The sequence below is a fragment of the Thermomicrobiales bacterium genome, from assembly GCA_023954495.1.
In the GTDB taxonomy this organism is placed as follows: Bacteria; Chloroflexota; Chloroflexia; order Thermomicrobiales; family CFX8; genus JAMLIA01.
The window spans coordinates 1-57,671 of record JAMLIA010000003.1 but is presented as its reverse complement, the minus strand read 5'-3'; the positions used below and the strand labels follow the sequence as shown (position 1 = coordinate 57,671).

The following is a 57,671-nucleotide window of genomic DNA, read 5'->3' as shown; positions in this document are numbered from 1 at the left end:
AAGGAAACTCATTCACCAGGAGTGGAACGTCGACTGACGTTCGGTTGGTCGATTCCAACGAGAAAGCCCGCCTATATTGGCGGGCTTTCTCGTTTGCTCGTTGTGGCTGGGGAGCAGGGATTCGAACCCCAACTTTGTGATCCAGAGTCACACGTCCTACCGTTAGACGACTCCCCATCGGTAGGCAACAGTCACGAAGTATACGAACGAATGCCCGTAATCGCAACCGAAATCGACACCGCTAGCGCTCTAAACGGCCGACTCCAGTGAGCCGAACGGCGGCCAGGTCACGAAGTTCTTCGCGATCCACGAGCGAGTCTTCCGTCGCCGTGATGAACGTCTGACCACCGCGCACAACGATCCCGAGGAGCGTGTCGCGATGATGCGGGTCGAGTTCAGAGAGGATGTCGTCAAGAAGAAGAATCGGGCGGAATCCGGTGGCAAACTCCGCGTGGGCGAGCTCGGCAATCTTCAGCGCCATCACGGCCAGCCGTTGCTGCCCACGTGAACCAAATCGAGACAGTATTCGGTCGTTCAGCTGCAACAGGACATCGTCCCGGTGTGGCCCGATGAGCGTCGATCCTCGCGCGATATCGGCGGCGCGCCCCTTCGTCAATTGGCGCTCATATTGCACGCCAACCCGTTGCGCAGCATCAATCACGTCGCTCGAATCATCGGCTATTGAGTCCCACCATCCGTCTACTGCATCAAGCGTCGAGGCGTAGGAAAGGCTGAATTGACCTGATAAGGGCGTAAGATTGCCGAATGACTCAGTTGCCATCGTGCCAATCATCCTTAGCGCCCGAACCCGAGCCGCCAGAATGTATGACCCCAAGCCGATAATCTGTTCGTCCCAATAGGAAAACTGATCCGAGGAATCCCCACCTGACGCGGCAACGTCCTTCAGGAGACTGTTTCGCTGCGTCAAAATCCGGGCGTAGCGCGAGAGGTGCGCCAGGTAGCGCCGGTCAGTCTGCGAAAGCATGATGTCAAGGAAGCGTCGCCTCACCGACGGCGAGCCCAGAACCAGATCCAGATCATCCGGCGAAAACGTGACCGTTGGGACTAGCCCGACGACGTCGCCAGCGCGCCGCGACCGATCAGCAACTTTCAGGACCTTCTTCGTTCCCGACCGATGTTCGTAGCGCTGAATGAACACGCCGATTTCAACAACCGTGTCGCTCCGCCACACGGTTGCGTCAACCCGAGCGTACGGGGGCACACCCAGATCTATGCCGCTGGTGTGCGCGATCAGGTCACTATCCAGCGCGCCGCGGCGCGGACGTGTCGTGGACACCAGCTCGATTGCTTCAAGGAGTGAGGACTTACCGGTACCGTTCGCACCAATGATGCGAAGACCGGCGGACGGTACATCAAGACTCAGCGACTCGTAGACCCGAAATTGTTCCAGCTCAAGCTTGCGGAGGATGACTGGTTCGGGACTCGTCACCTGCTGCTGTCGCTAGCTGGCACCAATGACCATCGGCATGATGACATGAACGAATTCTTCAGAATCTGCAGCCTTGATCACACCGGCACTGTTCGGTCCCTGCAGCTCAAACGCCACACGCGCGTCACGCAGGACAGAAAGCACGTCATTCAGGTACCGACCATTGAACGCGATCTGAACTTCCTCGCCCTCAACCTGAGCGTCGATGTCATCGCGGTTATCGCCGGTATCGGCAGCTGTCCCGGTCACAGTGACGCGCCCGACATCGAGCGATTCGTTTGCTGGTTCGATTTCCAGCTTCACGACATCGTTGTTGCTGCGGGCGAAGATCGTTGCCCGCCTGGTCGCATCCAGCAGGTCATCGCGTTGGACGGTCGTGCGCGTGTTCCAGTCCTTCGGAATAATCTGCGAGAGATCCGGGAACGTACCATCAATCAAGCGCGTCGAGATCCAGACATCCTCCAGCGAGACAAGCAGCTGGCTCTGGTTCGGCGTGACGGTGAGGACAACGACATCATCGCCATCGGCGAGAACACGTGAGACTTCCTGAAACGACCGCGCTGGAACAATGATTGACAGATCCTGATCGGCCGGGCGATCGAGGTTCAGCTTCTGGACGGACATGCGGAACCCATCAGCGGCCGCAAGTGAGAGCTTGCTGTCGCGAGCAGTTAGTTGCACGCCAGCAAGCACGGGACGACTGTCGTCGCTCGCAGCGGCAAAGACGACGCGAGAGATCGCGTCGCGGAGGATCGCGGGCTCGACAACAAGAGTCGCCCCACCATCGACGTTTCGCGCAATCACCGGGAAGTCTTCAGGATCGGTGCCGCGGACGTGCGCTTGCGTGGCTCGCTGTCGCACGGTCACTGTCAACGGTCCCTGTTCCTGACTCAGCTCAACAGGCTCATCGTCAAGGCTGGCGACGAACTCGCTCAGCACCCGGGCCTGAACCGTGATTCGCCCCGGCTCAAGAACATCGGCCTCGACCCGGCAGGTGATCGCCAACTCCAGGTTGGTTGCCGAAATCGTCAGCGCCCCGTCAGCAGCTTCAAGCAAGTAGTTCCCGAGCGCCGGCAGCGTGCTCTTAGCGGCGACGGCGCGTCCGGCGACCGACAACGCACGATGGAGACTTCCCTGTGAGCACGTTACCCGCACCAGTCACGCTCCTTGGTGTCCGTACACTTGAATTGGGCCGCATTATAGCACAGCCAGCCGTACTCCCGATCGGTGAATGACCAACCCGGCAGCGGCATTAGCAGGTGTTGACAAGTGGGCACGATATGATTAGAATGCATGTAGAACATCCGTTCTAGCGGACGGCAGTACGAAGACGGAAACGGAGAACAGACGGTGAGCGAGCAGTCCGCATTCGATCCAACCCGCTATCTCACGAAGGTGAGTGGCCGAGATTATCTGGAAGTGAAGTGGCGTCTCGTCTGGATGCGCTCGCAGTATCCAGAGGCACAAGTCGAAACCGAGCTCGTCGAACATCACAACAGCATGGCAGTCTTCCGCGCTCGAGTCACCCTCCCCAGCGGAGCGTCAGCAACAGGCTGGGGCAGCGAAGGCATTGACGACTTCGGCGATTACTTGGAGAAGGCCGAGACGAAGGCGCTCGGTCGAGCATTGGCGGCACTCGGGTTCGGCACACAGTTCTGCTGGGATTTCGAGTTTGGTGCTGAGCAGCAGCGCATTGTTGACGCACCTGTCGCACTCCAGGCGCGGCGCGACGGCCCGCGACCCGCGCAGAATACGCGTCAGGATGCGACTGATCGTCAGATGAAGTATCTGCGTTCGATTGCTCGAGAAGTCGGGCTAACGAGCGATGGAATCGAAGAACGAGCTCAGCAGACGTTCGGCAGCAGCCTCAGCGAGTTGAGTCGACGCGACATGTCGCAGCTCATCGAGCAGATTCAGGCTGAACGCGGCGCCGCAAGCCTGGCGTCCTGATCGTCAGCGACCGGTGGAGAAAGGATCTGATGATGTCGGCAATGCCATCTCTGACGATCGATGTTACTGATCACATCGCATCACTCCGCGAAGAGCTCCAGATGATCGAGACCCGCCTCGAAGAGGGCTATCGCATGATCGATGAAGCTCTGGTGAGCGGTAAGGATGTGTCGCATTGGGAGCGACACTGGCTGAAGCTCCTGAGTGACTACGAGCGGCTGTACGACGCCCTCGTCGCCTGATTCATCTTTGCGAAAGCACCTGCACGAAGGACCTGGCGAAGTGCCGGGTCCTTCGTCTATCCATTCCATCGAATTGCGATCTCACTTCTGCTACGATCCGTCCGCTATGCATTCGATGTGAGTGTCAGGTGGCGGATCAGATGGACGTGGCAACTCCGATTCCCGACTACGACCTGAGCAAGGTTCGTCAGGCGCTGCAGATCCTGAGCGAGTGGACCTATCTCAACACCGGAACTGTCGGCGTGATGGCCGAACCTGTCCTCGCCAGGCACCTGGAGTACGTCGCCGCGTACGAGCGTTTCGGCCACACCGGTCAAGCACGCGCTGTCGAAGGCTACGAGCGTGCGCGTCGCACGCTGGCGAACCTGCTGAATGTTGCGCCGTCTGATCTCGCGTTGAATCGGAACGCCACAGACGGCATCAACTGGATCGCAGCACGCTTCCCATTGCAGTCCGGCGAGGAGGTGCTGACTTCGACAGAAGAGCACCCGGCCATGATATTCCCCTGGCTTGCCGCCTGTGAGCGCGCCGGCGGCAAGCTGCGTTTCGTGCCATTGAGCCCTGACCCGGACGAACTCATCGCCAATATCCGCAGCGGACTTACCGCTAACACACGCGTAGTTGCCATGAGCCAGGTCTCCTGCGAGACCGGCATCCGAGTGCCGGTCGAGCGCATCCGCGAGATCGTCGGACCGGATGTCACGATCCTGATCGACGCCTCGCAGTCAGTCGGACAATTCACGGTTGACATTCCAACGCTGAACGCCGACTTCGTGATTGGCAACGGCCACAAGTGGCTCGCCGGTCCAAAGGGCACCGGGTTCGCCTGGTTCAGCCCCCGATCGCTCGATCTCGTACCGCCCGCCTACTTCGGTGATGGCGCTGTCGCTCCTGCATGGTCTCGCGACCACTACCAGGTTGATCCTCCACCCCGACTTGCATTTGCCGGCGACGCGTCGCGATTTGAGTTCGGCACGCGCGCCTGGCACATCTACGAAGCCTTGGCGGACGCCATCGAGTACCAGGCTGACCTCGGCTGGCAAGCGATCTTCTCCCACGTCGCCGCCATCTCAGCGCAGATGAAGGATGCACTCGCGGAAATACCGGGCGTTCAGGTGATAACGCCGCAGGATTGGCAGGATTCTTCGGGGATCGTGACATTCACTGTCGCCGACCTGGCCGGCGAAGAAGTCAGTCGCGTGCTCTGGGATAACGATCGCATCGCCCAGCGCCGCGTCGAGCGCCCCAGCGCTGTGCGCGTTTCGTGTACCTACTTCACCGACACCGAGGACATCACTCGCCTCGTTGACTCAGTTGACCGGGTAGCCCGCGGTCGGTAAACGGCTGACCGTCATTCCAGAGAATGATGTTATGTCGATCAAGCGTTGTCACTGCCCGCGTTCGCGTCAGAACGGTGACACCGCAGTTGGCGAATCGGAAATTGTTTCTCGTCTTCGCGGGGAGTCCGAGCAACACGGTGGTCAGTATCGCCAGGAGACCGCCGTGGCCAACGATGAGGATGTTGGCATCTGCCACCTCGCTGTAGTCGCGATCGATCCGATCGACGAAACGGGCCGCTCGGTAGCGGAATTGCCGCAGGCTTTCACCCTCTGGTAAGACGTGGCGTCCGCGTTGGACATCCCCATTGATCCAGGCCGCATCGAGACCGTGAGGACGGAGAACGTCGGCTGCGTCTGCATAGGCAACGCCCTGCAATATCCCGTAGTTCATCTCGCGCAGATCGGCATCGAGCGTGACCGGCCGCTCGCCGGCGATGAGTAGCGCTGTACGCGCGGCACGCTGGAGATCGCTCGCGAAGATCGCGTCGAAATCGACATCAGCCAGATGACGGCCAACGCTCTTTGCCTGTGCCTCACCGACCTCGTTCAATGCAATATCGATATGCCCCTGAAACACTCCACCCGCATTTGAAGCGGTTTCACCATGCCGAACGAGCCACAGCTTCATGGTTGTCAATTCACTCCGTTGCGCCACAGTGCGCTTCGCAACAAACAAATGGGGCGACCTGAAGGTCGCCCCACCTATGTACCACGATTTGCGAGATTACTTGGTAACGATCTCGACGCTCGTCAAAATCAGCGGCTCCTGCGGGACCGACATCTCACCTCGGCCACTCGGTCCGACTGGCGTGTTGGCGATCGCGTCCAGCGTATCGAGGCCGTCGATCAGCTCGCCGAAGATGGTGTAGTTCTTCGGCAGCGGGTTGTCCTGATGCATGATGAAGAACTGCGAGCCGTTGGTGTTCGGCCCAGCGTTGGCCATCGCGACCGTTCCGCGAACGTAATCGCGCGTCACCGGCTCATCGGCGAACTTGTATCCCGGTCCACCAGCGCCGGTGCCGGTCGGATCACCCGTCTGGACCATGAACGACTTGATGACACGATGGAATGGAACATCGGAGTAGTAGCCCTGCTCGGCCAGGAACACGAAGTTGTTCACCGTATTCGGAGCTTCGCTCTCCAACAGGTCGATCGTCATGTCGCCCTTGTTCGTGTGCAGAATCGCCTGGTAGTCCTTGCCGGACTCCAACTGCATCGCGGGTGGTGAACTCCACTGCTTCGCCACAGTACCTCCTGGGGTTTCAGTCGAATACGAATAACTGTCGTTTGATGACCCAACCTGCTCCGGCGTTGAAGTAGATTGAACATCAGGTTCAACAACACTGGTTGTGCCACACGCTGCCAACACGATGCACGCGACGAGGGCTATTGCGAGCCGAAGAGCGCGCACGCTACTCACCGATGTCCGCGGTCGCGGTCCGCTGCAATCCCAATTGCGGCGCGATCGTCGAGAGGCCGTCGATGACATGCAGGATATGAGTGTCGAAGTCAATGCCGAGATCCTCGGCGGTCGCTGTCAGCGATTCGCGATGCACGGCTCTGGCGAACGCCTTGTCCTTCATCTTCTTCTTGACTGACTTGGGCGTCACTTCATCGATCGACTTGTTGGGCCGCACAAGAGCAACGGCGGTGACAAAACCGCTCATCTCATCGACGGCAGCCAGCGTCTTCTCCAGGTTCGTCGCCCGCGGCACATCGAGATGATCGGCGTGTGACAGAACGGACTGAACCACAGCCTCGGGAACTCCGCGCTCGCGCAGGATCGGTGCGCCGTCCTGTGGGTGCTGATCGAGCGTCGGGTGGATCTCGAAGTCGAAATCATGAATCAGCCCGACAAATCCCCAATACTCTTCGTCTTCTCCGAAGACGCGCGCGTACTCGCGCATGCACGCCTCAACGCCGAGACAGTGGCGCAGGAGCGGCTCATTCTTGACGTACTCATTGAGCAGCGCCCACGCGTTCTCGCGTGTGATCTCCATTTCAGCCAATGCGTTGCGCTCCTTTATCAGATTCCCTGGAACGGATCCCTGTTTCGCGAACCACCCGTGATACTACACGATCAGCATCGCATCGCCGAAAGAGTAGAAGCGATAACGCTCGCGGACCGCATGCGCATATGCGCGCCGCATCAGGTCCTCACCCATGATCGATGCGACGAGCAGCAGCAGTGTCGTTCTCGGTAGATGGAAGTTTGTAATCATGCGGTCGACAAGCTGGAACTCGTAGCCCGGCGTGATGTACAGACGCGTCGAACCGGAAACGGGTCCCTCGTCCTCCGACGTGAGCACTCGATCAGCAATTGATTCAAGCGTGCGAACCGATGTCGTGCCAACAGCCAGGATCCTCCCGCCATTGGCACGTGCCTCTCGAATCGCGCGAATCGCTTCTGGCTCGACTGCATACACCTCTGCATGCATTGGATGATCACGAACATCCTGCGTCTTGATCGGCTGAAACGTACCGAGGCCCACGTGCAATGTCACACTCGTCATGCGAATACCAGCGGCTTCGCACTGTCGCATGAGCTCTGGGGTGAAATGCATGCCGGCAGTCGGCGCAGCCGCCGAGCCGGTTTCGCGCGCGTAGACGGTCTGGTAGCGCTCCGGGTCGCCGAGGTCTTCGTGGATATACGGCGGAAGTGGCACCCGACCGGCACGATCGATCGCCCGCTCGTCGTCGAAGCGCACGACAACCGCGTCCTCGCTTCGGCCAACGACCTCGATGATGTCAGCGCCCGATTGCCCATCAGGCCCAACAAGACGCAATCGTTCGCCGTCACGCAGGCGACGGGCAGGACGCGCGAGCGATGTCCAGTTCCCATCTGCCGAACGCTGGAGCAGCAGAAACTCAACTCGCCCACCGGTCTCGCGCTGAGCAAACAACCGAGCACGCAGCACGCGTGTGTCGTTCACGACGATCAAATCACCTGGTTGGAGGTATTCCGGCAAGTCATGAAAGACACGATCTGATATTTGCTGTCTCGCGCGATCGACAACGAGCATCCGGGCAGCGTCACGCGGTTCAACGGGATGTTGGGCGATCAGTTCTTCGGGCAAATCGTAGTCGAACCAGTCGATAGGAATTGGCGAGTCGGTCACCGTTCCTCGTCATCTGCTTCAACAACAGTGCTTGCCGGGCTGCGTCAGAGAGCGTCGGAGCCGGCAAGCCCAGATGCAAGTATGCCCGTCGAGTCGCAACCCGACCGCGCGGTGTGCGCTGCAGGAAACCTAACTGAATGAGATACGGCTCGTAGACATCCATAATCGTGTCGGTCTCTTCGCTGGTCGCTGCTGCGAGCGTATCGACACCGACCGGCCCGCCCTCAAACTTCTCGATAATCGCGAGCAGGATGCGACGATCGACATCATCGAGACCGAGAACATCAACATCCAGCAGCGACATTGCATCACTGGCAACATCTTCAGTGATGACACCTGACGCTCGCACCTGCGCGTAATCACGCACGCGCTTCAGCAGTCGATTCGCAACGCGCGGCGTACCGCGCGAGCGCTTGGCAATCTCGCTGGACCCGTTGCCCTCGATCTCAACGTTGAGCAAGCGTGCCGATCGCTCTACGATCTGCGCCATCGCCTCGTCGTCGTAGAAATCGAGCCGGAACACGCCGCCAAATCGGTCACGAAGCGGACTCGTAAGCAGCGCCAGGCGTGTAGTCGCACCAATGAGCGTGAAGCGAGGCAGGTTCAACCGCATTGACCGCGCACCCGGCCCCTTGCCGATCATGATATCGACCGCGAAGTCTTCCATCGCCGGGTAAAGGACTTCTTCAACTGCTCGATTCAGCCGGTGGATCTCATCGATAAACAGGACATCACCAGCCTTGATGTTGGTCAGGATCGACACGAGGTCGCCGGCGCGCTCGATGGCCGGACCAGAGGTGATCTTGATCCCAACACCCATCTCGGCAGCAATGATGTTCGACAATGTTGTCTTGCCGAGGCCCGGAGGGCCGTAAAGGAGCACATGATCCAGCGGCTCGCCGCGAGCGAGCGCTGCTTCAATGAAGATCGACAGCGTGTCTTTGACCCGGTCCTGTCCGATGTATTCGGTCAGTCGACGCGGCCGAAGGCTGGTCTCGATAACGGCGTCTTCGTCTCGATGCTGGCCGGAAATGACGCGGCTGGTCATGCGCCATAGCTCGATTCGCTAGGTACGATGCCTCGGCTTGTAGTATAGCAAAGCGCGAACATACGTTCTATTTCGCGGCGTCAACCAGCATGATTGGAATGCCATCTTCGATGGGATATCGACGACCGCATGAGTCGCAGATCAATTCTTCGCCTTCCAGCCGGACCTTCGTCTTACAGGCCGGGCAGGCCACGATATCGAGCAACTCCTTGCGGATCGGTGTTTCGTCGGTCACGAGGTGTTCGTCCTCTCGTCTGTGTCGCAAGCGATGCAGACCCAATTCCAGAACCGAGCGGCTCACTGACGCGATCGTATCATCGTGGTGTCCGAGGCCCAGTCCGGACAATGCGGCACCCACTGCATTGTCTATCACCGATGGCTCAGTTGTCGCTGCCAGGTCAACCGACATCTTTCGCTGCACAACTGGCTGCGATTCAGCGCACCGAATGTCATCGACCGACGGCAGATCAATTCCGTAGGCTTCCGCAACCACATCGCGATAGCCAGCAGCCATGTGCTCCACGCCATGCGCGCGCGTGACGAACGCTCGAGCTGCTTCACCAACGGCCAGCCGCAGATCGGAGTCGCGATGGAGCAACTCCAGATACTCGGCAACCAGCTCAGCCTCCCACGGTCCAACGTCAACCGGCAGGACCGCGTCGCGCGGGTATTCGGCGTTGGATCGATCGTTCGTGATCAGCACCGGCCGACCAGCGCCAAGCAGGCGGAGCAGGCTCGCCGATGTCTCTCCTGCGCTGGGATAGCGCAGGTTGACGCAGGCATCCGCTGTCCGAGCCAGCAACCGGGCCCCATCATCCGTCACATAGCCCAGTACCGTCACACGATCTTCCACGCCGAACGCGCGAGCCTGCCGCAACAGATCAATTCCCGGCGCCTGCGTTCCAGCCACGATCAGCCGAAACTCAGGAATCCGCTCGCGCAGCATTCGCACAGCACGCAGCACAACCGGCAATCGTTTGTTCGGATTAACATGCGTGATTGATGCGATGACGAACGCAGACTGCGGTATGCCGAGAGCGTCCCGTGCGGCCCGCTGATCCACGAGCGCAGGAAGCGGGATGCCCATTGGAACTATTCGGACCGTCGCCTCCGGCGCAACCGCCAACACCCGTTCCCGCGCAATCTCCGAATGCACAACGATCAGCCGGGACGCGGCAGAGATGTCTTCGATCAGCGGATAGGCGCTCAGGTCAATCTGACGACCGAGCGCCACGTCGTGCGCAACACGATCGCCGTCAGCGCCGTACAAGTCGTGTAGCAGCGTCCGATAGCGCTTTCCGCCGCGCTTGCCGAGCATCATCGACAAGCGACCGTGGTGCAGCACGGTGTCGTGCAGCACCGCGATCCCCGGTTTGGTTAGCGCCTGTTGCATCGCGATCTTGTGGAAGCCGCTATTCCCGATCTGATAGATCGAGGGAGTGTTCGCTGTCCTCCGCGACGACCGAGCATTGGCAACGTCAATGGTCTTCCATGACGGCGACGGCGACGAACCGGACTCTCCAGTTACAAGAATTTTCCAGCGACCGTCGATACCACTGAGCAGATCGTGACTGTACTGAGCGATGCCGGTCGGAAGCGGTGGAAGCGGAGTCACCATGTGGATACACGGCGAACCTTGCTTGGTCACGATGTAAGTGCCTCCACGACGCGGTCCCACGACAAGTCCGCCACACGCTCCGGACCTCGGCTCCCGAGCTGGCGGGCGAGCATCTCGCCGCTCAACGCGGTGATTGATGTGGCGATCTGTTCAGCGTCCGGCAGCGTTACTAGCCCGGTGACGCCGTCCTCGACGAACTCAAGCACGCCGCCTGCGTCCGATGTTGTTATGACTGGCTTTCCAGCAGCCAGAGACTCAACCGTCGTGTAGCCGTAATCCTCATCGATCGGCGCGTAGAAGACTCCACGGCAGGTGTTGTACAGATCAAGCAGCCGCTCATCCGATACACGACCCGCAAACTGCACGCGTTCGTCGACGCCGATGCGTCTGGCGAGAGACTGCAAACGCTCAGCATCAGGACCATCGCCAACGATCACCAGCTGCATGTCATGCGAGTTGCTGTTCATCGCTCTGATCGCGAGATCGACGCGTTTGGCCGCATCGAGTCGAGCGACGCTGAGGATGAATGGATCGTAGCGCTCGGCACTCAGACCGCTGCGAGGAACTGGTGGATAGACCGCTTCAGCATCCATCCCGCAATAACGCTTCAGGCGCTCCGCCACATTCCGGCTGATCGCAAAGCGCGCCTTGCATGATTGAATACCAATCCGGTCGATCTCAACAACTCGCTCGCGGATGTCACGTGATGCTGGATCGGCGCCGAACTCACTGAGCGGCGTACCGAACAGATCGTACGCTTGTCGATGCTGATGAATAAGCCAGAGCGCCTTGTTGGGGTGATCGACTGCCCAGGTCGGATACTTGGTGCAGATCACCAGATCGACGTCGCGACCATTGAACGACCGCAGATCGAGCATCCGCCAGGCGAGAGCGCTCGTCAGCAGCCCTTGCGGTGGATTCCAGTTGAGCGGCAAGCTGACGATGTCGGCGACATGGCCATGCTCGCGCAGCGCCTGCTGCAACCCCTCGACAAGAACCTCCGCGCCGCCACGCACGAATGGCACTTGCGTGTGCAGGATCAGGATGTTCATTCGATCGTGTGCTCGTTGCCGGAGTCGGCCGACTCCAGCATCATCCGACGCAAGCGCTGGTTTTCCAGCTCAAGCTCGTACAGAGCAGCAACGGCAGCATCGTTGAACGCGTTCTGCTGTTCGACAATCGGGTTGATGTACCAGCGCAGTCCGATCCGAAGCGCACGCTGCGCAAGCACAATCAAAGGTCCCACAACTGGCAGCCCCGACGACAGTCCCCAGTGCGCGCTAACGGTCGCGAACCGCTGAGCACGCTCGATCGCTGACGAGGCCGACACGTCTGGAGTAGTGCCCGGCTCAACGCCATGCCGCGCTGCCACCGCGCGGCGAATCGCCTGTACCTGGTCAACCAGTGGCTGTCGAAGCGTCGTCAATCGAACCCTCCGTCACTGCGATGCGTCGCCCAAGTGCGATCTCGTAGCCCTGCTGGACTCGCGCCAGCACATCCGGCCATGCGTACGTCGACCGCGCTAAGTGATAGCCGTTTGTTGCCAGGCGCGCAGCAACGCCGTCGTCATCCATCAATCGGCGAATTGCTACAGCAATGCTTTCAGGGTCGCCAAATGGAACAAGCATGCCGGTCTCGTTGTCGCGAACAAGCTCTGGTACTGCGCCCGCGCGCGCGGCAATGACCGGCTTCTGGTTCAACCACGCTTCTAGGTAGACGATACCAAAGGACTCGGTGCGCGACGGCAACGCAAACGCGTCAATTCCCGCCAGCAAATCTCGGCGAGCGTCAGCATCGATGTAGCCGAGCAGATGAATTCCGTCGCGGTCTTCGGGCGACAGCGAGTCAAACCAGGAAGAGAAGTGTGATAGCGGCGGACCGGCGAGAACCAGATGTACGTTGCGTCCCTCCCGTCGAAGCGCAGCGACCGCCCTCACCAGATCAGGGGTGCCCTTCTCCGGCGACGGCGGCCCGAGCGAGCCGACGACGAACCCATCCAGATCGAGGCTTGTTCGAATCCGCCCGCCGTCCCCGCCTGTCACTTTGTCAGCATCTGCTCCAGCACCAGTCACGACAATCCGCGACTCAGCGACATCGAGCGAGGCAATGAAATCGCGCTCCTGCTCAGTCATCGTGAGCACGGCGTGGGCAGCTCGCAGCACCGCGACCTGATGCGGCATCGTGACATAGCGGCGGGCAACTGGATCGTTATCCCCACCGAGATGCACGAACGGTATTACGATACGCGCAGCTCCACAGCGATCCGCAGCCTGAAACGCCGCAATCGCGAGGCTTTCGAGCCCCAGGTTCGTCGCCAGCACGGCGTCCACCGGGCCGATCTCCATCAACGTTCGCCGCAGATCAGGCATCCACGGTTGTACCCGCGATGCCAGCCTGAACGGTGTAGCCGGAATCGGCAGCCGCGAAACCTCGCCCATCATGCGCCGTGATCCACGAAACAGAATCGAGCTGGCAGGCAGGTGCCTCACGGGCACACGAACCACCTCGACACCATTGATCTGCTCGCGCTGCGGAGCATCGATCGATTTTCGTTGTGGCTCCCAGAAGTATTCCAGGTCAAACGTGTCAGACGTGACCACCGTAACGTCGTGCCCGAGTTGGACTAACCACTCCGAGATGCGCTGGACGACGATCTCTGAGCCGCCGCTGAACGGCGCGTAACGGTGATTGACGTGCAGGAATCGCATGGCTAAGCGCCCGGTGAAGCAGTCGGCGATGCGGGCGATCCGTCCAGCGCGTCGAGACGCGACTTCGCCTGCTGAGCCACGAACGACTGCGCGTCTCGATCGATGGCCTCCTGATACCAGGTTCGCGCCGCGCCCAAGTCGCCGCCCGGTCGCTGCTCGGCAAGCTGGCCGAGGTAGAACGCGGTCGTGGCGTTTGAATCGTCCAGGTCGTTCGCGCGGTTGAGCTGTATCTCGGCGTCAAACCAACGTTCGCCGCGGAGTAATGCGCGGCCAAACGCCAGGCGCAGATCCGCATCATCGGGCCGGGAATTGACAGCCCGCTCGAACCAGGCATACGACTCTTCGACCCGACCGCTGTTTGCCAGCACGTCCGCAAGAATGACGACTGTATCGACATCATCCGGATTCTCAGCGACCTGTGTCTGCAGCTTCTCGACTTCTGCGCCGGGTGTCACCTGAATTGACGGCTCGTCGACGCTCTGCTCACCATTCGAGCCGCCAATCGGCAAAATCGCCGCGAGCGCACCGAGCACCAGCACCGCGACAATCAGGATCGCAATCACAATGAAACCAACACTTTGCGTCTGGCGACTGCTCGATCTCTTCGTCATTGCGTCATCCGCTGTCGAATCGCGTGTGAGCGTGCACGGCACGCGTCCTCTACGTCGATGAGGCCCTCGGCAGCCTCAACACCGTCGACAACCAGCACAGGAATCCGAAACACGTACATATCTTCCAGAGCGCGGTCGCCAAGGATGTTCACGACTTCCAAGTTCCGACTTCCAAACACCGAACTTACGGCGCGTTCTGCCTTCCGACAGAGCTCACAATCCGGCTTGCCATACAGGACAACTTCAATTTGGCGACCAGCTCGAACGGAAGCAATACGACGTCTCAACTCAGAACCTCAAACTCGGCGGCGACTGCATTGAGCAGTCCGAATTTCGTTGATTCACTTTCAAGTCAGATGATATACTCTCGACCGGTTACGCAATGGCCTTGCCGAAGTGGCGGAACCGGCAGACGCGCTACGTTCAGGGCGTAGTGCCCGTAAGGGCGTGGGAGTTCAAATCTCCCCTTCGGCACCACCGACCGCGATCCGTGCAAACGGATCGCGCCTTACTAACTGAACGATACCGGACGGACGGTCGCTGGCATTGCCAGAGGAAAGTCCGAGCTGCACAGAGCGAGGGTGCCCGGTGAAAGCCGGGGAAACGCATGTCGGTGTGCGTTGACAGTCCAGATCGGCACGTTGGATCCGTCTGACGTGAGAGCAACAGTGACCAATGCGTGCGCGTTTGCCGCGCACGAGTGAAAAGGGCAATCCTCCCCGCAGCAATCTCCGATTGGGCCGACTGCAGGTTGCTCGCCAAGGCCCGAGGACGAGAGCAGGCGCAAAACGCGCCCAGCCATATCGGCTGAGATAGATGACCGTCAGAAACAGAACTCGGCTTACGGTCCGGTATCCTCAGTCTCCATCGCTATGGTGCCTCTAGCTCAATAGGCAGAGCACTGGTCTGTGGAACCAGTGGTTACGGGTTCGAGCCCCGTGGGGCACCCCCACTTTGCGCCGATCAGGTCTGACTTGATCGGCGCTTTTGCACCTTCAGATTGTGTTTATGTCAGCCGTGGTCAACAACGACCGCAACGGTACCGCCTTCCGGTGGTCCCTGATGTACCGCAGCGGACGAAATGTAGATGGCGGTATGTCCGAGGCGTCCCGCAAACGCACCGCCGACTGCCGCCTTCAGTTCGCTACCATAGCGCGTGTTGCGCTCGTCTTGAGTCTGGCGCAGCCCGCGCAACGTGCCGTTCGGCTGACTAATCTTGAGATAGACCGCGACAACTCGCTCCCTGATTGCTGGCGTGACACCATCGGGACCGAGCTGCAACCCAGCATCGATTAACGCCCTGTCAAGAGCGACGACATCGAGCATGTCCTCCATAACGCTCGTCCCGACTCGCAGCGTCCCGCCGGCCCGTGGGGAGTTCGCCAGCAACAGTACCTGCGTCGTGGGTTGCTCGTGACCAATCGAGCAGGATCCTCTACCCGTCCAGATCGACATGTCACGACCAATCTGCCCTGCGTCCGGCAGCGTCAGGTCGCCGAGAGCGACACCGATGCCGAGCGCCGTTCCGCCGCTGATATGCGGTAACAGCATCGCACGGCGCTCGCCGGTGATGCCTGCAGCGTCGAGTTGCTCAGCTGACGGAATCGGACTCTTGGCCAGGACGAACGCCACTTCGTCGCGCGAGACGTCAGCATCTGCCATCGCCTGCCCGACTGCGGCAGCACACTCCTCACTCAGGCGAGTTTGCCCGATCCAGCTCGCCTCGACCGGAGGGGTGAAACCGATACCGACGGCGAGTCGCGGCTCGCCGCTTATTGGTTCGTCCCACGGCACGCGGCTGTAGACGACGATGTGCGGCGTCATGATGCCAACGCCTCCGCTGGAGTAAATCATCGGAATGCGCGCAACTTGATCGGCGTCAGCCCCTGCATCGACAAGGAAAGAACGCACAGCCGTATCAGCTGCCTTGCGCGTCTCTTCGCCCGGCCAGTTCCCTTCGACCTTACCGGTCACGCCAACGACTGTTCGCGGATCGAGCTCTCCTTCAGCCACCAGCCGGGCAAGTCCGGTCGTGTCTGACTCATGACCAAGCGGCACGCCAAACGCTCTAACGGCAGTCAGGGCGGTCATCGTTGCTCTTTCGTTGAAGCGGGCCACGTTGCCCGCTCGTGTCGCACATAGAGTGGCAGAGCAGTATCGCATAGGGTCCGCGTCTTCGAATCCACTGCACTCCGCCGAGGTCGAGCATGTACAATCATGGTCGGGTTCACGCCCTCGTAGCTCAACGGATAGAGCACTGGTCTTCGGAACCAGGGGTTGGGGGTTCGAGTCCCTCCGAGGGTACTTCTCACATAGCCGCATGCATTCCCGGTTCATCGCTTACATCATGCGATAATGCCCGCGTGCAATTCGTCTGATGCGGGGGTGGACTATGCGTGCGGTTGTGCTGTCGATTGGCTCAGAGCTCATCCAGGGCTTCCTCACCGACACCAACGCAACATTCCTCGCCCAGGAGCTCAGTGCACTAGGCATCGAGCTCGTCGGTGTGTCACAGGTTGGCGACTCGCTCGATCGACTCATTGTGACCCTGAATCGAGCGTTGTCCGACGCGGACCTCGTCATCACAACTGGCGGCATCGGCCCGACCGATGATGACCTGACTCGCGAAGCGGTGTCGGCGGTTCAAGGCGAACAGGTCGAAGTCGACCCGGAAGCTGCCGCACGCGTCCGCGAATTTTTCTCAATGCGCAGCGTGCCAATGCCCGAGCAAAACATCAAGCAGGCCTGGCGTATCCCGTCGGCAGAGTTGCTTCTGAACCCGATGGGTACCGCGCCCGGCTGGTACGTGCGTCGTCACGATCAGATCATCGTCTCGATGCCGGGAGTGCCGCGCGAGATGTACCGCATGTGGCGCGAGCAGGCCTTGCCCCGCATCATCGACCGACTGGAACAATCGGCGATCGTCGCCCGGACACTGAAGACGATCGGCATTGGGGAGTCGGCGGTCGAGCAGCGCATCATCGATCTTGTTCGCCGCGGCTACCCAACCGTGGCGACCTATGCGAAGGACGATGGCGTTCACATTCGCATTACCGCGATGGCAGCAGAACGAGCTGAGGCCGAACAGGCAGTTGCCGGCACCATTGACGCCATCCGTGATGAGTTGGCCGAGCACGTGTACGGCGAGCTCACTGATGAATTGGCGGACGCGCTACTGCGACCGATCCAGATGTCGGGAGCAAAGGTCGCGATCTGGGAGGCCGGAAACGCCGGCAGGCTAACGAACCTGATCGACGAATCAATCGTGGCAGACGAAGCTGTCTCCGGTGCGCGAACGACCAGCTTCGCTGTGGTCGCCTACCCTGCTGACAATCCGGACGCCGAAGAAACGGCAATCCGTTGCGCCACGCTGGCCGCGACAGAGGACTCCGTTGAATATGGCGTGTCGGTTGCCGTGTATCTGGAGCCGGGTGACACCGACGATCGAGCGCACGGACAGATCGGTATTGCGCTCGTTCATCCCGCAGGCGTCGCACACCGCCGACACGAAATCACTGCGCCGCCACATGAGGTTCGTCGCCGTGCGACGATGTGGGCGGCAGACTTTCTCTGGTCAACGCTGCGGGAGACCACACGTCACCATCCGGGCTGATGCGCTGCCAACTGGTCTTCCAGCCGAGCGTGCCGAATCGTCGCACTCGCCAGAGGAGCCCAATAGGGTATCCAGCCATCTTCGCCAGATCACCGAGGCCACGCAGAGCAACCACTAGCGGCAGCGTCGCGAACGTCTCGCTGATTGCAACGTGTCGCTTGTGATCTCGTGCAAAGAGGCGTCTGACCGGAGCACGCATGTACAAACTTGCGAGGATGCCGACGATAAGCAATTCAAGCGGACGCCGCCGGAGCAGCACTGCCCCCGCCCCGAGATAGGTCATGTACCGCGCAGCATGGCGTTTGGCAAAAAGTCCGGCTTTACCGTCTCCTCGCGCATAGCGCAGGTATTGAACTGCAAACGCTTTGGACGACGACCGCCCTGAAAATTCCACGGTCGCGTCAGGCACGAACTGAAATCGGGCACCGGCCCGTCGCAACGAGAAGTCCCAGACGAGGTCTTCACAGTAGTCAAGCCACTCAGGGTATCGAATGCCTGCCTGCCACCAACTGGTTCGAAACGCGACTGAGCGGCTCGAAGGCTGGAAGCGATCGGCGTCGACCTCGTTAACATCTGGCAACGTGGTCGCCGCCAGCGCCCGGTCCCAACGTGATTCCAGCGTCGGATAAAAGAAGCCGCTCGCTACGTCATAGCCGTCTTCCAGTGCGTCAATCAGGCGAGCGAGCCAGCCCTGGTCGGCCCGCGTTCCGGCGTCCGTGACGGCTATGGCCTCGCAGGTTGCGAGCGATATCGCCAGGTTACGACCAGCCGATATGCCAGCACCTGGAAGTTGGCGCAGCGTGACCTGCCGCGCGGCCGCCCACTCCTGCAACGCTTCCCACGTCCCATCGGTCGAACCGCCATCGACAATGATGATTTCGTCCGGTTGACGCTGGCTCTTCAAGACCGGCGAGCCAGGTCGTAAGGCGGGCCTGCTCGTTCAGTACCGTTGCGACGAGCGCCACCCTCATAGAGAAAAACTGCGCTGTCGCTCAAACGCTTCGAGGATTGCTGTCTGACGACGCAGCATGTCATCGCGCTCTTCCGGAATGGCGTCATCGTAGCCAATCACGTGCAAGACACCATGCAGAAAGAGGAACGCAACTTCTCGGTCAGTCGAGTGACCGTAGATGGCCGCGTTACTGGCGGCCGTTGTCATCGAGACAACGATATCGCCCAGGTGGCCTTCCCGTTCGCGCAGGTCGTCTCCCGATGGAAATGAGATGACATCTGTCGGCGTTGGGTCGGCGAAGAATTGATCGTGAATGGCGGCAATGCGCTCGTCATCCGTGAGTCGCAATGCGAGACTCCACGAACCGCGCGGGAGTCGAGACTCAAGGTCGCTCATGGACTCTACGAGGTCGGACAGTATGCACTCGTCCAGGGTCGTTGTGACGCCATCGTCGACCAACAAATCCAGATTGATGCCCGGGTCAGCCACCGGCAGGACTCGGCGCAGGGGTCGTCGGCGTGGTGGATGGCGCGGCAGCAGCTGGATACTCGACTCGCGGATGATAGACGCCTTCGAGCATCTGGATGAATGTGCGTCGAATCTGATCAATCTCCTTCAGTGTCAGATCGCACTCGTCCAGCTGACCATCTTCAACACGATCCCTGATGATCTTGGTCACGATGCTTTCGAGCGTGTCCTTACCCTCGACCGCCTTGTCCTTTGGTCGCACCAGACGTCCGCTGCCGGCAGCTGACCGAACACTGGCCTCGACCGAGTCGGCGAGCATGATGACACCGGCTTCCTTGGTCTGTGGCTTCGGGCCGGGGTAGCGGAATTCGTCTTCGGTGACATCTGCACCCGAATCGACGGCCCGCTGATAAAAGTAGCGAACGAGCGAAGTGCCGTGATGTTGCTCGATGATTGAAACGATGGCCGATGGGATGCGCGCCTTTTTGGCCAGTCGTACGCCGTCGCTCACGTGATCCAGGATTATGCGTGCGCTTGTGCGAGGGTCAAGCAAGTCGTGGGGATTGTCGATGTGGCCCTGATTCTCGATAAAGAATGTCGGGCGAACCAGCTTGCCGACATCGTGGTACAAGACCGCCACCCTCGCGAACAACGGATCGCCGCCAACAGCTTCGACCGCGCTCTCGGCCAGATTGCTCACGACAATCGAGTGATGGTAGGTGCCGGGCGCTTCGCGAGCAAGACGGTACAACAGCGGCTGATTCGGATGCGCCAGCTCCATCAGTTGCAAGTGCGTCGTAATGCCGAGGGCTGAACCAATGAGACTGAACGACAGGAACGTCAACGACGCCGCCAGCGCACCTGCGAGCGCCGTCTCGATCAACCGCTCACCGACCAGACCCCAACTCAGTGATGTTGAAATCGCGTTGAACGACAGCGCCGTCACGAACATGGTCAGCGCGACGGCAGCTCCGGCCCACACAAATCGAATCGTGCGCTCAGCGTTCCAGGCAACGATCGCTCCTGCCATAGACGCCAGCGTGTACATCACAACGATCTCAAACGACATGTTTGAGATCACGGCGATGTACAGCGAGAGCAATGTGCCGATCGTCATTGCGATTTGATAATCGAGCAACACCGCCAGGAGCATCGCCGAGGCCGCTACAGGGAACAGGTACTGAATGTCGGAATGTGGAAGGACAAGGCGGGCAACGACAATCGGCCCCAGCATGACCACCGACAACAACAGGAGCCGTCGTCCGCGCCACAGGTTCGGCTGGAAGCGAATGAGATAGGCCACGGTAAAGATGGACAGGATGGCCATGATCCCCGAGCGCCCGAGCCGCGTCGCGACATCGACATCCGGATTCATCAGGCCGAGCTGCTCGAGCTTCTCAACATCGTAGGCCGTGACAATATCGCCGTCGCGAACAATCGCCTGGCCGGCGAGCACATTCACCGTCACTGGCTCAACCGCGTCCGCTGCCGCCTGACGATTCGCCAGTGTGCTCTCGTCGTCGATATGCACGTTGGCACGTATGAATGGTCGTGCAATCGCGAGGACGAGCGACTGCTCTTCCGACGACAGTTGCGGTGACAGGCGATCGGGCAGGTTGTCTTTGCGGCCGCGCACGTCGTCCTGTTTGATCGGGTCGGCCAGCGTCGCTCCAACAAGACGCTGAGATTCGGACCGGACACGTTCCCAACTCGCAGTCGAGAGCGCCAGGATCCGCATTGCATCTGCCGACGTCAGGTCTTCGAGTGCAGCCTGAAGTTCGGCAGCAGCTTCGTCGCGTGAAATATCGCGTTTGACGCGCAGATCATCTGCAGCGTCCGTGAACTGCCGCAGCGCGTTCAACTGCTCGATGCGAACGTTCTCGTCGTGCACGGTCACGACATTGCGCGAGTCGTCGTAGGCTTCCTGCCGACGCTCGGCTGTTCGGAGATCGCTGGTGAACGTAATCGTCTCGGGCGACTTGATGGTGCGGTCGGCGATGTTGCCGGACTGAATGGCAGACTCACGCTGCTGCCAGTCAACGGCAACGCTGACGACCGAGAGGACCAGCAACGACAGCGCAAAAAGCGAGATTCGTGCCAAATCTCGCCATGCGAAACGAGGGTTTTCTTTGAGACGACGAATCCAGCGAATGGGCATGGCGTCTCCGACTTCCGTCGAATGTTCTATGGAATTGCCCTACGCGGTCGTCGAGCGACGTTCGAGCTCGGCACGAGCCAGCGCCGACAAGGTTCGGCCCTCAACACGACCCGCGGCGGCCTGCATCAGCGCCGGCATGAGCTTGCCCATCTCTTTCGGGCTGGTCGCGCCGGACTCTTCGACGACCCGACGGACAAGCTCCTCGGCTTCGTCATCACTGATCTGAGCCGGCAGGTAAGTCTGCAACACAGCGACCTGGGCTGCTTCAGCATCGGCCAAATCATCACGCCCGCCCTTGCGGAACATGTCGATCGAATCGCGGCGCTGCTTGATCTGGCCACGAATCACTGCCTCGATCTCTTCGTCGGTCAACTCGGCGTGCTTGTCAATCTCGGCATTCTTGATCGACGCGCGCAGGAATCGAATGACTTCCCGACGCTGTGTATCGCCAGACTTCATCGCATCACGAAGATCAGATACCAGTTGTTCAGCAAGACTCATGGCCGCCTCACCCTCCACAGGAACGCCGCTCCCCTGCCGCGACGATCATGCAGTATGCATCGAAAATGGCAGACGGTGTGCGCAGTATAGCGCCCGAAATTGTTGAAGGTCAATGTGACATTCACGCACCATCGCGTACGTACGCCAGAAATTTAGAGCCCCGTCATCTGCCGTCCGCCCAGAAGATGGACGTGGAGATGAAACACGGACTGCCCACCCTTCTCCCCAACATTGCTAACGACTCTGTACCCATCCCCAGCGACGCCTTCGCTCCGCGCGACAGTGTTCGCCACGAGAAACAAACGCCCGAGGAACGCCGCATCGTCCTCCCCGAGATCGGCGATTGATACGACATGCTTGCGCGGTACGATCAGAACGTGAACGGGTGCCGCCGGGGCAATGTCACGAAATGCGATGAACTCATCGTCTTCGTAAACTCGATCACTGGGAATGTCGCCGTTGATGATGCTGCAGAATATGCATGATGAATCGACCATTTAGCCCGACCTCCGCTCTATTCCAGGTTATTCCTGTTGAGAGGGTGCCACGTCGATGCCCGAACTCCCAGAAGTTGAGACGGTTTGTCGGACACTTCGCCCGTACCTCGCAGACAAGGTTATCGAATCGTTCGATCTGCGCTGGCGCCGCACTGTTGCAAACGATGACTTACCGGCTTTCGAAGAGCGAATCATCGGCAACTCGATAGCCGCCGTCTCACGGCGCGGAAAGTTCATCGTCCTTGAGCTTGGCACGGGCGACTGGATCACGGTCCATTTGCGGATGACCGGCGAGCTCCTGTTCCGCGCGACGCGGACTGACGCACGCGCGCCGGAGCGCGAACCCTACCTGCGCGCTGTCTTCGCGCTCTCTGGCACCACCGAGCTCGATTTCTACGACACGCGAAAGTTCGGTCGGATCGCGCTTCTGGACCGTGAAGCTTCCGCACGACTCGACGAGAACCTCGGGGTGGAACCGCTCAGTCCTGCGTTCACCATCGAATCCCTGGCGCTTGCCCTCCAGCGCAAACGCAGATTGAAGTCGCTGCTGCTTGACCAGACGGTAATCGCGGGATTGGGCAACATCTATGTGGATGAGGCGATGTTTCGGGCCGGTGTGCATCCCCTTCGACCCGCGAGCGAACTCGCCGCAGACGAGATCAGCCGACTTCAAGCAGCGATCGTCGATGTTCTGTCAATCGCAGTCGAATCGCGTGGCACGACGCTCCGCGACTACCGATCCGGGCTTGGCGAGGAAGGCACGAATCAGGAAAGCCTGCAGATATACGGGAGAAAGCCGGGGAGTCCCTGCGTCGTCTGCGGGGCTCCCCTCGTACGCCTGACAATCGACCAACGCACGACGATGTTCTGTCCTGTGTGCCAGCCGCTTGGCGACCACGATCAGGCGTAAGCCGTGTCGATCTTGGTCCCGATCTCAGCGTTATCAGGCTCAAGCACCGGATAGTCTCCGCTGATCAGATCGGTGTGCTTGAGGCCGGAGCCGGTCGCGTAGACAACGACCTTGTCGGTTTCAGAGAGCTTTCCTTCGGCGCGTAGCTTCTCGGCGGCCGCAAATGCCGCACCGGACTCCGGCGACACGAAGAGCCCTTCCTTCTCGGCAACGGATCGCATCGCCGCGTTTAGTTCGGCGTCGCTCACCGCGATGGCCGTGCCGCCGCTCGCGCGCACGGCGTCGAGGATGAGGTAGTCGCCAATCGCGACCGGCACGCGGATGCCCGGCGCGATCGTGTCTGCGCCCTCCCAAAGCGGCGCGTGGCGCTCGCCCATATCAAATGCCTTGACGATCGGTGCGCAGCCGTCCGACTGCACGACGATCATGCGCGGCCGCGCAGAGCCGATCAGGCCCATCTGCTCCAGCTCATCGAACGCCTTCCACATTCCGACAATGCCGGTGCCGCCGCCGGTCGGATAGATGATTGCGTCGGGCACTGTCCAGCCGAGCTGCTCTACAAGCTCCAGCCCCATCGTTTTCTTGCCCTCAGCGCGATACGGCTCCTTCAACGTGGACACGTCGAACCAACCCCGCGACGCGCCGTTGTCACGCACAACCTTGCCGGCGTCATTGATGAGGCCGTTGACCAGGAACACGCGCGCTCCCAATGCGCGGCATTCCGCCTTGAACACTTCTGGCGCGTCCTTCGGCATGAAGACGACGGTCTCCATCCCGCCGCGCGCCGCGTAGGCGCTCGCCGCCGCCGCTGCATTGCCGGCCGACGGTAACGCGATTGCCTTCACCCCAAGCTCACGAGCACGCGACACCGCCGCGCCAAGTCCACGCGCTTTGAACGATCCAGTCGGATTGCGTCCTTCGTCTTTGACCAGCACGTTTGAAAGTCCGACTCCGGCGGCCCAGCGATCAACCTTGAGCAGCGGCGACCCTCCCTCGGCAAGTGTCAGACGGTGCTCGGCCTTGCGGACCGGCATGATCTCGGCGTAACGCCACAGATTCCAGGGACGTTTGGCGAGAGCCTCCCGGGTCATTGTCGACTTCGCGCGATCCAGGTCGTACTCGGCCAGCAAGACTTTTCCACATTCATCGCAGACGGTCAGCAACTGATCTGCGTCGTATCGATGTCCGCAGTTTGAGCAGACGATGCCGCTCAGGGTGCTCTCGATTTGGCTTCCGGATTGCATCTTGCCTCCCCTGTTCTCGTTCTATTGGCAGCGTCGGCTATCGTAGCAGAGCTCTGCATCGAACTTGACCAAGAGGTATTTGACCGCGGGGTCAGATTCAGATACCGTTACGAATGGTTGAATAGCCCGAAAAGAGCCAGATTGCGCGGCATATGCACCAGCTAGCAGTACCACAGTTCGCGCGCGTTACCTCCTGCACCTATCGCCCTGAGACGCTGTCGACCGCGCTCGATGTCCTCACAAATCAGGTGATTACGACGCTCCGCTCCCGTGAAGACTATGGTGGCGAGCTAACGCTGCTGAATCGCGATCATTGCCGGTTAATGACGATTACGTTGTGGGCCAAAGCCGAGCAGACACTGGTCAGTATTGATCCCGAAACGAACCATGACGTCGAAATATTGAGCCAGTACTGGGACTCGCCGCTCATGCGCGAAACCTATTCTATTTATGTAAATGAGGCGCGGAGCCGAAGCGACATCGTCCCGCACACCGCTCACGCTCGGTTCACGACGATTCGCGTCGATCCGCAGCACTGGAATTCGATCGTTGAAGCCGGTCATGCTGCTGTTGAAGAGTTGGAGCGTGAACATCCTGGCTTCATTGGCGTGCTTGCACTGGGCGACAACGTGACGGGCAAAGCGATCTTTGGCGAGCTTTGGGAAAGTCGGGCCGCTCTGCGGGCGAGTGAGATGACCGCCTACCGGCAGGAGCGCGCTGCCCGGTCGGTTCGCATGTTGCTCGGCGTTCCGCAGCACTCCACGTTTCACATCGAGCACATGGAGCTTGGGCGGCTGCGCAGCGACGCCGAGATTGTGCCAATCGCCGACCAGGTGTAAACTCGACCACGACTGCGCGGGTGTAACTCAGTTGGTAGAGTGTCTGCTTCCCAAGCAGAATGCCGTGGGTTCGAGTCCCATCACCCGCTCTCTGAATTCCAGGCGAGCCACCTCCTCTTCATCAACGCAGGCCCTCCAAAGGACGAGACCATATTCGACCGCGTTTCGATCGCCTCGCAGGCAATCCTCTTGCGGCGCTGTTGGCACGGTTCCGAATTCGTGGAAAGAGAGACATAGATATGGGTGAGAACCAGACTGCGGACTGGGATCCACGGGACCCGTCAGTTTTGAGCAACCAGCGCGCAGCATACGATCGCATGCGCTCGCAATGCCCAGTCGCACGGAGTGACTTCCTTGAATGGTCAATATTCCGACATAGCGACATCGTTGATATTCTTGATGATCCTGCGACGTTTAGCAGCGCGTCGAACCACCGGGCAGTGCCGAACGGCATGGACCCGCCTGAACATACGCTGTTTCGTACTGCAATTGAGCCGTTCTTTATGGCTGGCCAAATGGCCAACTTCGAACCGACGTTTCGCTCAATCGCAGCAGAGATCACAGCAGCGCTCATCGATCAGCCCGAAATCGAATTTGTCAACGCATTTGCGATGCCATTCCCATTGCGCTGCGCCGTCGCGTTTCTCGGCTGGCGCGCCGATCGTTGGGAGCACCTGCATGGCTGGACTCACGGGAATCAGCAGGCATCGCTATCACGAGACCGCGAAGCCAGCGCGGCGCTAGCGCAAGAGTTCACGTCAATCGTTGAGGAGGAGTTGGCAGACCGCCGCCGCATTGGCCGTACTGCAAGCGATCTGACCAGCACACTGATGTCGACAACGGTGAACGGGCAAGTCATCAGCGACGACGACATCGTCAGCATTTTGCGGAACTGGATCGCTGGGCACGGCACAGTCGCCGCAGGGCTTGGATTGCTTGTTTGGCATCTTGCGACAGACACGCAACTCCAGCAGAAACTTCGTGAAGAGCCGGTCATGTTGCCGCAGACAATTGATGAGATCCTGCGCGTAGATGGGCCGCTCGTTGCAAACCGACGCACGACCACGCAGGATGTGACAATCGCAGGCTGCCACATCCCGGCTGGCGAACGGCTCACCCTTATGTGGATTGCCGCCGATCGAGATCCAGACGCGTTTGCGAAAGCCGATGCGATCAACCTCGCTCGGGACAATGACAGCAGTCTCGTGTTCGGACGAGGCATTCACGATTGCGTCGGGGCACCGCTCGCGCGACTGGAGATGCGAGTTGGTCTCGAAGAGCTCCTGAGGGAAACGGCAGAGTTTTCAATCGCTCAACCAACTGAGGTCAAACGAATGGTCTATCCAGGTAATGGCATCGCCAACATGACGCTCGCCCTGCGGTGAATCTGAAGCGATCACATTGCACAACCTTCGTCAGTTTCGATGGCTCGTGATATAGTTCGCAGTCGTTGCGGGGCGACTCGCGACGCAATCGTGGGGGCGTAGCTCAGCTGGGAGAGCGCTACAATCGCACTGTAGAGGTCGGGGGTTCGAATCCCCCCGCCTCCACCCACGAAGCCATCGCTTGAGCCGCCTTTATGGCGGCTCTTTGCATTTTTTCTCGCACCATATCCACCTCGGTTGTTCTGATCCATGCTTGCGCGCATTCTGCGCATCTACCGGAGATCCTCCACGTCCACTCGGGCTTCAAGATCGGGAGATGTTCATCATGGCAGTCAAGCGGCTTGATCACGCAGGTTATGTTGTCAACGACCTGTCGGCGGCAATTGCGTTCTTCGTCGAACTGGGTCTGGAACTCGAAGGCGAGACAACCGTCGAAGGTGAATGGGTCGATCAGCTCGTCGGGCTAGACGGGGTTCGGAGCGACATTGCCTTCCTGCGGACGCCAGACGGCCATGGCCGCATTGAGCTGTCAACGTTCCATTCACCGGTTTCCACCTCGCCGCCTCCCACCGCACCAGTGAATGCACCGGGCATTCCCCGACTGACATTCGTGGTTGACTCTCTCGACGACACATACGAGCGTCTGCTCGCCACGGTGCCACCCTCGTTGGAGAGATCGCGCAGTACGAGTACATCTATCGATACTGCTATCTTCGCGGTCCAGCAGGAGTCATCGTCGGGATTGTTGAAGAGCTCAACTGACGAAGACCGAGCGCATGTGCTCATCGCCACGCGCTCGTGGTTTCAGATCGCTCTGGCTGAAACGCAACGCCAACATCAATGCCAGCAAAGAGTGAAGGCGGCCCTGCGGCCGCCTTCAATATTCGAACGTTGTGTGGTCACCGCTACCCGGATGCGGGCTGTGGTCGGAGGCGCGGAGCCACTTCCGGTTCACGCCGTTCGCGCTCAGCATTACCAGTAGGCAACTGCGGATGCGACGGACCGTGCAGTGTTGGCTGTGGTCGCGGCGAGTCGAAGAGCGCCTCCAGCTCTTCGGACTCGACGGTCTCGTTCTCAATCAGGAGCATGGCAATCGCCTCAAGCTTGTCGGCGTGCTCGGTCAGGACTTGGCGCGCCAGCTTGTAGGCGTCATCAATCAGTTGACGAATCTCCTGGTCAATCTGGAACGCGACCTCGTCACTGTAGTTGCGCTGCTCATTAATCTCACGTCCGAGGAAGACAAGCTCGTCCTTCTTACCGAAGGCCAACGGTCCGAGCGTGGAGCTCATGCCATACTCGGTCACCATTCGGCGGGCCAGACCAGACGCTCGCTCAATGTCATTCGAAGCGCCGGTAGAGATCTCGTTGAAGACGATCTCCTCAGCGACACGACCGCCCATGATGTAGGCCAGCATGTCCTCGAATTGACTCTTGGTCCAGAAGAACCGATCCTCGTCCGGCACGACGCTGGTGTAGCCACCCATCATGCCGCGTGCGACGATCGACACTTTGCGCACCGGATCGGCGTTCGGCACCATGCGCGCGACGAGCGCATGGCCCGCCTCGTGGTATGCGGTCATCAGCTTCTCACGCTCGCTGATGACGCGACTCTTGCGCTGCGGCCCGGCGACAACCCGATCGATTGCTTCGGCGAGCTCCTTGCGGCCGATCGTCTTCTTGTTGCGCCGTGCAGCAAGGATGGCGGACTCGTTCACCAGGTTCTCAAGGTCGGCTCCCGAGAACCCCGGAGTCTGCCGAGCGAGGTCTTCGAGCTGTATATCATCCTCAAGCGGCTTGCCCCGCGAATGAACTTCGAGAACGGCGAGTCGACCAGCGATGTCAGGCCGATCGAGAATGACCTGACGGTCGAATCGACCGGGGCGAAGCAACGCCGGGTCGAGGACGTCCGGCCGGTTCGTCGCAGCAATGACGATCACGTTCGTGCTGCTGTCAAATCCGTCCATCTCGACGAGAATCTGATTCAGCGTCTGCTCGCGCTCGTCGTGACTGCCACCAAGTCCAGCGCCACGCTGGCGACCGACGGCGTCGATCTCGTCAACGAACACGATGCAGGGCGCATTGCGCTTGGCCTGATCAAACAGATCACGAACTCGCGACGCACCAACGCCTACGAACATCTCGACGAACTCAGAGCCGGAGATACTGAAGAAAGGCACGCCAGCCTCTCCAGCGACGGCACGCGAGAGCAAAGTCTTGCCGGTGCCTGGAGGGCCGACCAGCAGCACACCGCGAGGAATCCGCGCGCCGAGGGCAGAGAACTTCTCTGGATACTTCAGGAACTCAACGACCTCAACGAGCTCTTCTTTGGCTTCGTTGACACCGGCGACGTCCGCAAATGTCACCGTCGGCTTATTGCCGGTAAACATCCGTGCGCGACTCTTACCGAACGACATCGCCTGGCTGTTACTGCCCTGCGCCTGACGCATCATGAAGATCACGATGCCGATCAGGATCATCGTCGGCAATATAAAGGTCATGATACCGAGCCAATTGCCCCACTGACTCGCGGCCTTGATCGTAATGTCGACGTCCGTTGGTTCGACGCCATAGAGCATCAACGCATCGTAGATATTGACGTTCTGCGGCAGCCGGAACGTCTCTACTTCGTCGGAACCCTTGTAATAGACAGTGACCTTGCTCGAGTTTTCGGTCTGTTCGAGCCGTGCGACCTGGCCGGCCTGAATGTCCTGCGCGATGCTACTGAGATCGCGTGTTCGCGTGCGCTCGCCACCGCTGGTCACCATGAACCAGAGGGCGATAACCGCGATAATCAGGATGATCCAGACAAAGCCGTTGCGAAGCCATCGATTGTCGGTCATCGGGTATCCTCTGCAGGTGCTCCGCTCTGGTTACACGAACAGGAGGAGCACAACCAGTTGAGTGAGCGGAACAACGTGCCCAGATTATAACAGGACAATAACGAGCGCCTTCCCGGCCCTCCGCTACGATCCGTCGTAGACGCCGACGTACGACAAGTTGCGATATCGCCCTGCAACATCAAGCCCATAACCGACAACGAACTCGTCCGGAATCAGGAAGCCGCAATGGTCCACCTGAACGTCCCGGTGGTGGTCACGTTCTTTCATCAGCAGCGTGACAACGCGGATACTCTTCGGTCCGCGACGACTGAGCACGTCGAGCAGATACGCGAGCGTCAGACCGCTATCGATGATGTCCTCAACAATGAGAATGTCTCGCCCCTCGATCGAGGTATCAAGGTCCTTCAGAATCTTCACCACGCCACTCGACTGCGTTGATGCGCCATAGCTCGACACGGCCATGAACTGGACATCAAGCTGGACCGGCATCGCCCGCGACAGGTCGGCCATGAAGACGAACGCGCCGGTCAGAATCCCAACGAGGATGGGGCAACTATCGCGGTAAATTTCGCCGAGTTCTGCTCCGAGCTGAGCGATACGCTGCTGAATCTGCTCCTCGGACACTAGCACTCGGGCTATCCCGCTATCCAGGCGTTGGTCGTCCGTCATCGTCGTCCCTTCCTCCTCGCTGCGCGAACACAACCCGGTCTCGCTCAATGATCACATCCACGCCATGCGGCAATTCGATTTTCGCTCCGGCTCGCCCCTGCACTGCACGGAGAACTGCGTCGATGCGTTCCGACGACAGTTCGCGCCAGTCGGCGTCGGAAGCGGCGGTAGACACCTGTCGCGCCACACGCCGCACGATGCGCGATGCCACCGGTCGCGACGCACGACGCAATGCGTTGCGATCGACCAGGGCCCCACGGCTCGTCGCTTCAACGATTTCCGCAAACACACCGTTTGCCAAGTCATTTACAACCATCGCGTCATCGCGAACAAGCATCATGGAGCGCAGTAACGTCGCTGGAAACCCAGGGTATAGCCGTCGCAACTGCGGAATGATCTCATGCCTCAGGGCATTGCGTGCGTAGCGCGTATCGGCGTTGCTTGGATCGAGTATGGGTTCGACACCAGCGTCTTCAACCACTCGCATCAGGTCGCTTCTGGAAACATCAAGCAGCGGACGAAGAATCTGCAGGTCGCCACTCGCCGTTGCGATCGTGCTGGTCGGCAGCATCCCGGCTGCCCCACCAGAACCAGTGCCGGAGAGCAGGCGCATCAGGATCGTCTCAACCTGATCGTCCTGCGTGTGGGCGGTGACAACGGCGCGGAGATTGTGCGCGCGGACGACACGCGCGAGCGCTTCATAGCGGGCAGCGCGAAGGCGATGTTCTGCGACGTGCTCGCCGATGCGCCAATCAGCGTCAACATCCGCCGCGACGAACGGAACATCCAGCAACGCACACAGTGCCGCAACGTGCCGCCCCTCCTCGGCCGACTCTACGCGGGTGCGATGATCGACATGAACGACGAAAAACGGTGCCAGCTGGTCCCGCATTGAGCTCGCCAGCAGAAGCAGCGCAGTCGAGTCCACGCCACCAGAGCAGGCAATCGCAACCGGGACATCCCAAGTCAGACACCTGCTGCCGACGGCGCGAACGTGCGCCAGCTTGGCATCGGTCCAGTCGGGCACGCCTGACACTTTCGCCTCACTCTGCAGCTGGACGTAAAAACGCAAACGATCGCGCTCGTGAGCGCGATCGTCCTCTGCATGATGGTGCCGGTGGCGGGAATCGAACCTGCGGCCAAGGGCTTATGAGTCCCCTGCTCTGCCTCTGAGCTACACCGGCTCGCGAAGCGGCAATAAGCATAACAAGCGAGCAACGCCGAGGGCAACGCCGCGGAGTCACCCAGCGCCTCAGGTACAATCACGGCCCAGCACTGAGGGCTGTCATACCGATCGATCGAGGAGTCATGCAGAGTATCCACGAGTCACAGGGATCCACGTTGCTGGATGGCCTGAACCCCGAACAACGCGCTTCCGTGATGACGACAGACGGCCCCGTTCTCATCGTTGCAGGTCCCGGCAGTGGCAAGACTCGCGTCCTCACTGTCCGCATCGCCCACCTCATCCAGGACCTCGGCGTCGCACCGTGGAATATCCTGGCCGTCACATTCACCAACAAGGCCGCACGAGAGATGCGCGAGCGTGTCGAAGCGCTGGTTGGAGATCGGGCGCGCTGGGTCATGCTCGGCACGTTCCACGGGTTCTGCGCTCGCGTGCTCAGACAATACGGTCAACACATCGGAATCGATCCGCGGTTCGTCATCTACGATGATGGCGACCAGATGAACGCGGTCAAGTCAGCGATGGATCAACTGGATATCAGCCCAAAGCATTTCGCGCCTCGGGCCGTACTCAGCACGATCTCGCGTTCAAAGAGCCACAACGTCGGCCCAACAGAGTTCACCGACTCGGTTGAGAGCTATTTTGAAGAGGTAGTGGCCCGGATCTACCCGATTTATCAGCAGACATTGCTGCGCCGCAAAGCGCTCGACTTCGATGATTTGTTGTCGATGACGCTACGACTCCTGCACGAATCGCCGGAAGCGCTCAGCGCGCTCCGCCAGCGCTACCACTATGTCCTGGTCGACGAATATCAGGACACTAACCGCATCCAGTATTTGCTGGTGAAGGAGCTGGCCGCCGAGCATCGCAATCTCTGCGTCGTCGGCGACCCGGATCAGTCGATTTACGGTTGGCGTGCTGCGGATATCCGCAACATCCTGACGTTCAAAGAAGATTTTCCCGACGCTATCGAGATCCATCTTGAAGAGAACTATCGTTCGACACCGGACATCCTCACCGCTGCTGACGCAGTGATTCGTGAGAACGTCCAGCGGATCGACCGGAAGCTGCGGACTTCAAACAAAGCGGGCGAGAAGATTACACTCAGAGAGTGTTTCGACGAACAGCAAGAAGCGCGGTTCGTCGTCGAAGAGATCCAGCGGCTGACCACCGAAGGCAAGTACCGCGGCAGCGACATCGCCGTGCTGTACCGAACCAACTGGCAGAGCCGACCGATCGAAGAGGCGATGATCCGCGCCACGATCCCCTATCAGCTCATTGGTGGCACGCGCTTCTACGAGCGCAAGGAGATCAAAGACGCACTCGCACTCCTGCGCCTGATTTCAAACCCGGATGATTACGCCGCATTTCAGCGCGTGGTCGCCGAGTTCCCTGTCGGAGCCGGCATCGGCGCGAAGACGCTGTCCGATATCGAGCAGTGGAGCCAGGCGCGAGCTGCCGGCACGGGCGCAGCGCTTGATGCCATCGGCAGTGCCGACGGACCGCCGCTCTCGTCGCGCGCGACAAAACTCCTGACGGCAATGCGTGAGCGCCTCGACGTCCTGCGCGATCTCGAACCGACCGCGCTCCTCAGCGAGCTATTCGACCGGGCACTGGAAGATACCGGCTATCTCGGCTATTTCGAGTCCGGCGACGAAGAAGCGATGTCGCGCTGGGAGAACCTCCAGCAATTGCGCTCGAACATTGAGCGGTTCGATGATGAGCCACCTGAGACACGATTGACAACGTTCCTGTCCGAAGTCGCACTAGTGAGTGATGCCGATACGATCGAGGATGCGCACGAGAAAGTCACACTCATCACGCTCCATGCAGTGAAGGGACTGGAGTTTCCGGTCGTCTTCCTCACCGGCGTTGAAGAAGGTTTGATCCCGCACCAACGCTCGATCACCGAGAACCCGGCCATGCTCGAAGAAGAGCGCAGACTGCTCTACGTCGGAATCACACGGGCGAAAGAGCGCTTATATCTGACGCACGCGTTTCGCCGTTCCCGGTTCGGCGGTACAGAGCCATCTGAGCCATCGTCATTTCTGACTGCAATTCCAGCGAGTACACTGGCGGCAGGCAGTCGATCGCACGAACCGACGCGACCCGCGACGCGAAAGTTGCTCGTTGCTCAGCCCGCCGCAGCGCCGGTCTATACCCGGGTATCGGCGGGGCAGCGCGTATTCCACGCAGAAGTTCGGGGACGTGTCGTGGTGCAGGTCGCGGATCGCAACGACGATCAGGAAATCACGGTCCAGTTCAAGCGACATGGGGAAAAGCGGTTGATGGGGAGTCTCGCCAATCTCACGGTCGACCAGGAATAAGGGAGGTAGCCGATGGCACAGTGGGTATCGCGGTTTGACCAGGGCGACGGATCCAACAAGGACCTCCTTGGTGGCAAGGGCGCAAACCTTGCCGAAATGACCAGCCTCGACCTGCCGGTTCCTCCCGGATTCACGATTACGACCGACGCTTGCCGCGCCTATCTAGCGTCGGACGAAACATTCCCTGACGGACTGTGGGACGAAGCGCGAGCCGGAATCCAGACCATCGAAGAGCAGATCGGTAGATCGTTCGGCGATTCGGCGAACCCGCTCCTGGTTTCGGTGCGGTCTGGCGCAAAGTTCTCGATGCCAGGCATGATGGATACGATCCTCAACCTCGGTTTGAACGACGAGACCGTTGTTGGCCTGGCAGAGAGCGCCGACGAGCGTTTCGCCTGGGACTGCTACCGCCGTCTGATCCAGATGTACGCCAAGGTCGTCATGGACGTCGACAGCGACCACTTCGAGGACGCGATCGACGCGCTGAAGCGGCAGACTCGTGTCACACTCGACCATGAACTCTCGGCAGATTCGCTTAAGGGCCTGGTCGAAACATTCAAGCAGATCGTAATTCGCGACGCCGGCTCCGAATTCCCGCAAGACCCTTGGACACAACTACGTGGCGCTGTCGAGGCGGTCTTCAGCTCATGGAATAACCGGCGTGCCATCGCCTATCGAAATCAAAATCACATCGCGCACGACCTCGGTACAGCCGTTAATGTGCAGGCAATGGTCTTCGGCAATCTGGGCGACGACAGCGCGACCGGCGTTGCGTTCACGCGCAATCCCGCCACGGGCGAGCAAGGGATATTCGGCGAATTCCTGGTGAATGCGCAGGGCGAAGATGTTGTGGCAGGTGTCAGAACGCCTCAGCCGATCGCCGAGATGGGCACGTTGCCGGCCTTCTCGGATGCCTGGTCATCGTTCAAGAGCATCACCAGCCGCCTTGAGTTGCACTATCGCGACATGCAGGACGTCGAGTTCACCATTCAGAATGGCCGACTGTTCATGCTTCAGACACGCACTGGCAAGCGCACCGGTCAGGCGGCAGTCAACATCGCCGTCGAGATGGTTGATGAGGGGCTGATTTCCAAGGAAGAGGCTGTCCAGCGCGTCGAACCAGCCCAGCTCGATCAATTGCTGCATCCAATGATCGATCCGTCGTACACACCAGAAGTCCTCGCGGTCGGCCTGCCGGCCAGCCCGGGAGCAGCGACCGGCAAGATCGTCTTCGACGCAGATGACGCCAAGCGCCTCGGCGACGGTGGCGAACGGGTCATCCTCGTCCGCATCGAGACTTCGCCAGAAGACTTCCACGGCATGGTCGCCGCGCAGGCGGTTCTGACTGCACGCGGCGGCATGACGTCCCACGCGGCAGTCGTCGCACGCGGTATGGGCAAGCCGTGTGTCGCAGGCTGCGGCTCGCTCGACATTGACTATCGTGCCGGGACGATCGGCGTTGCCGGCCGCGTACTCAACGAGGGTGACTTCATCACAATCGATGGCGCGAGCGGACGGGTCATGCTTGGCGAGGTGCCGACCATTGAGCCGAACGTGGGCGGCAGTGTTGCGACGCTGCTGGCGTGGGCCGACGACATCCGCCGCCTCGGCATTCGGGCAAACGCCGACACGCCGGGAGATGCCCAGAAGGCACGCGAGCTCGGTGCCGAAGGTATCGGGCTGTGCCGCACAGAGCACATGTTTTTCGAAGGTGATCGCATTCAAGCGATGCGTCAGATGATCATGGCGTCCGATGCAGCAGAACGCCAGGCAGCGCTCGACCAGCTGCTGCCGATGCAGCAGGAGGATTTCGAGGGCATCTTCCGAGCAATGGACGGCTTCCCTGTGACGATCCGCACGCTCGACCCGCCACTGCATGAGTTCCTGCCGCACACCGATCAGGATATTGAAGCGCTCGCCCGCGACACCGGGATCACCGTCGAGCAAGTGCGCAACAAGACCGCTGCACTCCGCGAAGCCAACCCAATGCTCGGACACCGCGGTTGCCGACTCGGGATTTCCTACCCGGAGATCACCGATATGCAGGCACGCGCAATCTTCAATGCGGCAGTGAACTGCCAGCGCGACGGCATAGCCGTTCATCCTGAGATCATGATTCCGCTCGTCGGCGATGTCGAGGAGCTCAAGCGCCAGCGTGCTGTCGTCGATGCCGCCGCGAAGGAGACCTTCGAGGAGACGGGCGTCACCGTCGAATACTCGGTCGGGACGATGATCGAGTTGCCGCGTGCAGCGCTGACTGCCAATAAGATCGCCGAGCAAGCCGAGTTCTTCTCATTTGGCACGAACGACCTGACGCAGACCGCATTCGGATTGAGCCGCGACGATGCCGGACGCTTCCTGCCGATGTACGTCGAGAGCGGCATCCTCGCGCGCGATCCGTTCGTCACGCTCGACCGCGAAGGAGTTGGCGAGCTGGTGGAGATCGCAACCGAACGTGGACGCTCAACGCGACCCGACATCAAGCTGGGCATCTGCGGCGAGCACGGCGGCGATCCGGATAGCGTGGCTTTCTGCCACGAGGCCGGACTGAACTACGTCTCCTGCTCACCGTTCCGCGTTCCCGTCGCCCGTCTTGCTGCTGCGCAGGCAGCTCTCGGAGACGCCGAGCGCGATCGCTGATCACTGGACGTCCAGCCTGACTGTACGTACACTGTGATCAAATCGTATCGGCGGATCGGATTCACAGTGAACGTACGCCAGACTCTTGAAGCCAGACAACGCGAATGGCTCGCGCCAGCAGCGGCGCGGGCCGATCTCGCAACACGTCCGCAAGCCGAGGATGAGTCGGACGTACGGACGGCGTATCAGCGCGATCGCGATCGAATCCTGCATTCGAAAGCATTCCGCCGCCTGAAGCACAAGACACAGGTGTTTCTCTCACCGAGCGGCGACCATGTCCGGACGCGGATGACGCATACGCTGGAAGTGACGCAGATCGCCCGGACTATCGCCCGCGCGCTCGACCTGAACGAGGACCTCACCGAGGCGATCGGGCTCGGGCACGATTTGGGACATACGCCGTTCGGGCATACCGGCGAGCGCGCGTTGGCGCGGATGTTCCCCGGCTTCCGGCACAATGAGCAGAGCCTTCGCGTCGTCGATCGCCTGGAGAAAGACGGAGCTGGGCTGAACCTCACCAACGACACCCGCGACGGTATCCTGCGCCATTCAAAGCCGGAAGCGGGCATTGCCGGCGAGATGGCCGGGACGCCTGCCACAGCTGAAGCGCAGATCGTGAAGATCTCGGACGGCATCGCCTACATCAACCATGATTTCGATGACGCCGTTCGCGCCGGATTGATCGACGCACACGACTTGCCGGAGTTCGTTGGACAAACACTGGGCACATCGCATAGTCAACGCATTGATACGCTGGTCCATGATGTCATCGTCAACTCGCGCCCGTTCCTCGCCTCACCTGCCGACGGCAGACAGGTGATTCAGATGAGCGACGGTATCCTGGCTGCGGCAGACGAAATGCGCACGTTCCTGTTTGAACGCGTCTACCACCCGGTGAACAGACGAGCAGCCACGAAGCAGGCCGAGCAGATGATCGAAGCGCTGTTCGAGTATTATGTCGCGAACGCTGACGAAGCGCCGGAAGTCTTTGCACCATCGCTGGTTGGCGAAAGCGTCGAGCGACGGGTTGCTGACATCATCTCCGGCATGACCGACCGCTACGCCGTGAACACCTATACCACGCTATTTCTCCCATCCCCTGAGGAGCACTGATTATGGCCGGTGGATCAATCGAAACAATCAAAGAACGCGTAGACATCGTCGACCTGATCGGCTCCTCGGTGCAGTTGCGTCAGGCTGGCCGGAGCTTCAAGGGACTCTGCCCGTTCCACGACGAGAAGTCACCGTCATTCGTCGTCTACCCGGAGTCGCAGTCGTACCACTGCTTTGGCTGCGGGAAGAGCGGCGACATCTTCACCTATGTCATGGATACGGAAAATCTCGACTTTCGCGACGCCCTTCGACAACTCGCAGACCGCGCTGGCGTTGAGCTTGAGAGTCGCCGACAGACACAGGCCGATCCGGCACGGGATCGCGAACGAGATCGCCTCATCGAGCTGAATGAACGGGCAGCGGCGTACTTCGCCAACCTCTTGTGGACCTCCCCGGCGGCGCAGGAGGCGCGTGCGCTCCTCGAACGGCGCGGGCTTGACCGTGCGACCGCCGACAAGTTCGGTCTCGGCTTCGCGCCCAATTCATTCGACGCGCTGAAGTCACACTTCCTGGCCCGCTCGGCGAGTGAGGAAGAGTTGTTGACAGCGGGATTGTTGTCTCAGCATGAGACATCGGGGCGCACCTACGACCGGTTTCGCAACCGCGTGATGTTCCCGATTCGCAATCGCGACGGACAGACGATCGGGTTCGGCGCGCGTGCACTCGGTGACGAGAAGCCGAAGTATCTGAACTCACCGCAATCGCCGATCTTCGACAAGCGCTCGGTTCTCTACGCGCTCGATAAGGCCTACGACTCGATCCGCCGCGAGCGAAGCATGGTTATCGTCGAGGGCTATATGGATGCCATTGCTGCCCATCAGTTCGGCTACGATAATGTCGTCGCCTCGATGGGCACCGCCGTCACACCAAATCAGGTTGCATCTATTCGGCGCTATCTCGATCGCGTCTACCTCTCACTCGACGCGGACACCGCCGGACAGATGGCGACGCTTCGCGGTATCGACGCAATGCGCGAGTCGTTTGCAGACGACGAGCGCGCGGACGTGCGCCCGAACCAGATGGTGCGATTCGAACGAACGATCGGCGCTGAGATCCGAATCGTCGTGCTGCCGGAGGGCAAAGACCCTGACGAGTTCATTCGCAGCCACGCCGACCAATGGCCGGATGTGTTGCGAAATGCAGCACCGCTGGTTGAGTACTACCTGACTCACGCGCTTGCCGACATCGATCGGTCGCCGATGGAGCGTGCGAAAGCGCTCCGAGAGGTCGCTATCCCGATCCTCGATGAAATCGGCGATCCGGACGTCCTCACCCACTACGTCGGCATGACCGCCCGTCTTTTGGAATATCCCGACGAAGAGGTGCGCCGGGCCATGCTCCGTCGCTCACGCTCGCAGCCATCGCGCACTACCGCCACTCGCCCAACGCCGGAACGAGGCGTGAGCGATCGTCCAAACGCCAGCGATCCGGAGCGCTATCTCGTCAGCCTGATCCTGAACTTCCCGCAAGCTGGCGCGACGGAACTGCCGTCTCTGCGGCGCGAGGACGTGCTGGACGGACGCCACCGCACCATCCTCGACCAGCTCCTTGAGTCGGGAGCGAGCTACGACGCAATGCTCGGCGCGCTTCCCATTGAGTTGATGGAATATGCCGTCGAGCTCCACGACAGCCTGGAATCCGCGCCGGGCGGTCCGCCGCGACCGCCTTCGCTGGAGATTCCGAACGCAATCCGTCGCCTGGCCCGGATGCGGCACGACGAAAGATTACGGCAGGTGCGCGCCGAGCTTGAGCAGGCAAAGAAGGCTGGAGATGCGGTGCTTGTGGCTGAATATACCCAGCGCATGAGCGAGCTTGCGACACAGCGCACATCCTTCGCACCGAGCCAGAGCCCGTATTTTAAGGATCTGCGCAGCGAGCCGGTCGGCGCGCGCTAGGCGCTACCGGCGTTTGCAAGGACGGCCTGAATCGCAGCGAGCAGTGCGGAGTCTTCCGTGGCCAGCACTGTTCGCGCATCAACGACGACCGTGTCATCGATGATGCGGGGAACGACAGGCTGGCTGCCGGTTCGCAAGAGCATTGCCAGTTGATCTGATGTGTGATGCGCAGAATGCAGCGCTATGCCAAATGACGGCTGCGTCTTGCCCGGCAGTGAACCACCGCCCACAACTGACTGAGTCGGAACGACCTTTGCGCCGTTTCCGAGTGCCGCTGCCCAGCCACCTGCACGCTCTTCGAGCCAGTCCGCCGTTCGCGACATCGACCACCAAACGGGGATCTCCTGCTCGGCCTCGCCGCGAGCGTAGTGCCGCAATGTCTCGGCGATGCCGGTCAGGCAGGACTTGTCAGCTCGGAGGGCACGCGCCATCGGATGGCGCGCAACGCGACCGACCATCTCGGTCGATCCCATAATCAGGCCGGCCTGCGGTCCGCCGAGCAGCTTGTCTCCTGACGCGCAGACGAGATCCACGCCGGCACTGATACTCTCGCCGAGCGTCGGCTCGTGATCGAGTCCGTAGGCCTCCGTGGCGAGGAGGCAGCCACTCCCAACATCTTCAATCAACGCGACGCCGTGCGCGCGGCTCAGATCGGCGAGCTCGCTCAATTCAGGACGCGCGGTGAAACCCAGCACCGCGAAATTGCTGGCATGCACGCGCAGGATCGCCGCCGTTTCGTCATTGATCACTGCTGCGTAGTCCCGCGCGTAAGTACGATTCGTCGTCCCGACCTCGACGAGATGAGCGCCGCTCTGACGCAGCACGTCAGGAATACGGAATCCGCCGCCGATCTCGACCGCCTCGCCGCGCGAGACGATTACCTGCTTGTCTACGGCGAGCGTCGCCAGCACCAGCATGACTGCTGCTGCGTTGTTATTGACGACCAGGGTCCGCTCCGCACCAGTGAGCGCACGCATGAGCGCCTCGACCTCGCGCCCCCGCCCGCCGCGCTTTCCCGTCGCCAGATCCGTTTCGAGCGCGACATAGGCCGAGGCGACGCCTGCCATCGCACGCGCGGTTGCCAACGACACGGGCGCTCGACCGAGGTTTGTCTGGATGACGACGCCGCTGCCGTTGATGACGTGAGATGTCCGCGCGCCACTGATCAGCTCAACTTCAGCCACCATTGACTGCACAAGATCATCGTTCGGCTGGGCACCACCCAGGATGGCAGCACGCTCAACTTCCAGGCTTCTACGGAGGATGTTCGTCAGAACCTCATCAGTGAGACCTGCTGCCGATTTGCGAATTCGCGCATCTGCCAGCAGCGTATGCACCGAAGGCAAGTTTCGGGCCAGGACTGACGATCGCTCACCACAACCTCCGATGCAGATATGTCCGGGAGATGGACGCACAACGAGGAGCGGATATCCGCTCCTCGTCTCTCACGCTAGTGAATGGTCGGGGAGAGAGGATTTGAACCTCCGACCTCCGCGTCCCGAACGCGGCGCGCTAACCGGGCTGCGCCACTCCCCGCTGACCGCCGAATTCTATCAATGCCACCTCACTATATCAATCTGGTCGCGGCCGTGACGCGAGGAAACGCGGTAAGATTCATATCCGGAATGCTCGTGCAAACGCGCTGCACGAAACACATGGCACCACGCAACTCAACGCGCGCCACGATGTCTTTCGGAATAGCAGAATCCGGCCCGCGTAGCTCAGGGGATAGAGCAGGGGCGTCCTAAGCCCTGTGTCGGGGGTTCGAATCCCTCCGCGGGCGCCGCTTCCGCCGCGAAGCCGTTCGCGACTGCGAAAAGGAGGAGATGTCGTGGAAATTCAAATCAAGACGCATAACCTCAAGCTGAACGACGACACACGCGAGTACATAGAGAAGCGTGTTGCCAAGCTCGACAAGGTCAACGAGCGCATCGTTGACGCCAAGTTTGAGATCCGACGCGAGGCGCACCACAATCCGACGCAGAAGTACATCGCCCAGTTCACCATCGCGACGAAGCAGGCCGTGCTGCGCGCCGAGGAGCGCAACAGCGACATCACGGCCGCAGTCGATCTGGTGACGGACAAGATGGCCCGCCAGATCCGCCGCTTCCACGATCGGCGCACGAAGCGTGACCGGCGCTCTGCCGTTGGCCTTGGTCAGCTGGCAGCGGACCAGATTCAGACCGACGCGACAGTAGGTGTTGACCCTGGGGTGGACGAGCAAGATTCCGACGCCGAAATGGTTGTCCGCACCAAGCGATTCGATGTGATGCCAATGGATACCGCCGAGGCCATCGAGCAGATGGAACTGCTGGGCCACGACTTCTTCGTCTTCTACAATCCGGACAGCAGTCGTATGAGCGTGCTGTACCGTCGGCAAGACGGCGGCTTCGGCGTCCTGGAACCAGAGCTCGCGTGATTTGCGATCCGGGAATATCGATCGCAGCCGGTTGTTGTAGGTCGTATCGGGTCGCCGAGCGGCGTGATCCGGTGTTGAGCAGGTGTTAGGACATCAGCCGGAATGATGCTGGACTGGTTCGCGCACATACCACCAGGCTCATGTCCATCGGTTCTGCGGCCACACTGGTTCCGCACCTGGATGCAGCGCTTTGCGTCGTCCAGCGATATTGAGCGACTGCCCCGCATCTCTGTACACACGGGACAGCCTATCAGGGCTGTCCTTTTTTTGCGTCCGGATTCGGCGGAATTACGATGAGCTGGCTGACCGACCTGCCGACAACCGTCGAAAATCCTGGCGTCGCGACTCATACGTCGACTGTTAACCGGGTCGCGATGCTGAGCGTCCACACCTCGCCAGTCGCAACGCTGGGCGGCAAGGACGCCGGCGGCATGAATGTCCACGTCCGGGAGCTGGCGACAGAGCTCGGTCGGCAGGGCGTCGACGTCGACATATTCACTCGCCGTTCGGACCCTCACACACCAGAAGCCGTTGACATCGCAGATCGCGTCCGACTCGTAACTATCGACGCTGGTCCAGCTGCGGACCTGCCAAAGGACGAAGTCTTTTGCTACCTGCCGGACTTTGCGAATCAATGCGCCCTCTTTTCACTGCGTGAAGGAGTGCGGTATGACGTCGTCCACAGTCACTACTGGCTGTCGGGCTGGGCATCACATCTTCTTCAGCGCTACTGGATGGCTCCGACTGTCCACACGTTCCATACGCTCGCGCTGTTGAAGAACGCCGTCTATTCCAACGGCGTCAGCGAGTCTGCCGTCCGCGTTCAGGTGGAGCGGCAATTGCTTGATGTGCTCGATCACATCATCGCGCCGAATCCGGACGAGCGCGCCGAAATGGTCTGGCGCATGGGCGGCAGCAACGAGAAGATCTGCATCATCCCGCCCGGAGTCGACCTCAAGCGCTTTCACCCGGTAGATCCGATGAGTGCGCGCCGTCGGCTCGGTCTGCCGGATAATCCGCTGGTACTCTTCATTGGGCGAATCGATCCGATGAAAGGCATCGACACGCTGCTCGACTCGTTCGCGCTCCTGCGAAATGAGCCGTGGCCAGATCTGCCGCCGAAGCTGGTGTTCATCGGCGGAACCTATGAGGATGGGCAACCGGACCCGCAACTTCAACAGCTAATGCAGCGCGCGAACGAGCTCGGCATTGCCGATGATGTCCTCTTCCACGGCTCTCAGCCGCAGGATCTGCTGCCGGATTATTACGCAGCCGCGACCGTCTGCGCGGTCCCATCGCGCTACGAATCGTTCGGGCTGGTGGCCGTTGAAGCAATGGGGTGCGGTCTGCCGGTCGTCGCGTCGCGAGCCGGTGGATTGAATTTCACGGTCGAGGACGGACGGAGCGGCCTGCTCGTTCCTCCACAGAATCCGCGCGCCTTTGCATCCGCATTGTCGCGGGTCGTTCGCGATCCAGGGCTGCGATCCTCGCTGCAGGTCGGTGCGCGGCAGGCAGCGATTCGGTTCTCATGGTTTTCCGTCGGGCCGGCGATGCTCCGCCTGTATGAGCTTTTGGCCGATGGTGAACGCGAGAACATCTGCTGCCCCGGCGAGTTCTCAGACGCATCCTGATGCAGACGATGAGCAACAACAAGGGACCGGCAATAAGTGCCGGCCCCCTTTTGAAGTGTCTGGCTGCTAGCGCGCTGACCCGGCGGCGGATTCGAAGACCGTCAGGAACTCGTCAATCTCGTCGGCGCTAACATTCAGCGGCGGGATGATGCGGATTGCCTGATCCCATCCACCGGCAGTCAACAGCAGCACGCCGTTCTCGATGCCGTTGGCAATGACCTTGTTCACGGCGTCCGGGTTCGGCTTGCCTGATGACGTGACGAACTCGGCTGCGACCATCAGTCCCTTGCCACGTACATCGCCGATCAGCGGGTTTCGCTCGGCGATCCGATCGAGTCCATCAACGAGACGCTTGCCCATCGCGACAGTGTTCTCGATCATGCCTTCCTCACGGATGGCACGGAACGTCGCGACGCCAGCTGCACATGCAACCACGTTGCCGCCGAATGTGCCGCCGTGCGATCCCGGCGCCCAGGCGTTCAGCGTCTCACGCGATGCGACGATGGCGCTTAGCGGCAGGCCGCTGGCAATACCCTTCGCCACAGCTACGATGTCCGGCACGATGTTCGAATGCTCGAAGCCCCACCACTTGCCGGTGCGTCCAACACCCGTCTGAATCTCGTCAGCGATCAGCAAAATGCCGTGCTTGTCGCAGATCTCGCGGACACGACCCAGAAAGTTGTCCGGCGGGACAATGTAGCCGCCCTCACCCTGGATCGGCTCAACGATGATGGCCGCGACATCATCGGGCATCACCGTCGTCTCGAACAAGCGCTCAAGTTCGTAGATGCAGGCATCTGTCGGATCACCACTGTAGGGATTCCGGAACGGGTACGGGAACGGCGTGTGATAGATCGACGGCACAAGCGGCTCATAATGGCCGCGCATCTTCACGCGTGATGTCGTCAGCGCCATGGCCAGATGCGTGCGACCGTGGAACGCGCCCTTGAATGCGACGATTGCTGGTCTGCCAGTTGCGATCTTCGCCAGCTTGACGGCAGCCTCGATTGCCTCAGCGCCGCTGTTGGAGAAGAACACACCGTCGAGCTGCGACGGCATCGTCGCCCGGATCTCTTCCATCAGGTCAATCATCGGCTTGTGAATCAGGATATTGGCCTGCGCGTGAATGATCTTGGCGGCTTGCTCCTGAATAGCCTTCACCACCGCCGGGTGGCTGTGGCCAGTGTTGGTGACGGCGATACCCGAAGTGAAGTCCAGGTACTTCCGTCCGTCGTGTCCCCAGACATACGACCCTTCAGCGTGGTCGACAATCACCGGCGAGTACCGGCCCAATGTTCGCGGCAATTGCTCCGCATAGTGGTCTGGCGTAATCGTCATCCCCAGCTCCCCTCAAATAGAACAACGCTCGTTGCCCTGGCCGCTACAGGCCGGCCAGTAACGCGGTGATCAATGCGGTGCGCGGTCCGATCGCCGATCGAAGGATATGCTCCGTGTCGGCATGACCACCATCACCCGGGCATCCAAGCCCGTCCAGCGTCGTCGCGCCGATCGCAGCGGTGAAGTTTCCATCCGAACCACCGCCGGTCGACGCTTCCTTGAGCTCCTGCCCGATCGATTGGCCAATCTCACGAGCGCGCTCGAACGCTGCAATAATCGCGTCGGTCCGCTCCATCGGCGGGCGGTTCATATCGCCATTGATGCGCACCGTCGTTCCGCCGACGAGTGATGTCGAATCAAGAACTTGCGGCACTACTCGATCTGCCTCGGCCAACGACGTGACCCTTAGATCGATCTCTGCGCGCGCATAGGCAGCAACGACGTTGCGCTTCGTTCCGCCCTCTGCCACGCCGACGTTGACGGTCGTCCCTTTGCCATAGTCCGTCAGCGCGTGCAATCGCTGGATCTGCCGCGCGAGCTCCTCGACGGCGCTAACGCCCGACTGATGGTCGGCTCCCGCGTGTGCCGCGCGACCCTCAATCTCCATCGTGAACATCCCGACGCCCTTGCGCTCGGTCTTGAGCGCACCGTCGGGCGGCACCGGCGGCTCCAGGCACAGCACGCACGTCGATTCGCTCGCAACCGATTCGAGCACCGGTCGCGACACTGGCGAGCCGACCTCTTCTTCGGTGTTGATTGTCCAGACGATTGTGCGATGTGTGGCATTCAGATCGTGAAGGATGTCCAGCGCCGTCAGCATCATTGCGGCGGATGCCTTCATGTCGTAAATGCCCGGTCCGTGGATCTTGTCGCCGTCCTGCCGCCAGGGCAGTCGATCGATCGTGCCGATCGGCCAGACCGTGTCGATGTGCGTCATGACTTGCAGTTGGCCGTCGCGGCTTCCGTCGAACCGGGCGACGATCAAGTCACCCCAGTCGCTTTGTGGCAAACGTTCAATGGAACCGCCGCGTCGTTCGATCTCTGCCTGCAGCCAGTCAATGAGCTTGTCGACCGCAGCCTTCTCACTCGAAGGCGACTCGAGCTCGACGAGCGTCTTCAGGAGCGCGAGCGTTTGATCGACGCGTTCTTCCGCCGCAGCCGCAACGCGGTCTCCGGGAATAGCCACCGTGCATCATCCTTCCCCACCCAGCCGGAAGTCGCTCAGGCTCCGCGCTTCTCACGGTCCTTCAGCTGCTTGTAGTACTTCTTGCTCTTCGGCACTGGCCGGTCGGCCTCGGCCGCAACTTCAGCAGCACGGCGCGCAGCGGTTTCTTCAACCTCTGCTTCGAGCCGCACAAGGTCGTTATAGACTTCGAAGTTGTTGGTTGCCGCCGGGGTACGCGTCAGCATCCGTACGAGTTGCGCCTGTGAGGCTTGCGCGCGCTCGGCACCTGGAACTGAGGCGCGCTTGATCATTTCGTCGAGTAGCGCCACTGTGTCAGGATGAGCCGCACTCTCGACGAGGCGCTCGCGGATGCGTTCAAGTCCGTCTCGAGCATTCATCGAGGCTCTCCTCTCCGTCTGCGCGAGTATAACAGGGCAACTCAGACATCCGGCGGCTCGTCGGAGTCCTCCATCGGTGGTATCCACAGGTGCTTGTCCAGGTCGACCTGGTACTCACCGACAAACGTGACGCCCTCATCAATGAGCAGCTGCCGCATGACATCCGGATGCCCCCATGCCCAGCCGCCGCTGAGCTCACCGTAGCGATTGACCACGCGATGCGCGATCTCCGACACTTCGGGCGGACAGCTCGACATCGCCCAGCCAACCATGCGGGCACCACGGCGGTCGCCCAGGACCGCCGCGATCGTGCCGTAGGTCGTCACTTTCCCGCTCGGAATCTGGAGCGCCAGTCGATAGACCCTGCTCGGAAAGCTCGGATCGTCTTCCAGTCGCTTTACCTTTTCCGGCTCTTCGCCGCCGTCAAACAGCTTGCTCTGTTGCACCGAGGCTACTCTCGATCGTTCCGGTCTTGTTCGACCACGCCACAACGGTTCCTGACGGGCTGCCCTTCACTATCCACGAGACTCTGGCCACGTTTCGTGACGGCTTCGGATCCTCCCACGGACGATTCGACGCTGCTCCGCGCCCGGCAAGGTGGCCAACACTGCGCCGTCCACCATCCAGCACTTCACCGGTTGCCAGCCGCAGTTCGATCTTCACCGGATCTGCGCGCCGGACGTCAATGGCCTGCTGCGAGATGTTGGTCGGTAGAAAAGACTGGTTCGTTACTTCTGCCGTCACCCGCCAGAGATTCTCGCCAATCTCTTCGGTCGTCACTTCACTGAAATCGATGCGCGGGAGTGACGACGCCAGATGATCGGTCCAGCGAATGTGGGATGCGGCGATGGGTGGAACGAATGAGCCGGGAGGATTTTGATGCGTGTACTTGTAGGTCCAGCCGCCAATCTCCACCGGCCCCAACTCTGGGTGATCGAATTCATGCCAATCGACGAAACCCTCGCCGCCAAGAGCCGCATCGTTCCAGGCCAATAACGCCGCTTGCTCCTCTTCGTCACGCTCTCCATGGAAAGTGTCTGGGTCATCGCGTCGATCAACACCAGCCGCCAGCCAGTTGTCCCACAATTCAGGAACCCACCCATACAAGCCGTGCTGGTTATAGGCCCAGTCCATCAATGAGCCGAAGCGAGCAATCTGGTGCTCCTCATCGTACGACTGGATCGTCGGCCCGCCAGTCATGTCGGTGAAGCGCTGGCAGAGGACCGCGTAATCACCGCCGAGATCGTTATGTCGATACGCTGCTGCCGGCTGACTGGACGGCAGCCGAAACGAGAAGCCGCCAAATGTGTGATACGAGACGACGAGGCAAATATTCGGATGGCTCACGATCCAGTCAACGTTCGCGCGCGTCTCCGGCGGATAGAGCGGGTATGGCCCGGCACCCTGCTGCTTGTAGTCTGGCTGCCAGTTATGCGGATATGACCGATTGAAGTCCAGCCCCCAACGAGCCGGTGCCACAGTCAATGGTGATGACGCCTCGCCAACCAGTTCAGACTCGGGAAACAGCCGATAGTACACAGCGTCAGGATCGTCTTCATCCATCCGACGGACCATCAATCGTCGATCCAGCTCGGAAACACGCCACTCGCCATCGCTGTCGGGCACGCGCATCTGCGTGATCACGCCGTCGCCGTCGATATCCGCCGGATGAAGTCCGGATTGCGGACCAGCAGTTGGATAGTCGATCGGTGCAGATCGCAATTTGTGCGGTGTGGTCAGATACACCTCGACGCCATCCGGCGCGATGCGCGGTTGAACGTACCAGGTGGTGTCCTCCAGCATATTCTCGCCGGCTTCGGACCGCTGGATAAGTGACCAGATGGTCCCCAGCGCCACGGCCCCGCCGATGACTTCGCCGGCGTGGTGGTTGGCATCGACCCAGATCGCCGGGCGCTTGTCGACGCCACCGTGCTTTCCCGACTCATGGTCCGAGACCGTCGCCACGAACAGTTCGCGCCCCTCCGCCGAATGTCCAATGACCGTAAGCGAAATCCAGCGGGGGTATGCGTCAGCCCAGTTCTTCAGGAGCGCAACCATCTCCTCGTACTTGAGATAGCTGGTGAGCTCGGGTCGCTGCAAATCCTCTTCGCGCATGTTCATCCCCCTGTTGGCCCTTGCTAATAACCACAGTTCGGCATGGTGGTTATAGTAAAATGACGAGGTTGTGCGGCAAGAGGTCCGAGCTTCAGTCGACCACATGAATTGCCGACCGACCGACCGAAATGTCGGACGTACCTCCCGCAACTGCTATTGACGTCGGAGAATCACCACATGAGATCCCTGCTAAAAAGAGTCCTCGGCTCCTCAAACGACAAAGCGTTGAACACGCTACGATCGATCGCCGATGAAGTCAACGCGCTTGAAGACGAGTACCGTGCCCTTTCTGATGAGGAGCTGGCCGGAATCTCGGACCACTTCAGATCACAGCTCGCCGCCGGAGATGAGCTCGACGACATCCTGCCGGAGTCGTTCGCAGCAACTCGCGAGGCAACCCGTCGAACACTTGGACAGCGTCACTTCGATGTTCAGATCATGGGCGGCGTCGTCCTGCATCAGGGCAAGATCGCCGAGATGCGCACCGGCGAAGGCAAGACCCAGACATCCGCGCTCGCACTTGCATTGAACGCACTCGAGGGCAAGGGCTGCCACCTGGTAACGCCGAACGACTACCTGGCCAAGCGTGACACGCAGTGGATGGGCCAGATCTACCACGCGCTGGGTCTGACCGTTGGCTGCATCCAGCACGACGAAGCCTTCGTCTACGATCCTGAATACCCGAACGAGGATCCGCGCCTGGAGCGGCTGCGCCCTGTTGAGCGCGCTGAGGCATACAACTGCGACATCACCTACGGGACGAACAACGAGTTCGGCTTCGACTACCTCCGCGACAACATGGCACCCGATATTCGCTATTGCGTTCAGCGTGACCTGCATTACGCGATCGTCGACGAAGTCGACAACATCCTGATCGACGAGGCGCGCACACCGCTCATCATCTCGGGCCCTGGCGACGAAGCGGTTGACCGCTACTACCAGTTCGCTCAGATCGTCCGCCAGCTGCGGCAAGAGCGTCATTACGAGATCGACCTGAAGCGCAGATCGGTGACACTCACCGAAGATGGCATCGACCGGGTCGAGCAGATTCTCGAGATCCCTGACGGCGCAAGTATCTATGACGATCGTTATCAGGATCTCACGCACTACCTCGAGCAGGCCCTCAAGGCCCAGGCGCTCTTCCATCGCGACAAGGACTACATGATCGAGGACGGCGAGGTCGTCATTGTTGACGAGTTCACCGGGCGCAAGATGGCAGGTCGCCGTTATTCCGAGGGACTTCATCAGGCGATTGAGGCCAAGGAAGGCGTTCGTGTCCAGCGCGAAAACGTGACCGAAGCCACCATTACGTTCCAGAACTACTTCCGTATGTACGACAAGCTCGCCGGCATGACCGGAACGGCCTCCACCGAGGCCGAGGAATTCGGCAACATCTACGGCCTGGAAGTCGTGGAGGTGCCCACCAACCTGCCGATCCAGCGTCTCGACGAGGATGACGAGGTCTACCGCACGGCCGAGGAGAAGTACCGGGCCATCGTCCGCGAGATCAAGGCGGCGGCCGAGAAGGGCCAGCCGACCCTGGTCGGCACGACGTCCATCGAGAAGTCGGAATTCCTCGCCGGCCTGCTGCGCCAGGAAGTTCCGCACTCCGTCCTGAACGCCAAGCAGCACGAACGCGAAGCCGAGATCGTGCAATTCGCCGGCGAGCCGGGGCGGGTCACGATTGCGACAAACATGGCGGGTCGTGGCACCGACATCAAGCTCGGCGACGGTGTGACCGACAAAGGCGGTCTGCATATCATCGGCACCGAGCGCCACGAATCGCGCCGCATCGACAACCAGTTGCGTGGACGCGCTGGCCGCCAGGGCGACCCTGGGTCGAGCCGCTTCTTCCTGTCGCTCGAAGACGAATTGATGCGACGGTTCGGATCGGGCCGCGTCGCCGGGTTGATGGATCGGCTCGGTCTCGAAGACGATCAGCCAATCGAGCACAACATGATCTCGAAGTCGATCGAGAACGCCCAGACGAAGGTTGAGGGCCATAACTTCGACCTCCGCAAGCACGTTGTCGAGTACGACGACGTCATGAACAAGCACCGCGAGGTGATCTACGCCAATCGTCGCCGCATCCTGGAGGGCGAGAGTCTCCACGAGCGGATGTTGGAGATCATCGAGAATCAGGTTGCGATCGTCGTCGCTGCCCATGCGGAAGGCGACGAGATCGACGACGAGGCGATCATCCGCGGCTACCGCTCGATCGTTCCGATGACCTCATTGCGCATGCAGGACATCGATGGGCTGCCTATTGAGGACATCGAACAACGCCTGATTGACGATGCGCTCGCCCATTACGAAGCCAAGGAGCGCGACACCGGCGAAGAGATGATGCGTTACCTTGAGCGCGCCGTCATGCTTTCCGTCATCGACAAGCTCTGGCGTGAGCACCTGACGATCATGGATGACATGCGCCAGGGCATCGGTCTCCAGGCCTATGCGCAGAAGGATCCGCTCGTTGCCTACAAGAAGGAGGGCTTCGACATGTTCGAGCAGCTCCTGGCAAACATCGATTACGACACCGCGCACAAGATCTTCTACGCCAACATCCAGCGCGCACCAGTTCTCGCTCAACCACGCACGATGGTCACGAATCAGGAGTCGGATGGCAAGCCTCAGGCTGCCAGGAAGCGCACCAAAATTGGACGCAACGAGCCGTGCTATTGCGGCAGTGGCAAAAAGTTCAAGAACTGCCACGGCGCTCCGGCCGCTCAACGCGTCGGCTAACGCAGCAACATCTATGCAACAAGCAGAACACCGCAGCCGAATCGGCTGCGGTGTTCTGCTTGCGGCGTTTGGGAAGCTAGAATTCGTCCTCGTAGCCGCGGAAATCCTGGATCAACAACTGAACCTGCTCGAACGCTCCGACAACGAACGACTTGACCTTTTCACGCTGCTCGTCGCTCAGCAGGACGAAGTACAGCAGCGTGCCGGCGATTGTCATCCAGGCGGCAGCGGCCAGCGTCTCTTGCGCGGCATTCCTTGAGCTTTCGACAGCACGGTGCATCGTCTGTGAGGACCGATCAACAGCGCGTTGCGCCGTCGCGCCAGTTGCCGCGAGCAGCGCTGGCGCCTGCGGCGAGCGATCGCGGTTTTCTTCGACTCGATCGCGGATCTGATGGATTGCGTCAGCGGCGGCAGGGACGACGGTCTCCTGAAACTTTTCGATGACCGTCGTGCCGGCAGCACGCAACTCGTCGGAAGATGGCAGCGAGGACGCGGCCCGATCTGCCGTCGGCTTCGCCGTATCGCTCAACCGGCGGATCATGCTCATGACGTTATCGCGCAGATCCGGATAGCTTTGAACCGCAGAATCGATCGCGCTCATAGCCGTGTCGCGACTGCGCTCAACGCCCGCCGAAACGGAATCCGCCAGCGCCTGCCGGTCGGCGATCTCCGCCGGCACGGGATCCGATTCGGCACCGCCGCGACTCAGCGCAATGACAGTTCCGCCAATTGCTGCGCAGCCGCAGTCGCAATGCCGACAACTTCAGCAGTACCCAGGTTTGATCGCTCCATGCTGATTCCTCCTCATCGTCACTGCACCACGCTACGAATCACCGCGGCACGGTCTTCGCTCGACAAATCCCCTGCCAGATACGACACGATGTACACCAGCGATGTCCTGCGCTCCTCGGCCGACATCATCGACACAACCTGTTCCATGACAGATTGAAGTGCCTTGTCGCGCTCTTCCGGAGTCATATTCTTGATTGCGTTTTCAATGATTCCGCGCATCAGGCTCACAGTGAAGATCTCCTGTTGTTAGATCGGTTCGCATGTGTCAACGAACCAGCGTTCCCGCTCACGCACGTTGCGGGCCGCTGGAAACGACACTATACTTCACGACCGTTATGCTGCTGACAGACCATGGATCCCACCATTCATCTTACGATGTCGTCGTTATTGGCGCAGGCCATGCTGGCTGTGAGGCTGCGCTGGCCGCCGCGCGCGTCGGCGCATCAGTCCTTGTCCTCACGCCAAATCTGGATCGCATCGGGTTTATGCCCTGCAATCCATCAATCGGCGGACCGGCCAAGGGACACATCGTCGCTGAGATTGATGCGCTCGGTGGCGCGATGGCCGAGGCCATCGATCGCACTGCGCTTCAGATCCGCACGTTGAACGCCTCGAAGGGCCCTGCTGTTCAGGCACTGCGCGCTCAGGCCGACAAGACGCTCTATTCGATGGCGATGAAGGAAGCGTTGGAAGTCCAGCCGGGTATTGAGCTCCGACAGGAAGCGGCACGCACAATTCAGGCGCGCACCAGCAATGGTCAGCCAGCTGTCTGCGCAGTCGAGACTGACTTCGGCAATGTCTATCACTGCAGGGCGGCGGTCATCACAGCCGGCACCTTCTTGCGTGGCAGCATGATTTCCGGAAGCTGGCGCTCGAACGGTGGGCGGGCTGGCGAGCATGCAACGCAGGACCTGGCGGTTTCGATTGGCGACGTCGGCATCCAGTTACGCCGCCTGAAGACAGGCACTCCGCCACGCATTGATGCGCGAACTATCGACTTTTCGCTGACCGAAGAGCAGCCGGGCTCCGAGACCCCGCTCTGGTTCTCACGTGCCGGTCGCAATGGACGCATTGAGCGACTGGAGCTCCCGCCGCTGTCGCTCTACCCTGGGCAGTCCGACGGTTGGCGAACGCAGTTGTCATGCTATCTGGTGCAAACAAACGAGACCGGGCACGACCTGATCGCTGCGAACGCCCACCGTTCACCGATGTTCGATGGCACGATCCAGGGCGTTGGTCCGCGCTACTGCCCGTCCATCGAAGACAAGGTCATGCGGTTTCGCGACAAGCACAGTCACAGCCTGTTTCTCGAACCTGAAGGCTGGCGTACGACTGAGGTCTACGTCCAGGGTGCCAACACGAGCCTGCCGCACGATGTGCAGCTCGAATTCCTGCGCACGATCCCGGCACTGCGCGACGCCCGCATCACACGCTACGGCTACGCCGTTGAGTACGATGCCATCGAGCCAACCGAGTTGACGCCCTGGTTCGCCTCAAAGCGCATCGACGGCCTCTTTCTCGCTGGCCAGGTCAACGGCACTTCGGGCTACGAAGAGGCAGCAGGGCAGGGACTGATTGCCGGGCTGAACGCGGCGCGGTTCGTTGGTGGACTCGAGCCAGTCACGTTGCGTCGTGACCAGGCCTATCTCGGAGTGATGGCCGACGACCTGTCGACGCAGGATTTCGTTGAGCCATATCGCATGCTGACATCTCGCGCCGAGCATCGCATCCTGCTGCGCGCCGACACTGCCGATGATCGCCTCAGCCAGTTCGCGCACGATACCGGCCTCATTTCAGACGCGCGATACCGCGAGGTGGCAGAAGAGCGCGAAGCTCGCGACCGCGTTATCGCACTGATGACTGAGACGTTTCTGACGCAAAACGAGCGCATCACACACCTGCTTGCATCGGTGGGACTTCCGCCTTCGAGCCGCAGCATGACCGCCGCCGACTATGCGCGTCGCCCCGACTCTCGCATCACTGACCTGTTCGCCGCGCTGCATCTGCTTCGCCCGGCCGCTTACGATGGGTTGCACGTCGATGACGCAATGCTACGGCGGATCGAGGTTGACTTGCGCTACGACGCCTATGTCGAAAAAGAACGGGAGCAGGTCGAACGACTCAGCCGTATGGAGCACACCCGCATTCCCGCAAGGATCGACTACCTGAGCGTTCGCGGTCTGCGCAACGAGGCACGCGAAAAGTTGGCACACGTCCGGCCATCAACCATCGGGCAAGCTAGCCGTATCGCCGGCGTGACGCCAGCCGACGTCGCCGTGCTTCTCGTCTATGTCCGACAGGGAACCCCACACGAGCTAGCACCAGCACCAGTGGCTGGCACCGCCAACTAGTACGCGACGGGGAGTTATGTCAATTCTGATCGTTTCCGATATTCACGCGAATCTGGCTGCGCTGGAAGCTGTCCTGGAAGCCGCAGGTCCTGTCGACACCATTTGGAATCTGGGCGACACAGTCGGTTACGGACCGTACCCAGGTGAATGTCTCGATGCGATGGTCGATCTCGAACCGGATGTCATGCTGCTCGGCAACCACGATGCGGCTTCAGTGGGCCTGCTCAGCCTCGACGAGTTCAACCCGATCGCTCGCGCCGCCACGATGTGGACCACCAGCCAACTAACAGACGAGCAACGTAACCAGGTTGCGTTCCTTCCGTTGCGCGCCACCGTCGATGGCTGCCTCTGCGTTCATGGCAGTCCCCGGCAACCGATCTGGGAATATCTCTACTCGGCCGAAGTCTCAGCGGCGAACTTTGAAGTGTTCGACGAAGCGGCGTGCTTCCTCGGCCACACGCATGTGCAGTTGTGGATCACCAACGATATGGCGGACGCGGGCATTGACCCTCGTCTGGGTAGCGATGGCGAGTCGATTCAGCTGGATCAGGGACGCTTCATCATCAATCCCGGCTCTGTCGGTCAACCGCGCGATGGCAACCCCGACGCCGCGTTTGCGCTGTTCGATCCAGATTTAGGGGTTGTCACTTTTCGCAGAGTGCCGTATGACATCGCCAGAACACAAACCGCGATGCGCGACGCGGGGCTGCCAATGCAGCTCATCACCCGTTTGGCAGCGGGCGTATGATACATGCCCGTCGAGCGTGCGCTCGACGTTCGTTCGTCTTTCGGGGGGAATCCGGGTGCAATACCGTCGCATTCTCGTTCCGATCACCGGTGGTTCCGGCGATCGGCGAGCACTCGATCTGGCCTGTGCGCTGGCATCAAAGAAGAATCTCGAAGTTATCCTGGTCTACGTCGTTGAGGTGAAGCAATCGCTGCCGCTCGATGCCGACATGCCGGAGGAAGTTGGAGTTGGCGAAGAGTGCCTCGCGGTTGCTGAAACCTACGCGCGCGGCGGGGCCGAGCTGAAACTCCACAAAGTCATGCCCGAGCTGTTGCAAGCGCGCACTGCCGGTGCTGCGATCGTCGACGAAGCCATTGAGCGGGACTGCGATGTCATCCTCATGGCGTGCAAGCTCAATGAGAATCTCGGGCAGCCGACGCTCGGAGAGACCGTGAACTATGTCCTTCGCACTGCTCCTTGCGAAGTGATACTGACGCGCGAGGCTGCCGAAATCTAACGTCCGCAGCGCACGAGCAGCTTAAGGAAAGACGGGATAGCTGATGAATGTCGTCATCATTGGTTGCGGGCGAGTCGGCGCACGAATCGCAATGTCGCTCGATCAGGCCGGGCACCATGTGTCCGTCGTCGACATCCGCAGCGCAGCGTTGCGCCGTCTGCCGCCCGAATTTGGCGGCAAGGCCGTCATCGGCACCGGCATCGATGAGGACGTCCTGAAGTTCGCGGGCATCGAGGATGCCGATGCGTTCTTCGCGGTGACCAACGGCGACAACACGAATCTGATGGCCGCCCAGCTCGCTCAAAAGCGATTCAACACCAGGCAGGTCGCGGCTCGGGTCTATGATCCCGTTCGCGCCGAGTCGTATCGACGCATGGGAATCTACACTGTGTGCCCGACGACTACAATCGCCTCGTTGATGCTCGACTCGCTGTCGACGAGCTGACGATCCCGACGCGCTGACGAAGGAGAATCTCGTGTACCTAATTGTTGTCGGGGGCGGCAAGGTCGGTTACTACCTCACCAAGACACTCGTTCATGAGGGCTACGAAGTCCTGCTGATCGAGAAGGACGCGGCCAAGGTCGATACGTATACCGAGCGCTTTGGCGCGGTTGTAATGAATGGCGACGGGGCCGAGGCCGCCACGCTCTCGGCTGCGGGTGTCGGGCGCGCAGATGTCATCATCGCCGTCACGGGCGACGACGAAGACAATTTGATCATCTGCCAGATGGCGAAGCACCGCTTCAACGTCGGGCGCACGATCGCTCGAGTCAACAACCCGAAGAACGAAGAGCTCTTCCGCCTGCTCGGCATCGACGTCACCATCAGCACAACCAACGTGATTCTGTCGCTGATTGAGCAACAGATCCCTGAGCTGCACTTCGTCCATCTGCTGGCGCTGCGCCATGCCCACATTGCGCTCGTCGAAGTCAGCGTCTCGTCGGCATCGCCTATCGTCAATCGGACGTTGGCTGACATCGACTTGCCGCCGGAGACGTCGATCATCGCCGTCCTGCGCGACGGCAAGGTCGTCATTCCGACTGGCACAACGACAGTGCGGCCCGGCGACGATCTCTTTGCGATCACCCGGCGTGAATCCGAAGCGGAGTTGCGCGACCTGATTGTCACAGGCTAAGTCTGCCGCAACCCAACACGGCAACACAGGAAAGATGACGGGGCCACATATTTGCGTGGCCCCGTATGTGTTTATGCAGACTCGCCCAGTTGCCTGGTCAATTCCTGCCGGACTACGGCGGGGTTGCCGCGTCCCTTCATCGTTCGCATCACCTGGCCGATAAGGAATCCGATCGCCGCCTGCTTGCCGGCGCGGAAGTCGGCGACGGCGCTTGGATTCACAGCAAGCGCTTCGGCGACGGCACTGGCAACCAGGTCGACATCGGATTCCTGCCGCAGACCGCGCTCTTCGACAATAGCGCGCGGCGATGTGCCGGACTCGTCAGCGAGGCCGAGAACGTCCTTGCCTGCCTGGGCATTGATCTCGCCCGATCGCACCATCACGACAATATCAGCAAGATGCTCCGGCGAGAGCTTCACTTCGCTAAACCCGCCGCGCGATCGAGCCAGGGCAAACACATCGCCAGTCAGCCAATTTGCCACGTCACGATGGTGCCCACCGGCTGCAGTTACTGCTCGCTCGTAATAGTCGGCAACGATGGACTCGTCGGTAATCACGGCGCTGTCCTGTGCAGACAGCCCGAACGCAGACTCGAAGCGCGCGCGGCGGACGCGGGGCAACTCCGGCATCGAGTCCGCAATGTCGGCGACCTGCTCGCGGCTAATCTCCAGCGGCGGCAAGTCCGGCTCGGGGAAATAGCGGTAGTCCTCCGCGTCCGACTTCTCCCGCCCGGCAGTGGTGATGCCAGTGTCCTCGTGCCAGTGGCGCGTCTCCTGGGTGACCGCACCGCCGGACTGCAGGACGGCCGCATGACGCTGGATCTCGTAGCGCACCGCACGCTCGACCGACCGCAGCGAGTTGACATTCTTGGTCTCGCTGCGCGTGCCGAACGTGTTGCTGCCCTTGGGCATCAGCGAGAGATTGACGTCGCAGCGCATCGAGCCCTGCTCCATCTTGACGTCGGAGACGTCGAGGGCGCGGAGCAGGTCGCGCAGCGCGGAGACGTACGCCTTGGCGATC

51 protein-coding genes, 9 tRNA genes and 1 other RNA gene (1 of these 61 running past the window's edge) are annotated in these 57,671 nt (G+C 60.5%); 28 read left to right on the top strand and 33 right to left on the bottom strand.

All coding sequences use genetic code 11. The annotated features are described in order from the left end of the window. Window positions 1-37: the end of a hypothetical protein gene (locus tag M9890_01095; protein MCO5175559.1), read on the top strand. 227 nt of this gene lie to the left of the window's left edge; only the last 37 of its 264 coding nucleotides appear in the window; its start codon lies off the left edge, out of view; it ends in the stop codon at window positions 35-37. 66 nt (window positions 38-103) lie between these two features. Here M9890_01095 and M9890_01090 read toward each other — a convergent pair. The 3 genes from M9890_01090 to dnaN all read right to left on the bottom strand — a co-directional run bounded on the left by M9890_01090 (window position 104) and on the right by dnaN (window position 2,605). Next, a tRNA-Gln gene (locus M9890_01090) sits at window positions 104-177 on the bottom strand. Between the two features lie 64 nt (window positions 178-241). Continuing rightward, window positions 242-1,450 (bottom strand): DNA replication/repair protein RecF, encoded by a 1,209-nt coding sequence (locus M9890_01085; protein MCO5175558.1) that lies wholly within the window; start codon window positions 1,448-1,450, stop codon window positions 242-244. Between the two features lie 12 nt (window positions 1,451-1,462). Beyond that, complete coding sequence (gene dnaN, locus M9890_01080; protein ID MCO5175557.1) at window positions 1,463-2,605, bottom strand: DNA polymerase III subunit beta; 1,143 nt, start codon at window positions 2,603-2,605, stop codon at window positions 1,463-1,465. A gap of 195 nt (window positions 2,606-2,800) precedes the next feature. On the opposite strand from dnaN, the gene M9890_01075 reads away from it, so the two are divergent. The 3 genes from M9890_01075 to M9890_01065 all read left to right on the top strand — a co-directional run bounded on the left by M9890_01075 (window position 2,801) and on the right by M9890_01065 (window position 4,982). Then, window positions 2,801-3,400 (top strand): hypothetical protein, encoded by a 600-nt coding sequence (locus M9890_01075; protein MCO5175556.1) that lies wholly within the window; start codon window positions 2,801-2,803, stop codon window positions 3,398-3,400. Window positions 3,401-3,432: 32 nt separating this feature from the next. Next, complete coding sequence (locus M9890_01070) at window positions 3,433-3,642, top strand: hypothetical protein (protein MCO5175555.1); 210 nt, start codon at window positions 3,433-3,435, stop codon at window positions 3,640-3,642. 140 nt (window positions 3,643-3,782) lie between these two features. Continuing rightward, window positions 3,783-4,982 (top strand): aminotransferase class V-fold PLP-dependent enzyme, encoded by a 1,200-nt coding sequence (locus M9890_01065; protein MCO5175554.1) that lies wholly within the window; start codon window positions 3,783-3,785, stop codon window positions 4,980-4,982. Here the strand turns inward: M9890_01065 and M9890_01060 are convergent. The 10 genes from M9890_01060 to M9890_01015 all read right to left on the bottom strand — a co-directional run bounded on the left by M9890_01060 (window position 4,936) and on the right by M9890_01015 (window position 14,086). Beyond that, the gene (locus M9890_01060; GenBank protein ID MCO5175553.1) at window positions 4,936-5,610 is read right to left on the bottom strand and encodes a histidine phosphatase family protein; all 675 of its coding nucleotides are present in this window, start codon (window positions 5,608-5,610) and stop codon (window positions 4,936-4,938) included. The genes M9890_01065 and M9890_01060 overlap by 47 nt on opposite strands. A gap of 96 nt (window positions 5,611-5,706) precedes the next feature. Beyond that, window positions 5,707-6,141 (bottom strand): peptidylprolyl isomerase, encoded by a 435-nt coding sequence (locus M9890_01055; GenBank protein MCO5175552.1) that lies wholly within the window; start codon window positions 6,139-6,141, stop codon window positions 5,707-5,709. A gap of 253 nt (window positions 6,142-6,394) precedes the next feature. Further along, window positions 6,395-6,982, bottom strand: coding sequence for an HDIG domain-containing protein (locus M9890_01050; GenBank protein MCO5175551.1), 588 nt, complete (start codon window positions 6,980-6,982; stop codon window positions 6,395-6,397). A gap of 72 nt (window positions 6,983-7,054) precedes the next feature. Then, the gene (gene queA / locus M9890_01045) at window positions 7,055-8,101 is read right to left on the bottom strand and encodes a tRNA preQ1(34) S-adenosylmethionine ribosyltransferase-isomerase QueA (protein ID MCO5175550.1); all 1,047 of its coding nucleotides are present in this window, start codon (window positions 8,099-8,101) and stop codon (window positions 7,055-7,057) included. Beyond that, a complete protein-coding gene (ruvB, locus tag M9890_01040) occupies window positions 8,025-9,149 on the bottom strand; it encodes a Holliday junction branch migration DNA helicase RuvB (protein ID MCO5175549.1) in 1,125 nt (374 codons plus the stop codon). The genes queA and ruvB overlap by 77 nt, the downstream gene beginning before the upstream one ends. 67 nt (window positions 9,150-9,216) lie before the next feature. After that, entirely contained in the window at window positions 9,217-10,797 is a 1,581-nt protein-coding gene (locus M9890_01035; GenBank protein MCO5175548.1) for a glycosyltransferase, read from the bottom strand. Then, a complete protein-coding gene (locus tag M9890_01030) occupies window positions 10,794-11,819 on the bottom strand; it encodes a glycosyltransferase family 4 protein (protein MCO5175547.1) in 1,026 nt (341 codons plus the stop codon). Before M9890_01030 ends, M9890_01035 begins: the two co-directional genes overlap by 4 nt. Then, window positions 11,816-12,193, bottom strand: a complete 378-nt coding sequence (locus tag M9890_01025; protein ID MCO5175546.1) for a hypothetical protein — start codon at window positions 12,191-12,193, stop codon at window positions 11,816-11,818. Before M9890_01025 ends, M9890_01030 begins: the two co-directional genes overlap by 4 nt. After that, window positions 12,165-13,475, bottom strand: coding sequence for a glycosyltransferase family 4 protein (locus tag M9890_01020; protein MCO5175545.1), 1,311 nt, complete (start codon window positions 13,473-13,475; stop codon window positions 12,165-12,167). The genes M9890_01025 and M9890_01020 overlap by 29 nt, the downstream gene beginning before the upstream one ends. Before the next feature lie 2 nt (window positions 13,476-13,477). Further along, a complete protein-coding gene (locus M9890_01015) occupies window positions 13,478-14,086 on the bottom strand; it encodes a tetratricopeptide repeat protein (protein ID MCO5175544.1) in 609 nt (202 codons plus the stop codon). 390 nt (window positions 14,087-14,476) lie between these two features. On the opposite strand from M9890_01015, the gene M9890_01010 reads away from it, so the two are divergent. The 3 genes from M9890_01010 to M9890_01000 all read left to right on the top strand — a co-directional run bounded on the left by M9890_01010 (window position 14,477) and on the right by M9890_01000 (window position 15,038). Beyond that, a tRNA-Leu gene (locus tag M9890_01010) sits at window positions 14,477-14,563 on the top strand. A 44-nt stretch (window positions 14,564-14,607) separates the two neighbouring features. Further along, an RNA gene (gene rnpB / locus M9890_01005) (RNase P RNA component class A) lies at window positions 14,608-14,946 on the top strand. Window positions 14,947-14,960: 14 nt separating this feature from the next. Next, a tRNA-His gene (locus tag M9890_01000) sits at window positions 14,961-15,038 on the top strand. Between the two features lie 59 nt (window positions 15,039-15,097). Here the strand turns inward: M9890_01000 and M9890_00995 are convergent. Continuing rightward, window positions 15,098-16,177, bottom strand: a complete 1,080-nt coding sequence (locus tag M9890_00995) for a ring-opening amidohydrolase (GenBank protein MCO5175543.1) — start codon at window positions 16,175-16,177, stop codon at window positions 15,098-15,100. A 140-nt stretch (window positions 16,178-16,317) separates the two neighbouring features. On the opposite strand from M9890_00995, the gene M9890_00990 reads away from it, so the two are divergent. Next, window positions 16,318-16,390, top strand: a tRNA-Arg gene (locus M9890_00990). Between the two features lie 73 nt (window positions 16,391-16,463). Further along, window positions 16,464-17,699, top strand: coding sequence for a molybdopterin-binding protein (locus M9890_00985; GenBank protein ID MCO5175542.1), 1,236 nt, complete (start codon window positions 16,464-16,466; stop codon window positions 17,697-17,699). Here M9890_00985 and M9890_00980 read toward each other — a convergent pair. The 4 genes from M9890_00980 to M9890_00965 all read right to left on the bottom strand — a co-directional run bounded on the left by M9890_00980 (window position 17,599) and on the right by M9890_00965 (window position 21,778). Further along, window positions 17,599-18,603: a glycosyltransferase gene (locus tag M9890_00980; protein ID MCO5175541.1), complete on the bottom strand. Its 1,005-nt coding sequence runs from the start codon at window positions 18,601-18,603 to the stop codon at window positions 17,599-17,601. The two genes, M9890_00985 and M9890_00980, sit on opposite strands and share 101 nt — an antisense overlap. A 63-nt stretch (window positions 18,604-18,666) precedes the next feature. Continuing rightward, window positions 18,667-19,047 (bottom strand): rRNA maturation RNase YbeY, encoded by a 381-nt coding sequence (ybeY, locus tag M9890_00975; protein ID MCO5175540.1) that lies wholly within the window; start codon window positions 19,045-19,047, stop codon window positions 18,667-18,669. Between the two features lie 85 nt (window positions 19,048-19,132). Further along, complete coding sequence (locus M9890_00970) at window positions 19,133-21,220, bottom strand: HDIG domain-containing protein (protein MCO5175539.1); 2,088 nt, start codon at window positions 21,218-21,220, stop codon at window positions 19,133-19,135. Between the two features lie 96 nt (window positions 21,221-21,316). After that, window positions 21,317-21,778 carry a GatB/YqeY domain-containing protein gene (locus tag M9890_00965; protein ID MCO5175538.1) on the bottom strand — a complete coding sequence of 154 codons (462 nt, stop codon included), beginning with the start codon at window positions 21,776-21,778 and terminating at the stop codon, window positions 21,317-21,319. Window positions 21,779-22,330: 552 nt separating this feature from the next. Here M9890_00965 and mutM point away from each other — a divergent pair. Next, the gene (gene mutM / locus M9890_00960) at window positions 22,331-23,185 is read left to right on the top strand and encodes a bifunctional DNA-formamidopyrimidine glycosylase/DNA-(apurinic or apyrimidinic site) lyase (protein MCO5175537.1); all 855 of its coding nucleotides are present in this window, start codon (window positions 22,331-22,333) and stop codon (window positions 23,183-23,185) included. Here the strand turns inward: mutM and M9890_00955 are convergent. Further along, entirely contained in the window at window positions 23,176-24,429 is a 1,254-nt protein-coding gene (locus tag M9890_00955) for a threonine synthase (protein MCO5175536.1), read from the bottom strand. The genes mutM and M9890_00955 overlap by 10 nt on opposite strands. 152 nt (window positions 24,430-24,581) lie before the next feature. On the opposite strand from M9890_00955, the gene M9890_00950 reads away from it, so the two are divergent. The 5 genes from M9890_00950 (at window position 24,582) to M9890_00930 (ending at window position 27,635) form a co-directional block, all read left to right on the top strand. Further along, window positions 24,582-25,268 carry a hypothetical protein gene (locus M9890_00950; GenBank protein ID MCO5175535.1) on the top strand — a complete coding sequence of 229 codons (687 nt, stop codon included), beginning with the start codon at window positions 24,582-24,584 and terminating at the stop codon, window positions 25,266-25,268. A 16-nt stretch (window positions 25,269-25,284) separates the two neighbouring features. Beyond that, window positions 25,285-25,357 (top strand) — tRNA-Gly (locus M9890_00945). Between the two features lie 228 nt (window positions 25,358-25,585). Next, complete coding sequence (locus M9890_00940) at window positions 25,586-26,653, top strand: cytochrome P450 (protein ID MCO5175534.1); 1,068 nt, start codon at window positions 25,586-25,588, stop codon at window positions 26,651-26,653. A gap of 92 nt (window positions 26,654-26,745) precedes the next feature. After that, window positions 26,746-26,818: transfer RNA gene (locus M9890_00935), tRNA-Ala, on the top strand. Between the two features lie 16 nt (window positions 26,819-26,834). After that, window positions 26,835-27,635: a VOC family protein gene (locus M9890_00930; protein MCO5175533.1), complete on the top strand. Its 801-nt coding sequence runs from the start codon at window positions 26,835-26,837 to the stop codon at window positions 27,633-27,635. On the opposite strand, the gene ftsH is transcribed toward M9890_00930, so the two are convergent. The 4 genes from ftsH to M9890_00910 all read right to left on the bottom strand — a co-directional run bounded on the left by ftsH (window position 27,559) and on the right by M9890_00910 (window position 31,346). Then, window positions 27,559-29,493, bottom strand: coding sequence for an ATP-dependent zinc metalloprotease FtsH (gene ftsH, locus M9890_00925; GenBank protein MCO5175532.1), 1,935 nt, complete (start codon window positions 29,491-29,493; stop codon window positions 27,559-27,561). The genes M9890_00930 and ftsH overlap by 77 nt on opposite strands. 123 nt (window positions 29,494-29,616) lie before the next feature. Continuing rightward, window positions 29,617-30,162 carry a hypoxanthine phosphoribosyltransferase gene (hpt, locus tag M9890_00920; GenBank protein ID MCO5175531.1) on the bottom strand — a complete coding sequence of 182 codons (546 nt, stop codon included), beginning with the start codon at window positions 30,160-30,162 and terminating at the stop codon, window positions 29,617-29,619. Beyond that, on the bottom strand, window positions 30,137-31,189 hold the full coding sequence (gene tilS, locus M9890_00915; protein MCO5175530.1) for a tRNA lysidine(34) synthetase TilS: 1,053 nt from the start codon (window positions 31,187-31,189) through the stop codon (window positions 30,137-30,139). The genes hpt and tilS overlap by 26 nt, the downstream gene beginning before the upstream one ends. 82 nt (window positions 31,190-31,271) lie before the next feature. Beyond that, a tRNA-Met gene (locus M9890_00910) sits at window positions 31,272-31,346 on the bottom strand. Window positions 31,347-31,470: 124 nt separating this feature from the next. Between M9890_00910 and M9890_00905 the strand changes: the two genes are divergently transcribed. The 4 genes from M9890_00905 to dnaG all read left to right on the top strand — a co-directional run bounded on the left by M9890_00905 (window position 31,471) and on the right by dnaG (window position 39,320). Then, complete coding sequence (locus M9890_00905; GenBank protein ID MCO5175529.1) at window positions 31,471-33,672, top strand: UvrD-helicase domain-containing protein; 2,202 nt, start codon at window positions 31,471-31,473, stop codon at window positions 33,670-33,672. 12 nt (window positions 33,673-33,684) lie between these two features. Next, window positions 33,685-36,312 carry a pyruvate, phosphate dikinase gene (ppdK, locus tag M9890_00900; protein MCO5175528.1) on the top strand — a complete coding sequence of 876 codons (2,628 nt, stop codon included), beginning with the start codon at window positions 33,685-33,687 and terminating at the stop codon, window positions 36,310-36,312. A gap of 66 nt (window positions 36,313-36,378) precedes the next feature. After that, on the top strand, window positions 36,379-37,425 hold the full coding sequence (locus tag M9890_00895; protein MCO5175527.1) for a deoxyguanosinetriphosphate triphosphohydrolase: 1,047 nt from the start codon (window positions 36,379-36,381) through the stop codon (window positions 37,423-37,425). Window positions 37,426-37,427: 2 nt separating this feature from the next. Continuing rightward, window positions 37,428-39,320 carry a DNA primase gene (gene dnaG / locus M9890_00890; protein MCO5175526.1) on the top strand — a complete coding sequence of 631 codons (1,893 nt, stop codon included), beginning with the start codon at window positions 37,428-37,430 and terminating at the stop codon, window positions 39,318-39,320. Here the strand turns inward: dnaG and selA are convergent. Both selA and M9890_00880 read right to left on the bottom strand, forming a co-directional pair. Next, a complete protein-coding gene (gene selA / locus M9890_00885; GenBank protein ID MCO5175525.1) occupies window positions 39,317-40,657 on the bottom strand; it encodes an L-seryl-tRNA(Sec) selenium transferase in 1,341 nt (446 codons plus the stop codon). The genes dnaG and selA overlap by 4 nt on opposite strands. 121 nt (window positions 40,658-40,778) lie before the next feature. Continuing rightward, window positions 40,779-40,856, bottom strand: a tRNA-Pro gene (locus M9890_00880). Window positions 40,857-41,030: 174 nt separating this feature from the next. Between M9890_00880 and M9890_00875 the strand changes: the two genes are divergently transcribed. The 3 genes from M9890_00875 (at window position 41,031) to M9890_00865 (ending at window position 43,370) form a co-directional block, all read left to right on the top strand. After that, window positions 41,031-41,103 (top strand) — tRNA-Arg (locus tag M9890_00875). Window positions 41,104-41,151: 48 nt separating this feature from the next. Next, entirely contained in the window at window positions 41,152-41,739 is a 588-nt protein-coding gene (gene raiA / locus M9890_00870) for a ribosome-associated translation inhibitor RaiA (GenBank protein ID MCO5175524.1), read from the top strand. A 293-nt stretch (window positions 41,740-42,032) separates the two neighbouring features. Next, window positions 42,033-43,370, top strand: coding sequence for a glycosyltransferase (locus M9890_00865; protein ID MCO5175523.1), 1,338 nt, complete (start codon window positions 42,033-42,035; stop codon window positions 43,368-43,370). A gap of 66 nt (window positions 43,371-43,436) precedes the next feature. Here the strand turns inward: M9890_00865 and M9890_00860 are convergent, their stop codons facing one another. Genes M9890_00860 through M9890_00840 form a run of 5 tightly spaced genes read right to left on the bottom strand, consistent with a single transcriptional unit; the run spans window position 43,437 to window position 48,386 of the window. After that, the gene (locus M9890_00860) at window positions 43,437-44,708 is read right to left on the bottom strand and encodes an aminotransferase class III-fold pyridoxal phosphate-dependent enzyme (GenBank protein ID MCO5175522.1); all 1,272 of its coding nucleotides are present in this window, start codon (window positions 44,706-44,708) and stop codon (window positions 43,437-43,439) included. Between the two features lie 43 nt (window positions 44,709-44,751). After that, on the bottom strand, window positions 44,752-45,894 hold the full coding sequence (locus M9890_00855; protein ID MCO5175521.1) for a M20 family metallopeptidase: 1,143 nt from the start codon (window positions 45,892-45,894) through the stop codon (window positions 44,752-44,754). Between the two features lie 35 nt (window positions 45,895-45,929). Then, complete coding sequence (locus M9890_00850) at window positions 45,930-46,271, bottom strand: hypothetical protein (protein MCO5175520.1); 342 nt, start codon at window positions 46,269-46,271, stop codon at window positions 45,930-45,932. A gap of 41 nt (window positions 46,272-46,312) precedes the next feature. After that, window positions 46,313-46,717: an MGMT family protein gene (locus M9890_00845; GenBank protein MCO5175519.1), complete on the bottom strand. Its 405-nt coding sequence runs from the start codon at window positions 46,715-46,717 to the stop codon at window positions 46,313-46,315. Further along, window positions 46,695-48,386: a M14 family metallopeptidase gene (locus tag M9890_00840; GenBank protein ID MCO5175518.1), complete on the bottom strand. Its 1,692-nt coding sequence runs from the start codon at window positions 48,384-48,386 to the stop codon at window positions 46,695-46,697. The genes M9890_00845 and M9890_00840 overlap by 23 nt, the downstream gene beginning before the upstream one ends. Window positions 48,387-48,611: 225 nt before the next feature. On the opposite strand from M9890_00840, the gene secA reads away from it, so the two are divergent. Beyond that, window positions 48,612-51,128: a preprotein translocase subunit SecA gene (gene secA, locus M9890_00835; GenBank protein MCO5175517.1), complete on the top strand. Its 2,517-nt coding sequence runs from the start codon at window positions 48,612-48,614 to the stop codon at window positions 51,126-51,128. Between the two features lie 76 nt (window positions 51,129-51,204). On the opposite strand, the gene M9890_00830 is transcribed toward secA, so the two are convergent. Together M9890_00830 and M9890_00825 are read right to left on the bottom strand one after the other, a co-directional pair. Next, on the bottom strand, window positions 51,205-51,807 hold the full coding sequence (locus M9890_00830) for a hypothetical protein (GenBank protein MCO5175516.1): 603 nt from the start codon (window positions 51,805-51,807) through the stop codon (window positions 51,205-51,207). Between the two features lie 131 nt (window positions 51,808-51,938). After that, window positions 51,939-52,148: a hypothetical protein gene (locus tag M9890_00825; GenBank protein MCO5175515.1), complete on the bottom strand. Its 210-nt coding sequence runs from the start codon at window positions 52,146-52,148 to the stop codon at window positions 51,939-51,941. A gap of 107 nt (window positions 52,149-52,255) precedes the next feature. Between M9890_00825 and mnmG the strand changes: the two genes are divergently transcribed. The 5 genes from mnmG to M9890_00800 are packed head-to-tail and all read left to right on the top strand — an operon-like array spanning window position 52,256 to window position 56,651. Beyond that, window positions 52,256-54,271: a tRNA uridine-5-carboxymethylaminomethyl(34) synthesis enzyme MnmG gene (gene mnmG / locus M9890_00820; protein ID MCO5175514.1), complete on the top strand. Its 2,016-nt coding sequence runs from the start codon at window positions 52,256-52,258 to the stop codon at window positions 54,269-54,271. 16 nt (window positions 54,272-54,287) lie between these two features. After that, a complete protein-coding gene (locus tag M9890_00815) occupies window positions 54,288-55,019 on the top strand; it encodes a metallophosphatase family protein (protein ID MCO5175513.1) in 732 nt (243 codons plus the stop codon). 55 nt (window positions 55,020-55,074) lie between these two features. Next, on the top strand, window positions 55,075-55,515 hold the full coding sequence (locus M9890_00810; GenBank protein MCO5175512.1) for a universal stress protein: 441 nt from the start codon (window positions 55,075-55,077) through the stop codon (window positions 55,513-55,515). 43 nt (window positions 55,516-55,558) lie between these two features. Continuing rightward, a complete protein-coding gene (locus M9890_00805) occupies window positions 55,559-55,960 on the top strand; it encodes a TrkA family potassium uptake protein (GenBank protein ID MCO5175511.1) in 402 nt (133 codons plus the stop codon). A gap of 31 nt (window positions 55,961-55,991) precedes the next feature. Next, window positions 55,992-56,651 carry an NAD-binding protein gene (locus tag M9890_00800; protein MCO5175510.1) on the top strand — a complete coding sequence of 220 codons (660 nt, stop codon included), beginning with the start codon at window positions 55,992-55,994 and terminating at the stop codon, window positions 56,649-56,651. A gap of 71 nt (window positions 56,652-56,722) precedes the next feature. On the opposite strand, the gene M9890_00795 is transcribed toward M9890_00800, so the two are convergent. Further along, the coding region (locus M9890_00795) for an Asp-tRNA(Asn)/Glu-tRNA(Gln) amidotransferase GatCAB subunit B (GenBank protein MCO5175509.1) at window positions 56,723-57,671 on the bottom strand (949 nt) is incomplete at its 5' end.

Bases quoted from the DNA above. Each gene is read 5' to 3' on its own strand.
- M9890_01070 (MCO5175555.1), top strand. From the start codon at position 3,433: ATGTCGGCAATGCCATCTCTGACGATCGATGTTACTGATCACATCGCA.
- M9890_01065 (MCO5175554.1), top strand. From the start codon at position 3,783: ATGGACGTGGCAACTCCGATTCCCGACTACGACCTGAGCAAGGTTCGT.
- M9890_01060 (MCO5175553.1), bottom strand. From the start codon at position 5,610: ATGAAGCTGTGGCTCGTTCGGCATGGTGAAACCGCTTCAAATGCGGGT.
- M9890_01055 (MCO5175552.1), bottom strand. From the start codon at position 6,141: ATGACGATCGACCTGTTGGAGAGCGAAGCTCCGAATACGGTGAACAAC.
- M9890_01050 (MCO5175551.1), bottom strand. From the start codon at position 6,982: ATGGAGATCACACGCGAGAACGCGTGGGCGCTGCTCAATGAGTACGTC.
- ruvB (MCO5175549.1), bottom strand. From the start codon at position 9,149: ATGACCAGCCGCGTCATTTCCGGCCAGCATCGAGACGAAGACGCCGTT.
- M9890_01030 (MCO5175547.1), bottom strand. From the start codon at position 11,819: ATGAACATCCTGATCCTGCACACGCAAGTGCCATTCGTGCGTGGCGGC.
- M9890_01020 (MCO5175545.1), bottom strand. From the start codon at position 13,475: ATGCGATTCCTGCACGTCAATCACCGTTACGCGCCGTTCAGCGGCGGC.
- M9890_01015 (MCO5175544.1), bottom strand. From the start codon at position 14,086: ATGACGAAGAGATCGAGCAGTCGCCAGACGCAAAGTGTTGGTTTCATT.
- M9890_00995 (MCO5175543.1), bottom strand. From the start codon at position 16,177: ATGACCGCCCTGACTGCCGTTAGAGCGTTTGGCGTGCCGCTTGGTCAT.
- M9890_00985 (MCO5175542.1), top strand. From the start codon at position 16,464: ATGCGGGGGTGGACTATGCGTGCGGTTGTGCTGTCGATTGGCTCAGAG.
- ybeY (MCO5175540.1), bottom strand. From the start codon at position 19,047: ATGAGCGACCTTGAGTCTCGACTCCCGCGCGGTTCGTGGAGTCTCGCA.
- M9890_00965 (MCO5175538.1), bottom strand. From the start codon at position 21,778: ATGAGTCTTGCTGAACAACTGGTATCTGATCTTCGTGATGCGATGAAG.
- mutM (MCO5175537.1), top strand. From the start codon at position 22,331: ATGCCCGAACTCCCAGAAGTTGAGACGGTTTGTCGGACACTTCGCCCG.
- M9890_00955 (MCO5175536.1), bottom strand. From the start codon at position 24,429: ATGCAATCCGGAAGCCAAATCGAGAGCACCCTGAGCGGCATCGTCTGC.
- M9890_00950 (MCO5175535.1), top strand. From the start codon at position 24,582: ATGCACCAGCTAGCAGTACCACAGTTCGCGCGCGTTACCTCCTGCACC.
- M9890_00940 (MCO5175534.1), top strand. From the start codon at position 25,586: ATGCGCTCGCAATGCCCAGTCGCACGGAGTGACTTCCTTGAATGGTCA.
- ftsH (MCO5175532.1), bottom strand. From the start codon at position 29,493: ATGACCGACAATCGATGGCTTCGCAACGGCTTTGTCTGGATCATCCTG.
- hpt (MCO5175531.1), bottom strand. From the start codon at position 30,162: ATGACGGACGACCAACGCCTGGATAGCGGGATAGCCCGAGTGCTAGTG.
- M9890_00905 (MCO5175529.1), top strand. From the start codon at position 31,471: ATGCAGAGTATCCACGAGTCACAGGGATCCACGTTGCTGGATGGCCTG.
- ppdK (MCO5175528.1), top strand. From the start codon at position 33,685: ATGGCACAGTGGGTATCGCGGTTTGACCAGGGCGACGGATCCAACAAG.
- dnaG (MCO5175526.1), top strand. From the start codon at position 37,428: ATGGCCGGTGGATCAATCGAAACAATCAAAGAACGCGTAGACATCGTC.
- M9890_00865 (MCO5175523.1), top strand. From the start codon at position 42,033: ATGAGCTGGCTGACCGACCTGCCGACAACCGTCGAAAATCCTGGCGTC.
- M9890_00860 (MCO5175522.1), bottom strand. From the start codon at position 44,708: ATGACGATTACGCCAGACCACTATGCGGAGCAATTGCCGCGAACATTG.
- M9890_00850 (MCO5175520.1), bottom strand. From the start codon at position 46,271: ATGAATGCTCGAGACGGACTTGAACGCATCCGCGAGCGCCTCGTCGAG.
- M9890_00840 (MCO5175518.1), bottom strand. From the start codon at position 48,386: ATGCGCGAAGAGGATTTGCAGCGACCCGAGCTCACCAGCTATCTCAAG.
- mnmG (MCO5175514.1), top strand. From the start codon at position 52,256: ATGCTGCTGACAGACCATGGATCCCACCATTCATCTTACGATGTCGTC.
- M9890_00815 (MCO5175513.1), top strand. From the start codon at position 54,288: ATGTCAATTCTGATCGTTTCCGATATTCACGCGAATCTGGCTGCGCTG.
- M9890_00805 (MCO5175511.1), top strand. From the start codon at position 55,559: ATGAATGTCGTCATCATTGGTTGCGGGCGAGTCGGCGCACGAATCGCA.